General features: G+C 73.4%; 51 protein-coding genes and 1 other RNA gene (2 of these 52 only partly in view). 27 read left to right on the forward strand and 25 right to left on the reverse strand.

From position 1 onward, the window contains the following. Nucleotides 1-5 precede the first annotated feature (5 nt). On the reverse strand, nt 6-716 hold the full coding sequence (locus MFF61_RS00695; RefSeq protein WP_238233188.1) for a ceramidase domain-containing protein: 711 nt from the start codon (nt 714-716) through the stop codon (nt 6-8). 92 nt (nt 717-808) lie between these two features. Between MFF61_RS00695 and xth the strand changes: the two genes are divergently transcribed. The 4 genes from xth to MFF61_RS00715 all read left to right on the forward strand — a co-directional run bounded on the left by xth (nt 809) and on the right by MFF61_RS00715 (nt 5,102). After that, a complete protein-coding gene (gene xth, locus MFF61_RS00700; protein ID WP_238233274.1) occupies nt 809-1,600 on the forward strand; it encodes an exodeoxyribonuclease III in 792 nt (263 codons plus the stop codon). 53 nt (nt 1,601-1,653) lie between these two features. Next, nucleotides 1,654-2,880, forward strand: a complete 1,227-nt coding sequence (locus tag MFF61_RS00705) for an MFS transporter (RefSeq protein ID WP_238233189.1) — start codon at nt 1,654-1,656, stop codon at nt 2,878-2,880. Nucleotides 2,881-3,053: 173 nt separating this feature from the next. Further along, the gene (poxB, locus tag MFF61_RS00710; RefSeq protein ID WP_238233190.1) at nt 3,054-4,781 is read left to right on the forward strand and encodes a ubiquinone-dependent pyruvate dehydrogenase; all 1,728 of its coding nucleotides are present in this window, start codon (nt 3,054-3,056) and stop codon (nt 4,779-4,781) included. A gap of 93 nt (nt 4,782-4,874) precedes the next feature. Then, the gene (locus MFF61_RS00715; RefSeq protein WP_238233191.1) at nt 4,875-5,102 is read left to right on the forward strand and encodes a hypothetical protein; all 228 of its coding nucleotides are present in this window, start codon (nt 4,875-4,877) and stop codon (nt 5,100-5,102) included. A 3-nt stretch (nt 5,103-5,105) separates the two neighbouring features. On the opposite strand, the gene cobT is transcribed toward MFF61_RS00715, so the two are convergent. After that, nucleotides 5,106-6,137 (reverse strand): nicotinate-nucleotide--dimethylbenzimidazole phosphoribosyltransferase, encoded by a 1,032-nt coding sequence (gene cobT / locus MFF61_RS00720; protein WP_238233192.1) that lies wholly within the window; start codon nt 6,135-6,137, stop codon nt 5,106-5,108. A gap of 306 nt (nt 6,138-6,443) precedes the next feature. Between cobT and cobS the strand changes: the two genes are divergently transcribed. Genes cobS through MFF61_RS00735 form a run of 3 tightly spaced genes read left to right on the forward strand, consistent with a single transcriptional unit; the run spans nt 6,444 to nt 8,215 of the window. Continuing rightward, nucleotides 6,444-7,280, forward strand: coding sequence for an adenosylcobinamide-GDP ribazoletransferase (cobS, locus tag MFF61_RS00725; RefSeq protein WP_373324549.1), 837 nt, complete (start codon nt 6,444-6,446; stop codon nt 7,278-7,280). Between the two features lie 17 nt (nt 7,281-7,297). After that, the gene (locus MFF61_RS00730; RefSeq protein WP_238233194.1) at nt 7,298-7,507 is read left to right on the forward strand and encodes a DUF1289 domain-containing protein; all 210 of its coding nucleotides are present in this window, start codon (nt 7,298-7,300) and stop codon (nt 7,505-7,507) included. Between the two features lie 6 nt (nt 7,508-7,513). Further along, nucleotides 7,514-8,215, forward strand: a complete 702-nt coding sequence (locus MFF61_RS00735; RefSeq protein ID WP_238233195.1) for a retropepsin-like aspartic protease family protein — start codon at nt 7,514-7,516, stop codon at nt 8,213-8,215. A gap of 46 nt (nt 8,216-8,261) precedes the next feature. Here the strand turns inward: MFF61_RS00735 and fabI are convergent, their stop codons facing one another. The 3 genes from fabI to fabA form a co-directional block, all read right to left on the reverse strand. Next, nucleotides 8,262-9,089, reverse strand: a complete 828-nt coding sequence (gene fabI, locus MFF61_RS00740) for an enoyl-ACP reductase FabI (RefSeq protein ID WP_283205950.1) — start codon at nt 9,087-9,089, stop codon at nt 8,262-8,264. An 82-nt stretch (nt 9,090-9,171) separates the two neighbouring features. Beyond that, on the reverse strand, nt 9,172-10,398 hold the full coding sequence (fabB, locus tag MFF61_RS00745; protein WP_238233196.1) for a beta-ketoacyl-ACP synthase I: 1,227 nt from the start codon (nt 10,396-10,398) through the stop codon (nt 9,172-9,174). Between the two features lie 131 nt (nt 10,399-10,529). Beyond that, nucleotides 10,530-11,081, reverse strand: coding sequence for a 3-hydroxyacyl-[acyl-carrier-protein] dehydratase FabA (fabA, locus tag MFF61_RS00750; protein ID WP_238233197.1), 552 nt, complete (start codon nt 11,079-11,081; stop codon nt 10,530-10,532). Nucleotides 11,082-11,344: 263 nt separating this feature from the next. On the opposite strand from fabA, the gene irrA reads away from it, so the two are divergent. Then, nucleotides 11,345-11,839, forward strand: a complete 495-nt coding sequence (gene irrA, locus MFF61_RS00755; protein ID WP_238233198.1) for an iron response transcriptional regulator IrrA — start codon at nt 11,345-11,347, stop codon at nt 11,837-11,839. 87 nt (nt 11,840-11,926) lie between these two features. Here irrA and MFF61_RS00760 read toward each other — a convergent pair whose 3' ends face one another. The 3 genes from MFF61_RS00760 to MFF61_RS00770 form a co-directional block, all read right to left on the reverse strand. Beyond that, complete coding sequence (locus tag MFF61_RS00760) at nt 11,927-14,551, reverse strand: heparinase II/III domain-containing protein (protein ID WP_373324547.1); 2,625 nt, start codon at nt 14,549-14,551, stop codon at nt 11,927-11,929. An 82-nt stretch (nt 14,552-14,633) separates the two neighbouring features. Beyond that, the gene (locus MFF61_RS00765) at nt 14,634-16,313 is read right to left on the reverse strand and encodes a thiamine pyrophosphate-binding protein (protein WP_238233200.1); all 1,680 of its coding nucleotides are present in this window, start codon (nt 16,311-16,313) and stop codon (nt 14,634-14,636) included. A 70-nt stretch (nt 16,314-16,383) separates the two neighbouring features. Then, on the reverse strand, nt 16,384-17,235 hold the full coding sequence (locus MFF61_RS00770; RefSeq protein ID WP_238233201.1) for a GNAT family N-acetyltransferase: 852 nt from the start codon (nt 17,233-17,235) through the stop codon (nt 16,384-16,386). A gap of 109 nt (nt 17,236-17,344) precedes the next feature. Here MFF61_RS00770 and MFF61_RS00775 point away from each other — a divergent pair, with 109 nt between their 5' ends. Genes MFF61_RS00775 through MFF61_RS00785 form a run of 3 tightly spaced genes read left to right on the forward strand, consistent with a single transcriptional unit; the run spans nt 17,345 to nt 19,707 of the window. After that, entirely contained in the window at nt 17,345-17,602 is a 258-nt protein-coding gene (locus MFF61_RS00775) for a phosphopantetheine-binding protein (RefSeq protein WP_238233202.1), read from the forward strand. Continuing rightward, complete coding sequence (locus tag MFF61_RS00780; protein WP_238233203.1) at nt 17,589-18,989, forward strand: ANL family adenylate-forming protein; 1,401 nt, start codon at nt 17,589-17,591, stop codon at nt 18,987-18,989. The genes MFF61_RS00775 and MFF61_RS00780 overlap by 14 nt, the downstream gene beginning before the upstream one ends. After that, complete coding sequence (locus MFF61_RS00785) at nt 18,982-19,707, forward strand: SDR family NAD(P)-dependent oxidoreductase (protein ID WP_238233204.1); 726 nt, start codon at nt 18,982-18,984, stop codon at nt 19,705-19,707. The genes MFF61_RS00780 and MFF61_RS00785 overlap by 8 nt, the downstream gene beginning before the upstream one ends. A 343-nt stretch (nt 19,708-20,050) precedes the next feature. On the opposite strand, the gene MFF61_RS00790 is transcribed toward MFF61_RS00785, so the two are convergent. Both MFF61_RS00790 and MFF61_RS00795 read right to left on the reverse strand, forming a co-directional pair. After that, nucleotides 20,051-20,980 (reverse strand): amino acid--[acyl-carrier-protein] ligase, encoded by a 930-nt coding sequence (locus tag MFF61_RS00790; RefSeq protein ID WP_238233205.1) that lies wholly within the window; start codon nt 20,978-20,980, stop codon nt 20,051-20,053. Between the two features lie 44 nt (nt 20,981-21,024). Then, nucleotides 21,025-22,242, reverse strand: a complete 1,218-nt coding sequence (locus MFF61_RS00795) for an acyl-CoA dehydrogenase family protein (protein WP_238233206.1) — start codon at nt 22,240-22,242, stop codon at nt 21,025-21,027. Nucleotides 22,243-22,531: 289 nt separating this feature from the next. On the opposite strand from MFF61_RS00795, the gene MFF61_RS00800 reads away from it, so the two are divergent. Next, the gene (locus MFF61_RS00800; protein WP_238233207.1) at nt 22,532-22,810 is read left to right on the forward strand and encodes a phosphopantetheine-binding protein; all 279 of its coding nucleotides are present in this window, start codon (nt 22,532-22,534) and stop codon (nt 22,808-22,810) included. A gap of 20 nt (nt 22,811-22,830) precedes the next feature. On the opposite strand, the gene MFF61_RS00805 is transcribed toward MFF61_RS00800, so the two are convergent. Continuing rightward, nucleotides 22,831-24,267: a GumC family protein gene (locus MFF61_RS00805; RefSeq protein WP_238233208.1), complete on the reverse strand. Its 1,437-nt coding sequence runs from the start codon at nt 24,265-24,267 to the stop codon at nt 22,831-22,833. A 137-nt stretch (nt 24,268-24,404) separates the two neighbouring features. Beyond that, nucleotides 24,405-26,420: a heparinase II/III family protein gene (locus MFF61_RS00810; protein ID WP_238233209.1), complete on the reverse strand. Its 2,016-nt coding sequence runs from the start codon at nt 26,418-26,420 to the stop codon at nt 24,405-24,407. A 157-nt stretch (nt 26,421-26,577) separates the two neighbouring features. Here MFF61_RS00810 and wecB point away from each other — a divergent pair, with 157 nt between their 5' ends. From wecB to MFF61_RS00830, 4 genes are all read left to right on the forward strand, one after another. Beyond that, nucleotides 26,578-27,789 carry a non-hydrolyzing UDP-N-acetylglucosamine 2-epimerase gene (gene wecB, locus MFF61_RS00815; protein WP_238233210.1) on the forward strand — a complete coding sequence of 404 codons (1,212 nt, stop codon included), beginning with the start codon at nt 26,578-26,580 and terminating at the stop codon, nt 27,787-27,789. A 67-nt stretch (nt 27,790-27,856) separates the two neighbouring features. Further along, complete coding sequence (wecC, locus tag MFF61_RS00820; RefSeq protein ID WP_238233211.1) at nt 27,857-29,125, forward strand: UDP-N-acetyl-D-mannosamine dehydrogenase; 1,269 nt, start codon at nt 27,857-27,859, stop codon at nt 29,123-29,125. A gap of 17 nt (nt 29,126-29,142) precedes the next feature. Then, nucleotides 29,143-29,919: a WecB/TagA/CpsF family glycosyltransferase gene (locus MFF61_RS00825; RefSeq protein ID WP_238233212.1), complete on the forward strand. Its 777-nt coding sequence runs from the start codon at nt 29,143-29,145 to the stop codon at nt 29,917-29,919. A gap of 3 nt (nt 29,920-29,922) precedes the next feature. Next, on the forward strand, nt 29,923-31,410 hold the full coding sequence (locus MFF61_RS00830; protein WP_238233213.1) for a lipopolysaccharide biosynthesis protein: 1,488 nt from the start codon (nt 29,923-29,925) through the stop codon (nt 31,408-31,410). Here MFF61_RS00830 and MFF61_RS00835 read toward each other — a convergent pair. Then, nucleotides 31,397-32,527: a glycosyltransferase gene (locus MFF61_RS00835; RefSeq protein WP_238233214.1), complete on the reverse strand. Its 1,131-nt coding sequence runs from the start codon at nt 32,525-32,527 to the stop codon at nt 31,397-31,399. The genes MFF61_RS00830 and MFF61_RS00835 overlap by 14 nt on opposite strands. A gap of 171 nt (nt 32,528-32,698) precedes the next feature. Here MFF61_RS00835 and MFF61_RS00840 point away from each other — a divergent pair, with 171 nt between their 5' ends. After that, nucleotides 32,699-34,141: a phenylacetate--CoA ligase family protein gene (locus tag MFF61_RS00840; RefSeq protein WP_238233215.1), complete on the forward strand. Its 1,443-nt coding sequence runs from the start codon at nt 32,699-32,701 to the stop codon at nt 34,139-34,141. Nucleotides 34,142-34,257: 116 nt separating this feature from the next. Here the strand turns inward: MFF61_RS00840 and MFF61_RS00845 are convergent, their stop codons facing one another. Both MFF61_RS00845 and MFF61_RS00850 read right to left on the reverse strand, forming a co-directional pair. Next, nucleotides 34,258-34,890, reverse strand: coding sequence for a LysE family translocator (locus tag MFF61_RS00845; RefSeq protein WP_238233216.1), 633 nt, complete (start codon nt 34,888-34,890; stop codon nt 34,258-34,260). Nucleotides 34,891-34,929: 39 nt separating this feature from the next. Then, nucleotides 34,930-36,087 (reverse strand): glycosyltransferase family 4 protein, encoded by a 1,158-nt coding sequence (locus tag MFF61_RS00850; protein ID WP_238233217.1) that lies wholly within the window; start codon nt 36,085-36,087, stop codon nt 34,930-34,932. Nucleotides 36,088-36,326: 239 nt separating this feature from the next. On the opposite strand from MFF61_RS00850, the gene MFF61_RS00855 reads away from it, so the two are divergent. Beyond that, nucleotides 36,327-37,580 (forward strand): VpsF family polysaccharide biosynthesis protein, encoded by a 1,254-nt coding sequence (locus MFF61_RS00855; protein WP_238233218.1) that lies wholly within the window; start codon nt 36,327-36,329, stop codon nt 37,578-37,580. Continuing rightward, entirely contained in the window at nt 37,574-39,094 is a 1,521-nt protein-coding gene (locus MFF61_RS00860) for a glucosamine inositolphosphorylceramide transferase family protein (RefSeq protein WP_238233219.1), read from the forward strand. The genes MFF61_RS00855 and MFF61_RS00860 overlap by 7 nt, the downstream gene beginning before the upstream one ends. Nucleotides 39,095-39,143: 49 nt before the next feature. Here the strand turns inward: MFF61_RS00860 and MFF61_RS00865 are convergent, their stop codons facing one another. Continuing rightward, nucleotides 39,144-40,529 carry a hybrid sensor histidine kinase/response regulator gene (locus MFF61_RS00865; protein WP_373324548.1) on the reverse strand — a complete coding sequence of 462 codons (1,386 nt, stop codon included), beginning with the start codon at nt 40,527-40,529 and terminating at the stop codon, nt 39,144-39,146. A 10-nt stretch (nt 40,530-40,539) separates the two neighbouring features. Continuing rightward, complete coding sequence (locus MFF61_RS00870; protein WP_238233220.1) at nt 40,540-41,700, reverse strand: FIST N-terminal domain-containing protein; 1,161 nt, start codon at nt 41,698-41,700, stop codon at nt 40,540-40,542. A 694-nt stretch (nt 41,701-42,394) separates the two neighbouring features. On the opposite strand from MFF61_RS00870, the gene MFF61_RS00875 reads away from it, so the two are divergent. Then, on the forward strand, nt 42,395-43,057 hold the full coding sequence (locus MFF61_RS00875; RefSeq protein WP_238233221.1) for a response regulator: 663 nt from the start codon (nt 42,395-42,397) through the stop codon (nt 43,055-43,057). Nucleotides 43,058-43,242: 185 nt separating this feature from the next. Here MFF61_RS00875 and MFF61_RS00880 read toward each other — a convergent pair whose 3' ends face one another. Further along, complete coding sequence (locus MFF61_RS00880) at nt 43,243-44,100, reverse strand: LysR family transcriptional regulator (RefSeq protein WP_238233222.1); 858 nt, start codon at nt 44,098-44,100, stop codon at nt 43,243-43,245. Between the two features lie 91 nt (nt 44,101-44,191). Here MFF61_RS00880 and MFF61_RS00885 point away from each other — a divergent pair, with 91 nt between their 5' ends. From MFF61_RS00885 to MFF61_RS00895, 3 genes are all read left to right on the forward strand, one after another. Then, nucleotides 44,192-44,572, forward strand: coding sequence for a tautomerase family protein (locus tag MFF61_RS00885; RefSeq protein ID WP_238233223.1), 381 nt, complete (start codon nt 44,192-44,194; stop codon nt 44,570-44,572). Nucleotides 44,573-44,748: 176 nt separating this feature from the next. Continuing rightward, entirely contained in the window at nt 44,749-46,812 is a 2,064-nt protein-coding gene (locus MFF61_RS00890) for a carbon starvation CstA family protein (protein ID WP_238233224.1), read from the forward strand. Nucleotides 46,813-46,817: 5 nt separating this feature from the next. Continuing rightward, nucleotides 46,818-47,042 (forward strand): YbdD/YjiX family protein, encoded by a 225-nt coding sequence (locus MFF61_RS00895; protein ID WP_238233225.1) that lies wholly within the window; start codon nt 46,818-46,820, stop codon nt 47,040-47,042. A 258-nt stretch (nt 47,043-47,300) separates the two neighbouring features. On the opposite strand, the gene deoA is transcribed toward MFF61_RS00895, so the two are convergent. The 5 genes from deoA to MFF61_RS00920 all read right to left on the reverse strand — a co-directional run bounded on the left by deoA (nt 47,301) and on the right by MFF61_RS00920 (nt 51,128). Then, nucleotides 47,301-48,611, reverse strand: coding sequence for a thymidine phosphorylase (gene deoA, locus MFF61_RS00900; protein ID WP_238233226.1), 1,311 nt, complete (start codon nt 48,609-48,611; stop codon nt 47,301-47,303). Between the two features lie 3 nt (nt 48,612-48,614). Continuing rightward, the gene (gene deoC, locus MFF61_RS00905; RefSeq protein ID WP_238233277.1) at nt 48,615-49,361 is read right to left on the reverse strand and encodes a deoxyribose-phosphate aldolase; all 747 of its coding nucleotides are present in this window, start codon (nt 49,359-49,361) and stop codon (nt 48,615-48,617) included. Further along, nucleotides 49,361-50,179 carry a purine-nucleoside phosphorylase gene (locus MFF61_RS00910; RefSeq protein ID WP_238233227.1) on the reverse strand — a complete coding sequence of 273 codons (819 nt, stop codon included), beginning with the start codon at nt 50,177-50,179 and terminating at the stop codon, nt 49,361-49,363. The genes deoC and MFF61_RS00910 overlap by 1 nt, the downstream gene beginning before the upstream one ends. After that, entirely contained in the window at nt 50,176-50,580 is a 405-nt protein-coding gene (locus tag MFF61_RS00915; protein ID WP_238233228.1) for a cytidine deaminase, read from the reverse strand. Before MFF61_RS00915 ends, MFF61_RS00910 begins: the two co-directional genes overlap by 4 nt. 107 nt (nt 50,581-50,687) lie before the next feature. Next, nucleotides 50,688-51,128 (reverse strand): low affinity iron permease family protein, encoded by a 441-nt coding sequence (locus MFF61_RS00920; RefSeq protein ID WP_238233229.1) that lies wholly within the window; start codon nt 51,126-51,128, stop codon nt 50,688-50,690. 281 nt (nt 51,129-51,409) lie between these two features. Between MFF61_RS00920 and mgtE the strand changes: the two genes are divergently transcribed. Continuing rightward, entirely contained in the window at nt 51,410-52,780 is a 1,371-nt protein-coding gene (gene mgtE / locus MFF61_RS00925) for a magnesium transporter (RefSeq protein WP_238233230.1), read from the forward strand. Nucleotides 52,781-52,799: 19 nt separating this feature from the next. Here the strand turns inward: mgtE and MFF61_RS00930 are convergent, their stop codons facing one another. Both MFF61_RS00930 and MFF61_RS00935 read right to left on the reverse strand, forming a co-directional pair. Continuing rightward, nucleotides 52,800-53,345 carry a CoA-binding protein gene (locus MFF61_RS00930; RefSeq protein WP_238233231.1) on the reverse strand — a complete coding sequence of 182 codons (546 nt, stop codon included), beginning with the start codon at nt 53,343-53,345 and terminating at the stop codon, nt 52,800-52,802. A gap of 79 nt (nt 53,346-53,424) precedes the next feature. After that, nucleotides 53,425-53,595: a hypothetical protein gene (locus tag MFF61_RS00935; RefSeq protein WP_238233232.1), complete on the reverse strand. Its 171-nt coding sequence runs from the start codon at nt 53,593-53,595 to the stop codon at nt 53,425-53,427. Nucleotides 53,596-53,722: 127 nt separating this feature from the next. On the opposite strand from MFF61_RS00935, the gene rnpB reads away from it, so the two are divergent. Further along, nucleotides 53,723-54,132, forward strand: an RNA gene (rnpB, locus tag MFF61_RS00940) — RNase P RNA component class A. A 354-nt stretch (nt 54,133-54,486) separates the two neighbouring features. Then, a protein-coding gene (gene rsmH, locus MFF61_RS00945) for a 16S rRNA (cytosine(1402)-N(4))-methyltransferase RsmH (RefSeq protein WP_238233233.1) crosses the window boundary here: on the forward strand, nt 54,487-55,517 show its 5' portion. It continues 1 nt past the right edge of the window; only the first 1,031 of its 1,032 coding nucleotides appear in the window; its start codon is at nt 54,487-54,489; the stop codon is cut by the window's right edge — 2 of its three bases fall inside, at nt 55,516-55,517. Continuing rightward, nucleotides 55,515-55,517, forward strand: the start of a protein-coding gene (ftsL, locus tag MFF61_RS00950; RefSeq protein WP_238233234.1) for a cell division protein FtsL. Its footprint extends 429 nt past the window's final position; the window shows 3 of its 432 coding nt (coding positions 1-3); it begins with the start codon at nt 55,515-55,517; its stop codon lies beyond the right edge, outside the window. The genes rsmH and ftsL overlap by 4 nt, the downstream gene beginning before the upstream one ends.

Here is a 55,517-nt window from a genome sequence, read left to right on the forward strand (position 1 = left end):
GGACCTCACGCGGAGAGCGCCGGCGCGCCCTCCCTCCGCCCCGCCGCACGGAAGCGCGAGGCGGTGCGCACGAGGCCGTACAGGACACCCGCGTTGAGGAGATGCCACAGCCCGTGCGTGCCGGTCGGCAGGACCGGGCAGAGCACCGGATCGAGGGTGCGGGCCGTCAGCGAAACGAGGAAGAGGCCGGCGATGCCGATCAAGGCCGTGCCGGCCGCTCTCCGATTGGGCGTCCCGGCACGCAGGATCGCCCCGATGCCGAGAAGCGCCAGCAGCGCCGGCGCGTAGGCGATCGAATCGTTCGTCGCCGGACCGAGCGGGCGCCCGGCGAGCGCCGACAGGGCCGGCTCGAAGGCGGCGGCCGCGCCCGCGAACAGGAGCGTGAGGCTGAACGCCACCGCCGCCCTGAGCCCGAGCAGGCGGTGCAGGGCGAGGAAGAAGTACACGTGGATGAACAGCGCGATCGGCAGCACGTCGGCGAGTTCCGCCCAGCGCACCGCCAGCGTGTGGAACAGGAAGCTGCCGATCCCGATCAGGCCGACGAGGCCGGCGAGCGCCCGCGCCACCGGATCCGGCGCGGCGGCGCGCCGTTCCCGGCGCAGCAGCAGCGCCGCCGCGATCAGGAAGGCGCCGTTCGAGAGGGCGTTCAGCGGCTCGTCCCAGAACCCCGCCCCGGTGCGCTCGCAATAGGCCCGCACCGGCTCCCACCAATCCATCCCGCGCCCCCCGTCCGGGCGGCTCCTTGCCAAGCCTGGACGAAACCCCGATGACGGGACCGGCCCTTCACCAGCACGCGCCGCGGGACCCGATGCGGATCACCACTTGGAACGTCAACTCGGTCAAGCAGCGCCTCGGCCACCTCCTCGCCTTCCTGAACGAATCCAAGCCCGACGTGGTCTGCCTGCAGGAGCTGAAATGCGTCGATGAGGCCTTCCCGCGCACCGAGATCGAGGAGGCGGGCTACGTCGTGGCGACGCACGGCCAGAAGGGCTTCAACGGCGTCGCGCTTCTCGCCCGCCAGCCCCTGCCGCTGCGCGAGGTGCGCCGCGGCCTGCCCGGCGACGCCGAGGACGTGCAGTCCCGCTACATCGAGGCGCTGATCCCGACGCCCGCCGGCGACCTGCGGGTGGCCTCGATCTACCTGCCGAACGGCAATCCGGTCGGCACGCCGAAATTCGACTACAAGCTTGCCTTCCTGCGCCGCCTGACCCTCCATGCCCGGGCGCTGCGCGCCCGCGAGGAGGTGCTGGTGCTCGCGGGCGACTACAACGTGATCCCGGAGCCGGCGGACGCAGCCGACCCGGAAGCGTGGCGCACGGACGCGCTGTTCCTGCCCGAGAGCCGGGCGGCGTTTCGGGCGCTCCTCAACGAGGGTTTTTCCGACGCGCTGCGCGCCTGCGACGACCGGCCCGGCCTCTACACCTTCTGGGACTACCAGGCGGGGGCATGGCCGCGGAATCTCGGCATCCGCATCGACCACCTGCTGCTCTCGCCGCAGGCCCTCGACCGCCTCGTCTCGGCCTCGATCCAGAAGTCTCTGCGCGGCCTCGACAAGCCCTCCGACCACGTCCCGGTCACGGTGGAGCTCGACCTGGGCTGATGCTTCCCGGCTGACCTCTCCCGGCTGATACCTCCCGCGCCTTCCGCCAATCGATGCTCACACAGAAGCCCTCCGGCTGGACCCTCTTCCGCAACCCCGACTTCCGGCTCTTCGGCGCCGCCCGGTTCCTCACGGGCATCGCCTTCCAGATGGAGGCGGTGGCGGTCGGCTGGTTCGTCTACGACCTGACAAAGAGCGCGCTCGCCCTCGGCCTCGTCGGGCTCGCGAGCTTCGCGCCCGCGATCCTCGGCGCGCTGGTCACCGGGCACGTGGCCGACACCTACGACCGGCGGCGCATCGCGGCGGCGGCCTACGCGCTGCTTGCGCTCGCCTCGGGCGGGCTGACGGCGCTGGCGCTGGTGCCGGGCAGCCCGGTCTGGCCAGTCTACGCGCTGATGATCGCGGTGGGCAGCGCGCGCGCCTTCGCCAACCCGGCGACGCAGGCCCTCCTGCCGACCCTGGTGCCGCGCGAGCAGTTCGGCACGGCCATCGCCTGGAACTCGTCGCTCTGGCAGAGCGCCGCGGTGAGCGGGCCGGCGGTGGGCGGGCTCCTCTACGCGCTCGGCCCCGCCGTGGTGTTCGCGAGCGCGGGCGTCTGCTTCGCCGTGGCGGCGCTCTGCGTCGCGGCGATCCGGCCCGGGCCGGCCGCCGCCCCGCGCGGGCCGGTGACGTGGAGCACGCTGCTCGCCGGCCTGACCTACATCCGCTCGCAACCCGTGGTGCTCGGCGCCATCACCCTCGATCTCGTGGCGGTGCTGCTCGGCGGCGCCACGGCGCTGCTGCCGATCTTCGCCCAGGAGGTGCTGCATGTCGGCCCGCTCGGGCTCGGGCTCCTGCGCAGCATGCCGGCGGCGGGCGGCGTGGCGATGGCGGTGGTGCTCGCCCACCGCCCGCTGGAGCGCCGGGCCGGGCCGCGCCTGCTCGCCGCCGTGGCGGTGTTCGGGTTCGCGACGATCGGCTTCGGCCTCTCGACCTCGCTGCCGCTGTCGATGGCCTGCCTGTTCGTGACTGGCGCCGCCGACATGGTGAGCGTCTACGTGCGCCAGAGCCTCGTGCAGGGCGAGACGCCGGACGCGATGCGCGGCCGGGTCGCCGCCGTCAACACCGTGTTCATCGGCGCCTCGAACGAACTCGGCGAGTTCGAATCCGGCCTGCTCGCGGCGCTGATCGGGGCGGCCCCCGCCGTGGTGGCGGGCGGGGTCGCCACCGTGCTGGTCGCAGGGCTGTGGGGCCGCCTCTTCCCGGCCCTCCGGGCGCGCGACCGGCTGATCGCGGGGTGAACCGGGTCGGTGGGCTGCCACCGCGACCGCATGAAGCCGGCGCCGATCGTGGACGCCGTCGCTAAACCCCAGGTTTCATGACCAAGCGGAACGGTGGGCACCGCCGCCTGTTGTTGCAATGCGTCATGTCAATCCCGCCTGACAGGCAGCACGACAATCGGGGAGTGCCGTCCATGGCCCGCCAGACCGTTGCCGATCTCATCGCCGACACGCTCACGGCCGTCGGCGTCAAGCGCATCTACGGCGTCGTCGGCGATTCGCTGAACGGCCTCACCGACTCGCTGCGGCGGGGCAAGAGCATCGACTGGGTGCATGTCCGCCACGAGGAGGCGGCCGCGTTCGCGGCGGGGGCGGAGGCGCACCTCACCGGCGAGCTCGCGGTCTGCGCCGGAAGCTGCGGGCCGGGGAACCTCCACCTCATCAACGGCCTCTACGATTGCCACCGCTCGCGGGTGCCGGTGCTGGCCATCGCGGCCCACATTCCGAGCGCGGAGATCGGCTCCGGCTACTTCCAGGAGACGAACCCCGAGGCGCTGTTCGCCGAGTGCAGCCACTATGTCGGGCCGGTCGCCACCGTCTCGCAGATCGCCCGCACCCTCGACATCGCCATCCGCGAGGCCATCGCCAAGCGGGGCGTCTCGGTGGTGATCATCCCGGGCGACGTGGCGCTCGAATCGATCGAGGTGCCGGCGCGTCCGCGCTGGATCGCGCCGCGTCCGCCGGTCGTGCAGCCCAACCCCCAGGACCTCGACGCGCTCGTGGAGTTCCTGGAGGGGTCCGAGCGCATTACCATCCTGGCGGGCGGGGGCTGCGCGGGGGCGCACGACGCGCTCGTGGACCTCGCGGGCACGCTCAAGGCCCCGGTCGTGCACGCGCTGCGCGGCAAGGAATTCGTCGAGTACGACAATCCCTACGACGTCGGCATGACCGGGCTGATCGGGTTCTCGTCGGGCTACCACGCCATGATGGAGTGCGACACGCTCCTGATGCTCGGCACCGACTTTCCCTACCGCCAGTTCTACCCGGACCAGGCGCGGGTGGCGCAGGTCGACCTGAGGGCGGGCCAGATCGGGCGGCGCACCCGCGTCGATCTCGGCGTCGTGGCGGACGTGCGCACCACCCTCGACGCGCTCAGCCCGCGCCTCACCGCGAAGACCGACCGGCACTTCCTCGACCGGGCGCTCGCCCATTACCGCGACGCCCGCAAGGGGCTCGACGACCTCGCGGTCGGCCATCCGGGCCGCCGGCCGATCCACCCGCAATACCTCGCGCGCGTCCTCGACGGCGTCGCGGCGGACGACGCGATCATCACCTGCGACGTCGGCACGCCGACCATCTGGGCCGCGCGCTACCTCGGCATGAACGGGCGCCGCCGCCTGATCGGCTCGTTCTGGCACGGCTCGATGGCCAACGCCCTGCCGCAGGCGATGGGCGCCCAGGCCGCCTTCCCGGACCGGCAGGTGATCTCGTTCTCGGGCGACGGCGGCTTCGCCATGCTGATGGGCGAGTTCCTGACCCTGACGCAGATGGGCCTGCCCGTGAAGGTCGTGGTGCTCAACAACGGCACGCTCGGCTTCGTGGAGATGGAGATGAAGGCGTCGGGCTTCCTCGACACCGGAACGGAGCTGAAGAATCCGAACTTCGCCAGCATGGCCGAGGCGGCCGGCGTGCTCGGGATCCGCGTCGAGGACCCGGCCGAGGTGGAACCCGCGCTCACCCGGGCGCTCGCCCATGACGGGCCGGCGCTCGTCGACGTCGTCACCAACCGCCAGGAACTGGCGCTGCCGCCCAAGACCACGATGGAGCAGGCCAAGGGCTTCGGCATCTACCTCGCCCGGGCGGTGCTGAGCGGCCGGGGCGACGAGATCGTCGAACTCGCGCGCACCAACCTGTTGCGCTGACGGGGGGTTCGCCGGCCCGATCCTTGAAGCCTGTTTCCCCGCGATGGCTCGCGCGGTCCCGCTCCGGGACCGCCCGACCCACGACGGGACATCATGGCGGATTCCACGCATCGTACCGACCCGCGCGGGGACGGGTGGCAAGGGCCGCGCTTCGTCGTCGGCCAGGATCGCGACGGGCGCTGGCTCGCGGTCGAGATCCACGGCCTCGGCGGCGGCATCTTCCGCAGCCGCGCCGACGCGCTCCACTACGCCGCCGCCGAGACCGGCCGGCGGCCGGATGCGGTGCGCCTCGCCACGGAGCCGGTCGCCCTCGGCGCGTGAGGCTCAGGCGACAGGACCCGCCACGCCGGCCTGCTCGAAGGTCGCCATGTCGCGGTGGCAGGCGAGCGCCGCCTTGAGCAGGCCGAGCGCCAGGGCCGCGCCCGAGCCCTCGCCGAGGCGCAGCCCGAGCGCGAGCAGCGGGTCGAGGCCGAGGCGCTCCAGCACCGCCCTGTGCGCGCCCTCCGCCGAGAGGTGGCCGGCGACGCAATGGTCGAGGGCGGAGGGATCGAGCGCGTGCAGCACCGCCGCCGCCGCGGTGGCGACGTAGCCATCGAGCACCACCGGCACCCGCTGCAGCCGCGCGGCCAGGATCGCGCCCGCCATCGCCGCCACCTCGCGCCCGCCGAGCCGTCGCAGCACTTCGAGCGGATCGTCGAGATGGCCGGCATGGTGGGCGAGCGCGGCCTCCACGACCGCCACCTTGCGGGCGAGGCCCGCCTCGTCGATCCCGGTGCCGCGCCCGACCCAGCTCGCCGGGTCGCCGCCGTAGAGCGCCGCGTAGATCGCGGCCGCCACCGTGGTGTTGCCGATGCCCATCTCGCCGAGCGCCAGCCCGTCGGTCCCCGCCGCCACCGCCTCCATGCCGAACGCCATGGTGGCGACGCAGGCCTTCTCGGTCATCGCCTCCGCTTCGGTGATGTCGCCGGTGGGCAGGTCGAGGGCGAGGTCGAACACCTTGAAGCCGAGCCCGTAGGCGGCGCAGATCTGGTTGATGGCCGCGCCGCCGGCCGCGAAGGTGTCGAGCATCTGCCGGTTGACCGAGGCCGGGTAGGCCGAGACGCCCTTCTGCGCGACCCCGTGGCTGCCCGCGAAGACGCAGACGAGCGGGCGGTCGAGGCTCGGCATCGCCTTGCCCTGCCACGCGGCGAGCCATGTCGCCAGCGTCTCCAGCCGCCCGAGGCTGCCGGCGGGCTTCGTCAGCACCGCCTGCCGCGCCGCGGCGGCGGCGGCGGCGGCCTCGTCCGGCCCCGGCATCGTGGCGAGGAGGCGGCGGATGTCCTCGAACGGGCTCGCATCCAGGGGGGCATCGATCATGGCGGGCTCCGGCCGCGAAAGTCTCGTCGCGCGTCTAGCCCCTGGGGCGCCGGAAAGCGAGCCGCACGGGCGTGCACGCGGCGGTGGAACGCAGACCGGACCCTCATTCGTCCGGGACGAACGCCCGGTCGTGCGCCTATACTGCGCCGCCTTCACCGATGGGGTGAGCGGTTCGGCGGCCGGCATGACGCAGGGGCCGAGGCCACGCGGGGTGCCCCCGGCTGCGCCGCGCAGGCGAAGCCGCCGAGCCGGGCCGGTGCGGCAAGCGGGGCGGACGGGATGGCCGATCGAGCGGGCTGGGACGCGATGCAGGAGGCCGACGACGAGTTCGAGCCGCCCCCGCCGGGGTCAACGCTGTGGCCGCCGCTCCTCGATCTCGCGGCCTGCCTGCGCTTCTACAGCCGCCTGCCGGTGCCGCCGCTGCCGGGCGAAGCCGGGGCGCACGGGCCGCCCGATTTCCGCACCGCGCCCCGGATGCTGCCGATCGCCGGCCTGGTGATCGCGCTGCCGGCGGCGCTGGCGCTGCTCGGCGGCCTCGGGCTCGGGCTCGGGCCGTATCTCGCGGCGACGCTCGCGGCGCTCGCGGCCACGCTGGTGACCGGCGCCCTGCACGAGGACGGGCTCGCCGACGTGGCGGACGGCTTCGGCGGGGGCAGCGACGCGGCCCGCCGCCTCGACATCATGCGCGACAGCCGCATCGGCGCCTACGGCACCGCGGCGCTGATCCTGGCCTACGGGCTGCGCATCGGCGCGCTCGCGACGCTCGCCGACCGGGCCGGCTGGCGCGCCGCCCTCGTCCTCCTGCTCGCGGCGGCGGTGTCGCGCACGGCGGCCCTGTGGCCGATGCTCGCCCTCCCGCCGGCCCGGCCGGGAGGGTCCTCGCACGCGGTGGGGCGGCCGACCCCGGCGACGCACGCGCTGGCCTGGGCCCTCTGCCTCGCCCTGTTCCTCGCCGGGGGCCTGCTGGGCCTGCCCTGGATCGGCCTCGCGCTGGCCGGGCTCCTGGCGGCCCTGTCGGCCTGGACGATGAGCCGCATGGCCGAGCGCCTGATCGGCGGCCAGACCGGCGACGTCATCGGCGCCTGCCAACAGATCGCCGAGATCGCCGTGCTGCTGGCGATGCTGATCGCCCTCCCGCGCTGACCCGTCCGAAGAACCCGATGCCGCCTCCCTCCTCGCCCTGCACCCGCATCTGCGTGCTGGATCCCGTCACCGGCCTGTGCGAGGGCTGCGGGCGCACCCGCGACGAGATCGCGGCCTGGGGCAGCCTCTCGGAGCCCGAGCGCAAGCGCATCATGACGCTGCTGCCGGACCGGCTCGCCGCGGCCGTCCCGCGGCCCGCCCGGCGCCCCGTCCCCTCCCCCGCCTGACCCGCGATGCCCGGCGCGCTCGGAACCGCCCTGCTCCTCCTCGCCCTCGCGTACGGGGTCGGGAGCCTGGCGCAGGGCGAGATCGCCGGGTGGACGCCGCAGGAGGTCGCGACCGCGCTCGCGGTCGGGGCGGCGCTGCTCCTCGTCGTCAACGGCATCGCGCGCCGCTTCCGGTTCGGCGCCGGCGAGGGGCTGGCGGCGCTCGCGGTCTGGCTGACGCTGGGGGCCGCGGGCGCGACGCTCTACGCATGGCGGGACCATGCCCACGACCTCGCGCTGCGGATGATCGGCGAGTATGCGGCCGGGGAGCCGGTGACGAACGCGGCCGGCGAGGTGGTGATCGCGCGCCGGGCGGATGGCGGCTTCTCAGTCAAGGCGCGGGTCAACGGGCAGGAGCAGAGCTTCGCGTTCGACACAGGCGCCAGCACGGTGGTGCTCACCGCCGAGAGTGCCGCGGCCCTCGGGCTGCAGCCGGGGCCGCAGGCCTTCGCGGTGCCGGTGCAGACCGCCAACGGCCGCACCCTCGCCGCCCCCGTCCTCCTCGACACGGTGTCGGTGGGGCCGATCCGGGAACGGCGCGTGAGCGCCCTCGTCACCCGGCCGGGCTCGCTCAGCGTGAACCTGCTCGGGATGAGCTTCCTGGAGCGCCTGTCTTCCTACGAGGTCCGGGGCGGCCGCCTGATCCTGCGCGGGGCCGGATCGGGCTGAGCGCCGGGGCCGGGACCGGTTCCGGAAGGGTTGTTCGGACCCGGCGTCAGTCCCCGATCACCCCGGCCTCGTCCTGGACCTTCAGCACGGACGGACGGGGCATGGCGATGGTGTTGAAGCCGCAATCCACGAAGTGGATCTCGCCCGTGACGCCGCTCGACAGGTCGGAGAGCAGGTAGAGCGCCGCGCCGCCGACCTCCTCGATGGTGGCGTTGCGGCGCAGGGGGGCGTGGGCGCGCTGGTGGTTGTACATCAGGCGCGCATCCGCGATGCCGGCCCCCGCCAGCGTGCGCACGGGACCCGGCGAGATGGCGTTGACCCGGATACCGTCGGGACCGAGGTCGGAGGCGAGATAGCGCACGGAGGCCTCCAGCGCCGCCTTGGCCAGCCCCATCACGTTGTAGTTCGGCATCACCCGCGTGGCGCCCCCGAAGGTGAGCGTCAGCAGCGAACCGCCCGGCCGCATCCGCTTGGCGGCGCGCTGGGCCAGTTCGGTGAAGGAGAAGCAGGAGATCACCAGGGTGCGCGCAAAGTTCTCGCGCGTGGTGGCGTCGACGTAGCGGCCCTTGAGCTGCGCCTTGTCGGAATAGCCGATGGCGTGGACCGCGAAGTCGAGCCCCTCCGGCCAGTGCGCGTCGAGGCTCGCGAACACCGCATCGACGCTCGCCAGATCCTCCACGTCGCAGGGCAGCACGATCCGCGAGCCGAGGGTGGCCGCGAGCGGGGCGACCCGGCGGCCCAGCGCCTCCCCCTGGTGGGTGAAGGCGAGATCCGCGCCCTGCGCCGCCAGCGTCTTCGCGATGCCCCAGGCGATGGAGTGGTCGTTCGCGACCCCCATGATGAGGCCGCGCTTGCCTGCCATCAAACCCGTCACGCCGTTGTCTCCGGTTGGCCCGCGGTCCGAGCGCCCGGGCGCGGCGCCCGTGTCAGGCGAGTGGGGCGCGAGTGAGGCGCCGTCAGGCGTCCGGGTGCTTGAGCACCAGCGTCGCGTTGGTGCCGCCGAACCCGAAGGAATTGGAGAGCACGTGGCCGAGCCGCGCGTCGTCCACCCGCCGGCGCAGGATCGGCATGTCGGCGAAGGCCGGATCGAGCTCCGCGATGTTGGCGCTCTCGCAGATGAAGCCGTTGTTCATCATCAGGAGCGAGTAGATCGCCTCCTGCACGCCGGTGGCGCCGAGCGAATGCCCGGTGAGCGACTTGGTGGCGGCGATGGGCGGGCAGGATTCGCCGGTGCCGAACACCTCGCGGATCGCCTCGATCTCCTTCTCGTCGCCGACCGGCGTCGAGGTGGCGTGCGGGTTGATGTAGTCGATCTTGACGCCCTTCAGGCCCGCCATGGCCTGGCGCATGCAGCGCACCGCCCCCTCGCCGGAGGGCGCCACCATGTCGTGCCCGTCCGAGGTGGCGCCGTAGCCCGCGACCTCGCCGTAGATCCGGGCGCCGCGCGCCCGCGCGTGCTCCATCTCCTCCAGCACCAGCACGCCGGCGCCGCCCGCGATGACGAAGCCGTCGCGGCCCGCATCGTAGGCGCGCGAGGCCGTGGCCGGGGTCTCGTTGTACTTCGCCGACATGGCGCCCATCGCGTCGAACAGCACCGACAGGGTCCAGTCGAGTTCCTCGCAGCCGCCCGCGAAGATGATGTCCTGGCGCCCGGCCTGGATGATCTCGGCGGCGTTGCCGATGCAGTGGTTCGACGTCGCGCAGGCGGACGAGATCGAGTAGTTCACGCCCTTGATCTTGAACCACGTGGCGAGCGTGGCGGAGGCCGTGGAGGACATGGCCTTGGGCACCGCGAAGGGCCCGACGCGCTTGGGGCCCTTGGCGCGGGCGATGTCGGCCGCCTCGACGATGGCGTGGGTCGAGGGCCCGCCCGACCCCATGATGATGCCGGTGCGGTCGTGCGAGACCTCGTGCTCCTCGAGCCCGGCATCCCGAATCGCCTGCTCCATCGCCACGTGGTTCCAGGCGGTGCCGCCGCCGTGGAAGCGCATGGCGCGGCGGTCCACCACGCTCTCGGCGTCGAGGGAGGGCGCGCCCTGCACCTGGCAGCGGAATCCGTGCGTCGCGAAGCTCTCCGCGCGGGTGATGCCGGAGCGGGCCTCGCGCAGGGACGCGAGAACCTCCTGGGTGGTGTTGCCGATGGACGAGACGATGCCCATCCCGGTGATCGCGACGCGCCTCATGACGATCGCAGCCCTCCTTCGCGGCGTGTGTCGCGCCGTTCCGCTGTCACCTAGGACCGTGCCGGCCCGATCTCAACCGCCAATGCGGGCACCCGCTGCGAAACGGGGGTGCCGGCCCTCCGGGGCCGCGCTCAGCCGCCCGCCGGAGCCGCCGCCTGAAACAGGCCGACCCGCAGGTCCTGGGCCTCGTAGATGCGCCGGCCGTCCGCTTCGAGCCAGCCATCCGCGATGCCGAGGACGAGGCGCCCCTGGCGCACGCGCTTGAGGTCGACGCCGTACACGACCTTCTTGACGCTCGGCAGCACTTGGTCGGCGAACTTCACCTCGCCGACGCCGAGCGCCCGGCCGCGGCCCGACGAGCCGAGCCAGCCGAGGAAGAAGCCGACCAGCTGCCAGAGCGCGTCGAGGCCGAGGCAGCCCGGCATCACCGGGTCGCCCTGGAAGTGGCAGGGGAAGAACCAGAGGTCGGGCCGCACGTCGAGCTCCGCCCGCACGTGGCCCTTGCCGTGGGCGCCGCCATCCCGGCCGATCGAGACGATGCGGTCGAACATCAGCATGGGCGGCAGCGGCAGCTGCGCGTTGCCGGCCCCGAACATCTCGCCGCGCCCGCAGGCCAGCAGGTCCTCGTACGAGAAGTGCGAAGGCCGGGTCGGGGTGTCGGCGGCGGGCGTGTCGGCGGACATGGGGCGGGCGCGATCCTCAGGTTTCGGCGTAGGCGTCGTGCGCCCGGGCCGACGGGGTTTGGCGGGCCGGGGCCCGCAGAGCGGCGCCTGTAGCATAGGGCGCCGGACGGTTCAAAGTCGGGGAAGCCGCCCCGGGTTCCCCAGACACGAACTATAACACTTCTGATGTAAGGGGTTGCGGCCCGGTTCGGGTTGCGGCGCGACGGCCCAGTCCCTATAACCGGGAGCGATCATTCGCGATCCTCACGCTGATAGTCTGGCTGATGAACGACCTGTCGCCCCTGCATGCCGTGCTCAGCGCGCGCGCCCCGGCCCTCCAGGCCGAGGGAGCCGCCGGGCAGCGTCGCGGCTGCCCCCTGTCGGAACTGCGCGACCGGCTGCGCCGGGCGGGCCTGCGCCCGACGCGGCAGCGCCTGTCGCTCGGCTGGCTCCTGTTCGGGAAGGGCGACCGCCACCTGACGGCCGAGATGCTGTACGACGAGGCGATGCGCGCCAAGGTGCCGGTGTCGCTCGCCACCGTCTACAACACCCTGCACCAGTTCACCGAGGCCGGCCTGCTGCGCCAGCTCGCGCTCGACGGCTCCAAGGCCTATTTCGACACCAACCCGAGCGAGCACCACCACTTCTTCCTCGAGGACGAGGGACAGGTGCTCGACATGCCCGATTGCGGGATCACGGTCGATTCGCTGCCGAACCCGCCCGCCGGGATGGAGATCGCCGGCGTGGAGGTGATCGTGCGGCTGCGCCGCCGGCCCTGATCCCGGCCGCATCCGGTTCATGAGGCCGCCGTCGCGAGACGGCGGCTTTTTTCATGGGCGGCCCCCAGGGAACGCCGCGCCGCAGCCTCACGCCTCGGTCAGGAGCCGCGTCACCGTCTCACCGGCCACCAGGGCGGCCAGCGCCCGCTCGCGCCCCTCGTCCACGGCGACGAGCGCCCCGCCGCAGACCGTGCCGTGCCCGCTCATGGCGTAGCGCAGGGTGCTGGCGGGCTGGAGCGCGCCCGGCCGCCAGGAGACGAAGCCCTGCAGGGCGCCGGGCCGGTCGTTGCGGCCGCTGACGAGGTCGAGACCGCTGGCCTGCCCCCGCAGCACCCGCGGCACGATGCGCAGGCGCTGGCGCTCGCGGCTCGCCAGGACGAGGCGCGGGCCGGCGAGCGCCGCCAGCACGTCGGGGGCGAGATGCAGCAGACCCTCGGCGACGAGCGGCCGGTCGGCCGTCTCGAAGCGGTCGAAGACCGCCAGCGCCGTGAGATCGTCGAGCACCACGAAGACGCGCCGGTGCCGGTATTCCGGCCCGTGCACGGTGGTGCCGAGCGCGTAGGCGCTGCCGCCGTCGAGCCGCTCGCCGGCCACGAGCCAGCCCGTGCCCGCCCCGGGCTCGCGCCCGTCCGGCCACGCCACGTTGTGGGCGCGCGGCGAGATCAGGTACTGGCGCGTCGTCCCGGCTTCGACCTGCCCCGACCCGCCCCCCTCCGCGATCCAGCGCACGCCCTCGGCGGCGAAGACGAAGGAGGTGCAGTCGGCATGGCCGTGGGGGTGGCGCTGCTCGGAGAAGCCGCAGGCGAAGTGGCCGAAGCCCCGGGCGGGCGAATCCGAGCGCAGCGCGATCACGCCCGAGACCGTCGTCGCGGGCGCCGGGCGCTCGGCCACGCGCGCGCGCTCGGCGACGAGGGCGCGCTCGCCCAGCGCGAGAAGCCGCCCGATCCAGCCCGCGTGGTCGACCCCGTGCGGCGTATCCCCGAAGGGCGGCAGCCGTCCGCCGGGATCGAGGAGGCCCGTGACCGCCGGGATCGCCGGCTCCACCCGCCCGGCGATGAACGCCGCCAGGGGCTCGCCGGGCAGCGCCGCCGCGAGCAGCCGCCCGAGGCTCAGCAGTTCCAGGCGCTGGTGCAGGGAGGGGTCCGCAAAGGCGCCGTCCGCATCGAGGAGCGACGTGAAGCCGTCGCGCAGCGCGTGGCGGGCGAGCGAGGACCAGAAGCCCGAGAGCGGCGCCTGCGGCAGCGACCGGGCGACCGCGAGCAGCGCGGTCGCCGCATGCACGAGGTGGAGCGAGCGTGCCAGCGTGTTCTGGCCGATGATCTCGGCCAGGGCGAAGCCGTGGCGCAGCGCCTCGCCCGCCAGCGTGCGCAAGGGCTCGGCCCGCAGCGCCTCGGCGTTGAGGCGCCCGAGCAGGCCCGCCAGCACCTCGGCCCGCGCCGAGAGGGCGACCGGGTGCAGCCCGAGCCCGTCGGCGGGCCGGCCCCAGGGATTCGCCTTCGACCATGCGCGGGCCAGCGCCACCGCGCGCTGGCCGTCCGCCTCGGCGAGCGGCAGGAGCCAGGACAGCGACTGGTACTCGATCCGCCACGCCACCGAGCGGAACGGATCCTCGCTCCAGGTCGGCGTCAGCGGCAGCGGCCAGGCGGGGGCGGCGGCCAGGCGAAGCTCCGGCGCGCCGCCCACGGGGCGCGGCCCCTGCTGCAGCGCCCGCAGGCGGTCGAGCACGAGGGGCACGCCGGAGGCGGGCACCGGGTTCCCGGTGCTGCCGAACTCCCGGCTCAGCCGGTCGAGGAAGGCCCCCGCGTCGAGCAGGTCGTCGCCGCACAGGGTCTCCAGCCGCAACGCGTCGTCGAGGGCGATCTCGGGGGCGCCGAGCAGCTCCGGCGCCCCGTCCGCCTCCCAGGCGGCGAAACCGAGCGCGACGCTCGCCGCGCCCGGCGGGGGCGGGAGTTCCAGGGTGAAGCGGCGGGCGTGGCGCTTGGCCGTGAGGTTGACCACCGCGCCGAAATCCGGGGTCGAGACGAGGTCCGGATAGGGCGGCGGGATCTCGGCCCCCTCCCCGTCCCGGTAGACGACGCGCACCATCGCCCCGTCGCGCTCCGGCCGCGCGCCGTGGACCTGCCCCCGCAGGATCAGGGGACGTCCCGGCGCGGTCGCGAGGTCGAGCCAGTCCGGCTGAGGCGTGAGGCGGCGGCGCCGGCGCGGCAGGCCCCGGGCCGCCTCCGCCGGATCACCGGGCCGCAGCTCCGGCCGGCCGACCTCGACCGGCGCGGTGTTGCGCCACGAGCGCACGCTCACCGCCACCGCCCGGGCGGGATCGGGCATCAGGAAGCCGACCCGGACGAGGCCCGCGCCGGCGCCCTCGGCGCCGGCCGGCTGGTAGGCGGGGCCGGCGACCCAGGCGCTCTGGGGATCGAGCAGGGTGCGGGTGAGCCCGGGCACATGGTCGAAGTCGAGGCTCGCCCGGTCGGCGGCCAGGAAATCGAACCCGACCAGCAGGAAATCGGGCGCGGCGAGCGCCGCCTCGCCTGGGTCCCAGGCGAGCTGGAAGCCGAACTCGCACCACGTCTCGGGCGCCACGTCCTCGAAGGTGAGGACGACGCGCGACCAGCGGTTCTTGGCCGGCACCCGATGGTGCGCCTCGCGCGCGCCGACCGTGGCGCCACCCGCGTAATGCGCCGAGACGGGGTGGAGACGTATCACGCCGGACATGGATCGGAAGGAGGGCCGCAGGACGTGCCCGCACCTGCCGGTTGCGACGGGGCGGTGTCAAGCCGCGCCGGGCCGGTCCGCCTCAGCGCCCCGCCCGCGCCCGGTCGCGGATCTGCGTCAGGGTCTGGCCCGGCGTGATCGCGTCGGTGGCGATCTTGAGGTGGATGATCGCCGGACCGCCGCAGGCGCGCGCCGCCGCGAAGGCCGCCGGGAAATCCTCGGTCCGCTCCACCGTCCAGCCGGCGCCCCCGAAGGCGCGCGCATAGGCGGCGAAGTCGGGATTGACGAGGTCGGTGGCCACCGGACGGTCCGGAAACTCGCGCTCCTGGTGCATCCGGATCGTGCCGTAGCTCGCGTTGTCGGCGACGATCACCACGATCGGCAGCCGGTACTGCACGGCCGTCGCGAATTCCTGTCCGTTCATCAGGAAATCGCCGTCGCCGTTGAGCGAGATCACCGTGCGCTCCGGCCAGAGCCGCTTCATCGCCACCGCCGCCGGCACGCCGTAGCCCATCGAGGCTGAGGTCGGTGCGATGTGACCGGCATGGTCGCGGAAGCGGAAGAAGCGGTGGATCCAGGCCGCGTAGTTGCCCGCCCCGTTGCACAGGATCGCGTCGCGCGGGAGCGTCTCGCGCAGGTGCACGATCACCTCGCCGAGATTGACGCCGCCGGGCTGGGGCGTCGCGGTCTCGCCCCAGGCCAGGAAGTCCTGGTGCGCCGCCCGGGTCTCGGCCCGCCACGGGATGCGGGCGGGCGGATCGAGGCGCGCGAGCGCCGCGGCGGTGCGGGTCGGGGCGGCGTTGATGGCGAGGAACGGGCGGTAGACCCGGCCGATCTCCTCGGGGCCCGGATGGATGTGCACGAGGCGGGTCTGCGGCCCCGGCACGTCGAGCAGGCTGTAGCCCTGCGAGGGGATCTCGCCGAGGCGTCCGCCCAGCAGCACCACGAGGTCCGACGCCTTCACCCGGGCCACGAGCTTCGGGTTGGGGGCGAGGCCGAGGTCGCCCGCGTAGTTGGGGTGGAGCGCGTCGAACAGCGGCGCGCGCCGGTAGCTCGTCGCCACCGGCAGGTCGAAGGCCTCGGCGAAGCGCGCGATGTCGTGGCGGGCATTCTCCGTCCAGCAACTGCCGCCCAGGATCACCATCGGGCGATCGGCGCCCGCGACCAGGTCGGCGAGGCGCGCGATGTCGTCGGCGCCCGGCGCGGCCTCGACGGGCTGGAAGGCGGGCGCCAGGGGCGCCTGCGTCGCCTCGACCAGCATGTCCTTCGGCAGCGCGATCACCACCGGGCCGGGCCGCCCGGCGGTCGCGGTCGAGAAGGCGCGCGAGACGAATTCCGGCACCCGGTCGGGATCGTCGATCTCGGTGGCCCATTTCGCCATCGGGCCGAACACGGCGCGGTAGTCGAGCTCCTGGAAGGCCTCGCGCTCGCGGTAGCGGCGCTCGATCTGCCCGACGAACAGGATCAGCGGGGTCGAATCCTGCTGCGCCACGTGCAGCCCCGCCGAGGCGTTGGTGGCCCCCGGCCCGCGCGTGACGAAGCAGATGCCGGGCAGGCCCGTCGCCTTGCCGTGCGCCTCCGCCATCATGGCGGCGGCCCCCTCCTGGCGGCAGGTGGTGACCGCGATGCCGGAATCGCGCAGGGCGTCGAGCACAGGCAGGAAGCTTTCCCCGGGCACCGTGAACACGTGGCGCACGCCGTTCGCCACCAGCTGGTCGACCAGCACCCGGGCGGCCGTGCGCCCCGTCCCGCTCGGTGTCATGGATGTCCGCGCTCCCAGGAATGGACGGCCGCACGTGCCGGGCAGCCTTTCGGCAGAATCGATGGTGCGGTCAGGGGCCGAAGATCACGCCCTCGGTGTAGGGGATCTCCCCGAGACGGGGCGGATTCGGGCCGCGGAAATACTTGTTCTGGTGGCGGCTGATGTGGCGCCCGACGAGGCCCGGCACCGGACCGTCGACGTCGACGAGGACGCTGGGCTTGCCCGAGAGGAGCAGGCGGCGCCCGAGGGGGCCGGCGAAGCGCACGAAGTCGGCGAGGCTGCGGCAGTAGATCAGGTGCGTCGTCGGCACGAGGCGCTTGAGCACGCGCCGCGGCGCGAACACGAACGGGTGCAGGCCGTCCGCCGCCTCCACCACGAGGCAGGTGCAGCCATAGGCGGCATGCGCCTCGATCAGCTCGCGCTCCGGCAGCGCCGCGAGGGCGGGCGGCACGCGCTCGCCGATGCGGTGGAGGCGCACGGGCTCCCGCCCGCGGGCGAGCGACGGCGCGCAGAGCAGCAGGCCGCGGCTGAAGGCGCGAAAGCCCTGCCGCTCGATGATCGGCTGGGTGTGTGGGGCCGGGGACAGGTTGATGTAGGTGACGTCCTGGTGGCGCAGCACGTAGTGGATCAACATCGCGCCTTGGGCCGCGTAGGCGGGCTCGACGTACCAGCTCGACAGGTTGCACCGCACCACCCGCCGTCCGTCCGAGTCGAACGCCGCGAAGATCATCAGCACCGCGCCCACCGGGCGCCCGCCGCTCTCCAGCATGTAGCCGAAGCGCGGATAACCGTCGGGCACGGCGCGCTCGGCCTGGCGCCGCAGGCCGCGCAGCCAGTAGCTCTTCGGGCGCAGGCGGAAGCCCTGGCTCAGCAGCGTCGCCACCGCGTCGAGATCGGCCTCGGTGATCTGCCGGCGTCGCAACGTCGGTCCAACTTCTCCGGACATTCCGTTTACCCTGAGGCGGTGAAGGACTTGCTGCGGATTCTTCCCGGCTGATATAGCTGAAGCCGTGCTCAGGAGACAATCCATTATGTCCGTAAGGTTAACAGTTCTTGGACAAATGAAGCAGATCGCCGAGGAGCAACAGAGGAGCATCGCTCAACTTGACGATGCAACTGCGTTGGTCGAGTCCGGCCTGGATTCACTCTGCTTCGCGATCCTGGTGGCGCGGCTCGAAGCGGAACTCGGGGTCGATCCGTTCACGATGTCGGAGGACATCCTGTTCCCGGTGACGGTGGGCGAGTTCATCGCGCTCTATGAGCGTGCGGCCGTCGATGAAGCGGCCTGAGCCCGGCTCGCTGCGCGAGGCGCTCGCCGCCTCGCCCCAGGCTGCCGGCCGTCTCCACGGCCCGGCGGCCGAGACGTCGTTCGCCGCGCTACTCGCCCATAGCCCGCTCGGCGGCGTCCGCGACGCGCTGCACGGGCGCGCCGTCGCGATCCTCACGGCCGACCAGTTCACGGCGGCGCTCGCCCTGATCGACCTCGACGGCGTGGCGCGCCGGCTGCTCCTCTGCCCGCCCGACCTCGACCCGGCCCACTGGCCGGCGCTGCTCGACCGGGCGGAGATCGACGCGGTCGTGAGCGACCTGCCGCCGGAGGCGCGGCCCGAGACGGGCGGACGCCCCGTCCACGCCATCGGCGCGATCGCGCCCGCGGCCAGCCCGCCCGGCCCGGCATTCGCGACCGAATGGGTGCTCCTGACCTCCGGCACCACCGGCGTGCCGAAGATGGCAGTGCACGATCTCGCGGGCCTCACCGGGGCGATCCGGCCGGGGCCGCCGGGCGCGCCCGCGCCGGTCTGGTCGACCTTCTACGACATCCGCCGCTACGGCGGCCTGCAGATCTTCCTGCGCGGCGTGCTCGGCGGCTCGCTCGTGCTCTCGGACAAGGACGAGCCGGTGGCCGACTTCCTGCGCCGGCTCGGGCGGCACGGGGTGACGCACGTCTCGGGCACGCCCTCGCACTGGCGCCGGGCGCTGATGAGTCCCGCCGTCGAGGCGATGCGCCCCGCCTATGTGCGCCTGTCGGGCGAGATCGCCGACCAAGCCGTGCTCGACGCGCTGCGCGCGGCCTACCCGGACGCCTCGGTCGGCCACGCCTACGCCTCCACCGAGGCGGGCGTCGGCTTCGAGGTCACGGACGGGCGCGAAGGCTTCCCCGAGGACTTCGTCGGCCGGGACGGGCCGGTCGAGATGCGGGTCGTGGACGGCGCGCTGCAGATCCGCTCGGGCCGCACCGCGCGCCGCTACCTCGGCGAGGACGCCCCCGCCCTGACGGATGAGAGGGGCTTCGTGGACACCGGCGACATGGTGGCGCTGCGCGACGGGCGCTTCCACTTCGTCGGCCGGCGCGGCGGCATCATCAACGTCGGCGGCCTCAAGGTGCATCCCGAGGAGGTCGAGGCCGTCATCAACCGGCACCCGCGCGTGCGGATGTCCCTCGTCGAGGGCCGGCGCAACCCGATCACCGGCGCCCTCGTCACCGCGACCGTGGTGCTGCACGCGGGCGAGGCCCCGGCCGACGGCGTCAAGGCCGAGATCCTCGCCGCCTGCCGGACGGCCCTCCCGGCCCACAAGGTCCCGGCGATCCTGCGCTTCGCGGATGGCCTCGCGGTGACGCAGGCCGGCAAGCTCGCCCGCGGCGCCGCTCCCGCGCGGGAGGTCCGTCATGCGTAACGTCGTCGTCACGGGGGGAAGCCGGGGGCTCGGCCTCGGCATCGCGCGCCGGCTCTCCACCTCGGGCTTCCGGGTGATCGCGGTGGCGCGCCGGCCCGACGAGGCGCTTGAGGCGGCGATGCGCGAGGGCGGCCCCGGCGAGATCCGCTTCCTCGCCGCCGATCTCGGGCAGGTCGAGGCCCTGCCCGACCTCGTGCGGCAGGTCCGGGAGGCGCACGGCCCCCTGTACGGGCTCGTCAACAATGCGGGCCTCGGCACCGAGGGCCTGCTCGCGATGATGCCGCTTTCCGACATCGAGGCGCTGGTGCGGATCAACACGCTCGCACCGATCGTGCTGACCAAGCACGCGGTTCGCTCGATGATGGCCGAAGGGCGCGGACGGGTGGTCAACGTCAGCTCGATCATCGCCTCGACCGGCTACAACGCGCTGTCGGTCTACGCCGCCACCAAGGCGTCGATGATCGGCTTCACCCGCTCGCTCGCCCGCGAGGTGGGCAAGCTCGGCATCACCGTGAACGCCGTCGCGCCGGGCTTCATCGACACCGAGATGACGAGCGGCCTCGGCGAGGCCGAGCGCCAGCGCATCGCCGGCCGCAGCGCGCTGCGCCGCCTCGCCGAGGTCGAGGACGTCGCCAACGCGGTGGATTTCCTGATGGGCGAGACCGGCCGCAACATCACCGGCACGGTGATGACCGTGGATGCGGGCAGCACGGCCTGAGCCGTGCCGCCGCGCGGGGCCGCCGGGGCGTCGAGCGCCGCGATCCGGTGCCCGTGTCGGCCCCTTCGGGTCGCTGTCATCGACCGCCGACCCCACGCCGCAGCGTCGCCGAACCCGGGACGTCGGGCGACCGGGCTTGATGTCGGCACGGCGCGCTGGATCGGCAGGCCCGTCGATCCCAGGCCGGCCTTGATCGAACCGGATGCGCCGACAGGCCGGGCCGTCGGTCCGGCGGCCTTCTCGCAACCTGACGGACAGAGCGAGCGGCCGGACGCCCTCCTCCAAGGGGGGTCTTCGAAGGCGGACGAGGCGCCCCGGCGCGAACGCCGGGGCCGCCCGCCCCTCACAAGCCGAGCGCGTCGCGCACGCCGGCCGGCCAGTCCGCGACCTCCAGGCCGTGGGTGGCGAACAGCGCCACGGTCAGCCGGTCAATGCCGAAGGCGACGCAGCCCGTATGGGCCGGCTCGCCGCCCGCGTCGCGCAGGTTCCAGGTCGTGCCGAAGTGCTCGCGGTGATAGTTGAAGCTCATGCAGGCCGTGGCCGGGCCGTCGCCGCGCAGCGGCACCAGCAGCTCGAACTTCAGCGCCTGTTCGAGCTGGTTCATGGCCATGAGCTGGCCGACGCGGCCGAAGAACGGATCGCTCGCCTGCGCCACCTCGTAGACGAGGCCGAGCCGGTCGGCGAGCGCGGTCGCCTTGACGATCCAGCGCTCCCGGAAGGCCTGGATCTGCTCCGGCGTGCCGACGCAGACGTATTCCCGCATGCGGAAGGATTGCAGCCGGTCGAGGTCGCGCGAGGGCTCGCGGCGGAAGCAGTCGCAGGCGACGTCGAAGCGGTAGCCCTGCGCCGGCACGGCGCCGCGCGCCGCCGCGATCGGGTAGACCGGGTAGCAGGCGGCCGGGGTGAGCACGAGGTCGGCGGTCTCGAGCGTCTCGGTCCAGTCGCCGCCGGCATAGTGCCGGTCGACGGCGCCGCGGATCTCGGCCTCGCTGCCCTCCAGGCAGGAGACGCAGCCCAGGAGGTTGGGGAAGCTCTTGAGATAGCCGTGGGTTTCGAGGTGCCGCCGGCTCATCACGGGCGGGAAGCGGAAGACTTCCGTGCCCTCCTCGCGCTGGCGCGAGATCAGGGCCTGCAGCGCCTCCACCACCGCTTCGTAGCGGCCGGTGCGGGCATAGACGCCGTCGGCGTCCATCGGCCGGAAGAGGCCGTCGAACAGGGTGTCGAGACCGTGCTCGGCCGGCCGGGCCGGCGGCGTCCTCAGGGGCATGTTCATGGCGTCGGGTCGCTCCGGTTCGGGATCGGGGAGGGTCGAGGGATTCAGTCGCGCAACGAGGCCGGGACGGTGGACATCAGGCCGGTGGCGGCGAGGTTGGCGGTGATGCGGTCGTTGTGGATCATGATCGGCGCCGAGAGGATGTCGCGCAGCGCCCGCCCGATGCTGAAGGCGCCGTCCTGCCGGTAGCCGGCGAGCCCGCAGGCCCGCAGGGCCGAGGACACGGTGGCGACCGCGAGTTCGGAGGCCTCCACCTTCAGCATCGTGACCGCGGTCTGGACGTCGAGGCTCGACAGCGCCTTGGCGTCGCCGCGGGCCTGCGCGTAGCGGTCGAGGGCGCCGGCGATCAGGGTCCGCAGCGTGCGCAGCGACGAGGCCGCCTTGCCGTAATGGCTCGCGCCCGGCGGCAATTGCCCGCCCGCGCCGCGGGCCGCCTGCCGGGTGAAGGCCTGGGCGCGCTCGACGGCGCCCGCCGCGATGCCGGCCCAGGCGCTCGACCACAGGATGTGCGAGACCGGCGTCATCGTCTGGGCGTGGATGGCCTGGTAGGGCACGGGCAGCACCTGGGCGGGCAGGCCGCGGGCGCGCAGGCGGAAGCCGAAGCTCGACGTCCCGCGCATGCCCAGCGTCTCCCAGCCGCTCAGCCGCTCCAGCGCGTAATCCTCCTTGAGGAAGACCGCGAGCACTTGGTCCGAGGGCGCGGCGTCGGGGGCGCGGCGCGCGGTGGTCACCACGCCGTCGGCCTCCGCGCCGTAGGAAATCACCGTGGCGGCCCGGTCGAGCGTCACGTGGGTCCCGTCCGGCTCGATCGCGGCGGCGCTGGAGCGCACGTTGCCGCCCCCCTGCCCCTCGGTGGTGGAGGAGGCGAGCAGGAATTGCTCCCGGGCGAGCCGGCGCAGCAGGTCGTCGTGCCAGGGCTGCCCGCGCCCGTGCTCGACGAGGCAGGCGACCTTGGTCTGGTGCATCGCGAAGATCATCGCCGTCGAGGCGCAGGCGCGGCCGAGCGCGTAGGCGACATCCGCCACCACGGCGAGGTCCGCCCCCTCGCCGCCGAACTCGGCCGGCACGAACAGGCTCATCAGGCGATGGGCCTTGGCGGCCGCGATCGCCTCGGCGGGGAAACGCGCGTCGCGGTCGACCGCCTCGGCGTGCTCGGCGGCGATGCCCGCCACCACGAGCGCCCGCAGGGCCGGCTCCACCGGGACCGCGACCGCGGAATCGGGCGCCGCATCGACGCCCGCATGCAGATGCTGAATGGTCATCCTCGTCTCGCTCGTTCGATGCTGCCCCCGGCCGCCCGCCCGCTCTGTGGCAGGTCTGTTCCGACGTCCGGCTCCGACTGACTTAGATCGTCATTCGCTAAAACATGATGATTTGAATCGTCGAAGACGAAGCGTCCGCCGACGCAAGGTCGCGTCGTGAAAACAATCTTAAGTGTGTTTCGGTGGAATCTTCCGGACGGCCGTGTCCAGGCCGCCCGTGCACCGGATGGAAAGGCCGGCGCGGCAGGGTCGGGCCCGACGCGGCGTGCCGCAACGACGAGAGACCATCATGCCCGACAGCCCTTCCCCCGAGATCGCCGCCCGCACCGCCGCCCTGGTCGAGGGCATCCTGGCCCAGAAGGGGATCGCGGGCGCGCCCGCGCCCGACACCTTCCTGACCGAGGCGGGGCTGACCTCCCTCGACCTCGTCAACCTGATGCTGGCGATCGAGGCGGAGTTCGACATCACCATCCCGTCGAGCCACCTCAACCCGCAGAGCTTCCGCACCCTCGGCTCGATCGCCGCGATGGTGCAGGCGGTGCGGGGGGCCGGCCCGCTCGCGGCCTGACAGCCGGTCCACGGCCCGCCTCACCGGTCCGCCGGGGCGGCCAACTGCTCGCGCAGCAGCGCCGCCGCCACGCCGATCAGCAGCCCGAGCACGAGGCCGGCGGCCACCACCACGCTGCGCGGCACGCCGGCGCGGCTGAGCGGCGCCACCGCCGACTTGATGACGCGGGCATTCGTGGTGTCGAGGGTCTGGCGCTCCTGCAGGTCCTTGGCACGGTTGAGGAACGATTCGTAGACGCCGCGGTCGGCCGCCGCCGCGCGCTCCAGCTCCCGCAGCTGCACCTGCGCGGCGTTGGCGGTGGCGGCCTCTCCCTTCAGCGAGGCGATGCGCCGCTCGATGGCGGCCTCGCTTGCCTTGGCGCGCTCGTTGTCGGAGGCAGCCGCGCGGGCGATGCGGTTCAGCTCCTCGTCGAGACGCTGGCGGGCCGCCCGCACGCGCAGCGCCATGCCGGTATTGGCCGGGTGGCGGGGGCCGTAGACCAGCGCCGTCTCGGCCTCGGCGCGCTTGGCCTCGGCCCAGGTGGCGCGCAGGGCCGCGAGCGCGGTCGACTGCACCGCCTCGGTGGTGCCGTCCGGAACGTCGCCGGTGCGCCGCAGACGCTCGACCTGCTCCAGGCGCGCGCCGGTCTCGGCGGTGCGGGTGCGGGCCAGGGCGAGCTGGTTCGTCAGGTCGGTGAGCTGCTGCTCGGAGACCAGCCGGCCGCTCGCGCCGATGAGGTCGCGGCGCTGGCGGTAGGTCTCGACCGCGGCCTCGCTCTGCTGCAGGCGGGTCCGCAGCTCGCCGAGCCGGGCATCGAGGGCCGCGGTGGCGCGGGTGACCGTGTCGGACCGGTTCTGGCCGAGTTCGCGCAGGAAGGCCTCGGCCACCCCGTTGGCGACCCGCGCCGACTTGTCGGCATCGCTCGTGGTGGCGCCGACCTCGATCACGAAGGTGCGGTCGGAGCGGCGCACGCTCACGGCCTTCTCCAGCGCCCGCACCGCCCGGGCCTCCGGGGTCTCGCCCGCGCCGCTGGCGGGCGGGGCCGGCCAGAGGCGGGCGAGCAAGCGCGACAGCAAGCCCTCGCGCGGCGCGCCGAAATCCTCGTCCTCGGCGAGCCCCTGCGCGCGCACCACGCTCGTCAGGACGCTGGTGGCGCGCACCATCTGCGCCTGGCTCTCGCTGATGAGGATCGATTCCTCGCCGTTGCTGGCGTTCGGGTTCAGCTCGTTCTGGAACACCTGCAGGTTGCGCGGATCGAGCAGCACCCGGGCGACCGCCTCGTAGCGGGCGGGCATCATCAGCGCCGCGCCGGGCGCCACCACGGCGGCGAGCGCCACCGGCACGACGATCCAGGCCCAGCGCCGCCGCAGCGTGCCGACCACACCGCGCAGGTCGATCACCGCGGCCGGCGCGGCGTCTTCGGTCCGCTGCGGCGGAAACGGCGGTGCCGACACCACGATATGCTCGATCCGACCCATCAGGACGCCTCCACGCGCGGCGCCGTGGGCTCGCTCCGCTCCGGATCGCAGGCTGTCCCGCGATGGCACGGAGCGTGCGCCGCCAGGGCACCGCAGGCTCCGGACTGCAATCGGCGGTCCAGCCGGCGGAGCGCGGATCAGGACAGGATGGCGAACTCCGTCACGGCCTCGTCGGCGCCAAGCATCCCGAAGAAGACGATCCGCTGCGCCGGCGCGAGATGCCCGAAGGCCGTGGAGTGCACCGCGTCCTCCCCCCGCACCAGCGTCGTCCCGAATCCGGACGGCGGCCGGATTCGGCACAGCGCCCCCGACGCATCCGAGACGACGACCCCGCCGTCCTGACGGGAGAGGGCGAGGTCGGGCGGGAGGAGGAAGCGGATCTCGACGGGCAGGAGCGGGGAGGCGCCGTCGAGCCGGTCGGCGAGCGCGAGGCCCGCCGGGCTGCGGGCGAGCCGCCGCTCGTGGCGCACGCCGAAGCGGCGCAGATAGCCGTCATGCACGCCCGTGACCGACCAGTCCGGCCCCGGCGCCTCGGCCAGGAGCGAGGCCTGGGCCCGGCTCGTCCAGCTGAACCCCGCCGCGGCCACGCTCTGCGAGGCGCCCGACACCGCCAGCGTGTTGTGGGCGAGGCTCTCCCGCAGGGCCGTGCGGCGCCCCTGCCCGGAATGGTACAGGAACGTCCCGGCATCGATCAGCACCGGCTGCCCGTCGAGCGCGAGCCAGAGCGCGAGCGCGTCCGCATGGCCGTGCGCCGCCAGGGTGAGGTAGCCCAGCGGCCCGTGATCGAACACCGCGTGGACGCGCCGCCCGGCGATGCGCTCGCGGATGGCCGTGTAGCCGCCCGCGCGGAAGACCGTGAGCCCCTCCGGCGGGAGGGCCGCGCCCTCCGGCACCGCGAAGACGGCGTCGCGCAGATGCGGGTCGCGGACCGGCGGCAGGAGGTCGCGGCGCCCGGACAGGCCGGCCACGGCGGCGGCCACCGAGGCGGCGTAGCGCGGCTCGCGGTCCGGCGGCTGGCCGAGCACCCGGCCCTCGTCGTCGTCGCCGATCGCCGGCACCCGCCCGGTCTCGTCCATCAGGGCGAGCAGGAAGGCGGCGCCGCGCTCCAGGCGCTCGTGCAGGGCCCCGGAGAGCGGCCGGCCGGCCTCCCGCGCCAGGAGGGCGGCCAGCGCCAGCATCTCGACGGTGAAGCCGTGATAGGTCGGCGACTGCTCGGCCCCGACCCCGTCCGGCAGGATCTGCCGCAGCGCCTCGGCCTCCAGAATGGCGCGGCCCTCCGCCTCCCAGCCGCTCCCCGCCTCCGGCATCAGGAGCCCGGCGACGAGCAGGCCCAGACCCTCCGCCACCCGGTGGTTGTTGGCCGAGGAGTGCAGCGAGGGGAAGGCCGCGAGGTGATGGGCGTGGGCGCCCACGAAGGCGCGCAGGCGCGCGCGGTCGTCCGGAGCGACGCCCTCAGGTCCGGCAGCGGCGGCCAGGAACAGCACGCTCACGAGCCGCATGGCGAGTTCGATACCCGAGACCCAGTGCACGCCGCCATAGGGCGGGTTCGCGTCCATCCAGGCGCGCACGAGCCGCAGGCCGGCGTCGAGCGCGCCGTCCTCCCCGGCCGCCACCGCGGCGGCGAGGGGGTGGAGCACCTGCAGCCGGCTCGGCTCCCAGACGTACTTCACGTCCCCGAGGGTGCCCTCCGGGCCGGGCTGATGCGAGGTCGAGCGCACGTCGACCAGGAAGGAGGAGACCTCGCGGCCGGGCCAGCGCCCGCCGGTCACCGGATCGTGCAGCCAGAAGCCCGCGCTCTCGCGGGGATCCGCGAAGGCGGCGGGCGGCCAGTCGCGCCCGAGGAAGCGCAGCCGCCCCTCGCGCGTCCGCGCGAGGCTCTCGCGCACCGCCGGCAGATCCGCCGCGAGGGCGAGACGCCGCCGCAGGCCGGGGAAGTCCGGCAGCGGGGCCTGCGCCCGCTCCCCGCCGTCCCCCCAGCCCACCGGTCGGCGCCGCCACGCGCGCTTGCGGCGGGCTTCCTCAAGGCGATGCAGCACCTCGGCGGCCGACATCGCCCGCAGGCGCCCGGCATACCAGCGCAGCCGCGACAGCCGCGCCCCGATGCGGCCGCCCCGGCCCCGGCGCCGTGCCGGAGCGGTCTCAAAATGAACCATGAGACTTCCCGAAATGACCGCAGAGGGTCCGATATTCCATCAATGAACCCAGTATCAGTGCCGGAAAACGACACTTCAAGGTATCTCTTCGCTGGATTCCATCTTGCTCACATCCGGTCGACCCGGGCGATCGACGCCCGTTGGAATGGACCATCCGATGAAGATCCTTTCGGTGTTCGGAACGCGGCCGGAAGCCATCAAGATGGCGCCGGTGGTGGCAGCGCTGCAGGCGACGCCGGGCGTGACCTCGCGGGTCTGCGTCACCGGCCAGCACCGCAGCATGCTGGACAGCGTGCTGTCGACCTTCGCGCTCTCTCCGGACGACGACCTCGACGTGATGCGCCCGGACCAGACCCTGGCGGACGTCTCGGCGCGGGTGATGACCGGCCTCGACCGCATCCTGGCCGCGTGGCGGCCCGACTGCGTGCTGGTCCAGGGCGACACCGCCACCAGCACCGCGGCCGCGATGGCGGCCTTCTTCCGGCGCGTCCCGGTCGGGCACGTCGAGGCGGGCCTGCGCACCGGCAACATCGCCAGCCCCTGGCCGGAGGAGGCGAACCGCCGCCTCACCGCGGTGGTGGCCGACCGCCACTACGCCCCGACCGCCCGGGCGCGCGACGCGCTGCTGGCCGAGGGCCATGCCCCGGACCGCATCCTGGTGACCGGCAACACCGGCATCGACGCCCTGCTGCGCATGGCCGAGATCGTCGGCACGCCGGGCCCCCTCAAGGCCGCCCTGGAGGAGCGCTACGCCTGGATCGACCCGGCCGCGCGCCTGATCCTGGTGACGGGGCACCGCCGCGAGAGCTTCGGCGACGGCTTCGAGCGGATCTGCGTGGCGCTGAAGGCGCTGGCGCGGCTGCCGGGCGTGCAGGTCGTCTATCCGGTCCATCTCAACCCGAACGTGCGCGAGCCGGTCTTCCGGCATCTCGGATCCGAGCCGGGCATCCGGCTCATCGAACCCCTGGACTATCCGGATTTCGTCTATCTGATGACCCGCGCCAGCGTGATCCTGACGGATTCGGGCGGCGTGCAGGAGGAGGCGCCGGTCCTGCGCAAGCCCGTGCTGGTGATGCGCGACACGAGCGAGCGCGCCGAGGCGATCGAGGCCGGCGTCGCCCGCCTCGTCGGCACCGACCCCGAGGTGATCGTCGGGGCGATCCGCCACCTGCTGTCGGACGCGGACGCCTACGCGGCGATGGCGAGCGGCGCGAGCCCCTTCGGCGACGGGCATGCGAGCACCCGCATCGTCGCCGATCTCCTGGGCCGCAGCGCCATCGCCCTGCCGCCGCGCCGGCGCCGGCCGGCGGTCGCCCGGGAGTTCGTCCCCGCCCCGCGCCCGGCGGCCGGCGCCCAGCGCATCGCCTGACACCAATCCCCTCCCCTTCCCCGTCCCTTCCCCGTCCCTTGCGCGCCCCTTCGGAGCGAGACCTGCCATGACCCGCACCCGTCAGACCATCTCGGTGATCGGCCTCGGCTATGTCGGCCTGCCCACCGCCGCCACCTTCGCGTCCCGCGGCCTCCAGGTGATCGGCGTCGACATCCGCCAGGACGCCGTCGACCGCATCCGCAGCGGGCAGGCCCACTTCATCGAGCCGGACCTCGACATCGTGCTGCGCGCGGTGGTCACCTCCGGCAATCTCCGGGCGACGACGGTGCCCGAGCCCGCCGACGCCTTCCTGATCGCGGTGCCGACCCCGATCCGCGAGGACCGCAGCGCCGACCTATCCGCCGTGAAGGCGGCGCTGGCCTCGATCGCGCCGGTGCTCAAGCGCGGCGACCTCGTCATCATCGAGTCGACCTGCCCGGTCGGCACCACCAAGGGCGCCGCCGAGCAGCTGCGGGCCCTGCGCCCCGACCTCACCTTCCCGGACGACACCCCGGAGAGCTCCGACATCCTCCTCGCCTACAGCCCCGAGCGGATCCTGCCCGGCCAGACCCTGCGCGAGCTGATCGAGAACCCGCGCACCTACGGCGGCCTCGACCACCGCAGCGCGGTGGGGGCCCGCGAGCTCTACGCCGTCTTCGCCACCGGGCCGAACCGGCTCACCACCGCGCCCGCCGCCGAGCTGTCGAAGCTCGTCGAGAACGCCTACCGCGACGTGAACGTGGCCTTCGCCAACGAGCTGTCGCTGGTCTGCGACGCGCTCGGCCTCGACGTCTGGTCGGTGATCAAGCTCGCCAACCTGCATCCGCGGGTGAACATCCTGGCGCCGGGCGCCGGCGTCGGCGGCCACTGCATCCCGGTCGATCCCTGGTTCATCCACGAGGCGCTGCCCAACCACACCCCGCTGATCCGCACCGCCCGCGAGGTGAACGACAACAAGCCCCACTTCATCGCCGAGCGGGTGGCGACCATCGCCTCGCGCTTCCGCGCGCCGACGATCGCGGTGCTCGGCCTCGCCTACAAGCCGAACGTCGACGACCTGCGCGAGAGCCCGGCGCTGCTGATCGCCCGCCAACTCGCCGACCGGCAGCTCGGGCGGCTGATGATCGTGGAGCCCCACGTCTCGGGCCTGCCGGCGGGGCTGTCGGGCCGCGACGACGTCGTGCTCGCCTCCCTCGACGAGGCGGTGGCGCAGGCCGACGTGGTGGCGGTGCTGGTCGCGCACGACCGCTTCCGCGGCCTCGACCGGGGCGCGGTCGCCTCGAAGATCGTGGTCGACGCCGCCGGGCTGTTCTCCCGCGCCGCCGAGGCGGCCTGAAGCCCGGGGAGAGCCAGATGCGCGTCGAACTCCTCGGCCTTCCGGTCGACATCCTCAGCCACGACGAGACCCTGGCGCGGGCGCGCGCCGCCATGCGCGGCGAGGCCGGGCGCTGCCAGCACGTCGCGCTGAACGTGGCCAAGCTCGTCAACGCCCGCCGCGATCCCGACCTCGACAGCGACATCCGGGAGAGCGACCTCGTGGGGATCGACGGGGCGGGCATCGCGCTCGCCCTGCGCCTCCAGGGCCACGGCCGGGTCGAGCGGGTGGCCGGCATCGACCTGTTCGAGAGCCTGATCGCGCTCTGCGCCCGCGAGGGCCTGCGGCCCTACCTGCTCGGCGCCAAGCCCGACGTGGTGGCGGATGCCGGCCGCGCGCTCGCGCGCCGCCATCCCGGCCTGGTGCTGGCGGGCAGCCATCACGGCTATTTCCGGCCCGACCAGGAGGAGGCGATCTGCCGCGGGATCGCGGAGAGCGGCGCCCATTGCCTGTTCGTGGCGCTGCCGACGCCGCAGAAGGAGCGGTTCATGCGGCGCCACCGCGACAGCCTCGGCGTGCCCTTCGTGATGGGGGTCGGGGGGTCGTTCGACGTGGTGGCGGGCCGGGTCCAGCGCGCGCCGCTCCTCGTCCAGCGCCTGGGCGCCGAGTGGTTCTACCGTCTCGCCCAGGAGCCGCGCCGGCTCGCGGGCCGCTACCTCCGCACCAACGCGGTCTTCGCGGGGCTCCTCGCCCGCCAGGCCCTGCGCCGCCTCGCGCCCGAGCGCTTCGGGCCGGCCTCCCGCACCCGGAGCTGATCCATGGAGCGCGCCGCCTACATCCTCTACTTCGTGGCGAACCTCGCGCCCAAGGCGCTGATGTTCGCCCTTCTCGTCATCCTGACCCGCCTGATGCCGATGGCGGAGTACGGGCTGTTCATGCTCGTGCTCACCACGGCCGAGATCTTCGACATGGCGCTCGGCAACTGGGTCAGGGTGTTCGCGCTGCGCAGCGAGGGGGCGGTGGGCGGCAGAATGCGTCCGCACCGGCTGGGGCGGCTGGTGGTGCTGACGCTCGGCATGACCGGCGTGTCCCTCACGCTCGCCATCCTGAGCGGGCTCCTGCGCCACGACCAGGGGGTGCCGTTCGCGCTCGCGGTCGCCGCCTACCTGCTCGCTTTCGCGCCGCTGCGCCTCGGCCTGATCCTGCTGCAGATCCGGCGGATGCACCAAGCCTACGCGCTGGTGGAATCGCTGCGGGCGGGCGGCACGCTCGCCGCCGCCACGGGCGCGACCCTGCTCGTCGGGCCGCAATTCCTGCCCGCGACCCTCGGGCTCGCCGGGGCGACCCTGGCGGCCGGTCTCGTCGGCCTCGCGCTCGCGCTGCGCGGTTCGGCCCGGCCGCGCCTCGCGCGCACCGGCTACGGAGCGGCGATGGCCTTCGGCCTGCCGATCATGATCGCCAGCCTGTTCGGCTACACGATCGGCTCGGTCGACCGCTACGTCGTGGATGCCCTGATGGGTCCGCACGCGGTGGCGGTGCTGGCCGCCGCCTACTCGCTGGCCCGCCAGCCCATCGACCTGTTTCTCGGGCCGCTCAACTCCTACGCCTTCCCGCACCTCGTGCGGGTCTACGAACAGGACGGCGTGGCCGCGGCCGGAACCGCGCAGGCGGGCCTGCTCACCACCGTGACGGCGGTGGGCGGCGCGATCACGGCCGGCCTCGTCCTCCTGGCCTGCCCGCTCCTGGCGGTGGTGCTGCCGGAGGATTACCGCGCCGAGGGCGCCCAGCTCATGCCCTGGCTGGCCGTGGGCTCGCTGTTCCTGACCACGAAGTTCTTCATCTTCGACAACGCCTTCCACCTCTCGAAGCGCACTTGGCTGCAGCCCCTCACCATGCTGACGCCGGCCGTCGTCGGGGTGGCGCTGTGCGCCCTTCTGGTGCCGCGGGTCGGCCTCGTCGGGGCGGGCATCTCCTACGCCACCGCGTGTGCCACCGCCTGCCTCACCACGGCGCTCCTCACCTCCCGGATGGTGCCGATCCCGATGCCCTGGGGCGGCCTGGCACGGATCGCGGCCGCCAACCTCTGCGCCTGCCTTTCGCTCGTGGCCGCCCGCAACCTGCTCGTCCCCTACGGTCCGATGCCGGTGCTGATCGGCAGCACGCTCGCCTTCGTGGTGGTCTATGCGGCGGGCCTGACGCTGCTCGGCCTCTCGATCCGGCGGGCGATGCAGACCCCCTGGTCGCCGCTGGTGCAGGATCCGGCCCCGGTGGCGCCGGCCCTGACGCCCGCGGTCACGAAGCCCTGACCGCCCCGGCGGCGGCGGCGTCCAGGAGGGCGAGATAGTCGCCGACCACGCGCCGGGTCGCGAAGCGCGCGGCCCGGTCGCGGCGCGGCACCGGATCGCCCGGCGCGTCGAGCGCCCGGGCGATCCCCGCCGCGAGGGCCTCGACGTCGCCCACCGGCACCAGGGCGCCGTGGCGGCCGTCCTCCAGGATCTCGCGCGGCCCGCCGCAATCGGTCGCGACGACCGGCAGCCCGGAGGCGAGGGCCTCCACCACCACGTTGCCGAAGCCCTCGCTGCGCGACGACAGGGCGAAGACCCGCGCCTGCGCGTAGCTGTCCCAGGGCGAGGGCCGGTAGCCGGGCAGCGCGACGCGCCCGGCGATGCCGAGATCCCGCGCGAGCCCCTCCAGGGCGGCGCGCTCGGGCCCCTCCCCCAGAATCACGAGGCGGGCGGGCGCGGGCAGGCGGGCCACCGCCCGCAGGAGCGTCGCGAAATCCTTCTCGGGGGCGAGGCGCCCGGCCGTGAGGATCACGGGCTCCCGGGCGCGCAGCTGCGCTTCGCTCGACGCCGGCCGCGCCTCCTCGACCGGGATGGCGTTCGGGATCGAGACCACCCGCGCGGCGGCGCCGCGCCACTCCTCGACGAGGTGCCGCACGAGGCTCTGCGAGACGCACACCGTCGCGGCGGCTTGCCGCGTGAGGAGCGGCGCGAGCGTGAAGGCCGTCAGCCCGAGGCGCCCGCGCCCGACATCCGAGCGCCCGTGATAGGACAGCACGATCGGCACGCGGGTGCGGGGTGCCTGCACGCGGGCCAGCGCCTGGGCCGCCGCGATCGCTTGCGCCGCCGCGAGCTTGACGTTCGCCGCCCCGCCCACCCCCAGCACCACGTCGGCCCGGCCCGCGGCGAGGTGGCGCGCGAGCGCCCGCACCGAGGCCGCGTGCGAGGGGCCGAGCGGCGTCACCGCGACGCCCGGATCGAGGAAGTCCCGGTTCTCCTCGGCCAGGAAGTCGACGAACAGCCGCACCTCCCGGCCCTCGGCCCGGAAGCCCGAGGCGAGCACGGCGGCAGCGCGCTCGGCTCCCCCGCCCACCAGGGCCGGGACGTAGACGGCGAGACGGGCGGGAGGTCGGGCCAGCACGGGGTTCTCCGTTGGCACAGGTCCCCGCTGCTGCGGGCGGCCCGGGGCTTGCGCCCCGGTCGGAACGGTCCGCGCCCCTGGATCGAATTGGGACGAAAGCGGCGGCCGCCCGTGCGCGGACCGGACGCTACCAATCCGCGGTTGCGGAGCCGTGAACGAGAGGAGCCCGCCTTGAATGCCCTCGACGTCGCCCGCGGTGCCTATGCGCGCCTGCCCCTCGACACCCGGCTGCAGCTCGGCCGGGTGCTGCGCCACGTCCCCTCCGGCCTGAAATACGGCGGCACCTACCGGGTATGGCGCGAGCGCATCCGGCGCGCGGCCGCCGATCCGGCCTATGCGGCGGCCGAGCAGGATGCCGCCCTCGTCGCCCTGCTGACGCGCGCCCGCGCGGCGAGCCCGGCCTACCGCGCCCGGCTCGCCCCCATCCTCGGCCACGGCCCCCTGGAGGCCGACGCGGTGCGGGCGGCGTGGCACCGGATCCCGATCCTCACGGGGGCCGAGACGGTGTCGCTCGGGCGCGCGCTCTGCACGGTCGAACCCGAGCGGCTCGACGAGTGCGTCACCGGCGGCTCGTCGGGGCGGCCGGTGCGCTTCTACCTCGACCGCGGGCGCTCGCCGGTCGAGTACGCCTTCGTGCACGAGGCCTGGGCGCGCGCCGGCTTCACGCCGGGCGAGACCCGGGCGGTGTTCCGCGGCGTCGACATCGCCGGCCCCTCGCACATGCACGAGGAGCCGGCGCTCGGGGAGCTGCGCTGCTCGGTGTTCCACCTCTCGGATCCGGTGATGGCCGGCTATCTCGCGGCGATCCGCCGGCGGGGCATCGCCTTCCTGCACGGCTACCCGTCGGCGCTCTCGATCTTCGCCGCCTACGTGCTGCGGGCGCACGGGCCGCTCGCCCAGATCCGCGGCGTGCTGCCCGCCTCCGAACGCATTCCGGCCCCGTTCCGGAGCACGATCGAGCGGGCGTTTCCGGAGGCGACGCTCGCCCCCTTCTACGGCCTGAGCGAGAAGGTCGCCTTCGCCACCGAAGTCCCGGGCTCGCCCGACATCTACGCCTTCTCGCCCCTCTACGGGCTCGCCGAACTCGTCGACGCCGAGGGGATCCCGGTCACCGAGCCGGGCCGGCGCGGGCGCCTCGTGGCGACCGGGCTGCTGTTTCCGGGCATGCCGCTCATCCGCTACGAGACCGGCGACGAGGCGGAACTCGTCGAGGCCGCGACCCGCGCGAACGGCCGGCAACTCAGGATCCGCCACATCCTGCCGCGGCACGGGCAGGATTACCTCGTCGGCCGCTCCGGCATCCTGGTCCCGCTCTCGGGCATGCTGCAGGTGGACGAGGAGATCCTCGGCATCGGCGAGTTCCAGTTCGTCCAGATGGAGCCGGGCCGGGTGATCCTGCGCATCGTGCCGCGCGGCGGCAGCGTGCCGGACTTCACCGGATACCTCCTGCGGGCCAACCGGAAGGCGGCAGGCGAACTCGAAGTGACGCTGGAGATCGTCGACCACATCCCCACGACCGTCCGGGGCAAGCGCAAGTTCATCGATCAGCGCCTGACCCTGGCGCGCGACGCCGAGCGCCTCACCGAGGAGGCGTGGGACCGGGAACCGGCCTGATGGGCGGAGCGCGGCCGGGGTCGCGGGTGGTGCGAGCGGCCGTGCCGTGCGGCCCCGCCGGCCGGGGAATCACGCCCGTGGACTGGACCGATGAGGCGCGGGCGAACTCCCGGACCTCAGCGCCGGGCCTCGGTCGCCATCCGCAGGGCGAGCCCGGCCAGAACCGTGCCCATGAGCCAGCGCTGCACGAGGAGCCATCCCGGGCGGCGGCTCAGGAACACCGCGATGGAGCCCGCCGCGATCGCGATGGCGGCGTTCACGGTCACGCTGACGCCGACCTGCACGGCGCCGAGCATCAGCGATTGGGACAGCACGCTGCCCTGCGCCGGATCGATGAACTGGGGGAGCAGCGAGAGGTAGAGCATGGCGATCTTAGGGTTGAGCAGGTTCGTCACGAACCCCATCGCGAACAGCTTGCGCGGCCCGTCCACCGGCAGGTCGCGCACCTGGAACGGCGATCGCCCGCCCGGCCGCACGGCCTGCCATGCGAGGTAGAGCAGGTAGGCCGCCCCGGTCAGCCGCAGCGCGTCGTAGGCGTAGGGCACCGCGAACACCAGCGCCGTGATGCCCAGCGCGGCGCACAGCACGTAGAACACGAAGCCCAGCGCCACGCCGCCCAGCGAGATCAGCCCGGCCACGCGCCCTTGGCAGATCGAGCGCGAGATGAGGTAGATCATGTTGGGGCCGGGCGTGAGCACCATGCCGAGCGAGACGAACGCGAAGGCAAGCAGCGTTGTCGAGCTCGGCATGGCGATGATCTCCTTCGGACGACGCCGGACAGCCTTCGCCTATCCGGGCCTAGCGACCTCGGCGTAGACCGCGCGCAGGCGCTCGGCCAGGGCCTCGAGGGTGAAATGCTGCGCGTAGAGGTGCCGCGAGGCCGCCTGCATGCGCCCGAGCCGGGCCGGATCGTCGATCAGCCCGGCGAGCGCCCGGGCGACGGAGTTGGCATCGCGCTCCACGATCACCCCGTTCAGGCCGTCGCGCACCACCGCCCGGGTCTCGGCCACGGGCGTCGCCACCAGGGCGGCGCCCGCGCAGGCGCCCTCGATCAGCGAGAGCGGCATGTTCTCGGCCTCCGAGGGCAGCACGACGATGTCCGCCTCGATCATCAGCCGGTGCACCTCGCCCGAGGGGATCCAGCCGGTGAAGTGCACCCGCTCCGCGAGGCCCGCCGCGCGCGCTTGCGCGGCGCAGGCCTCCACCGCGCCGTTGCCCGCGACGGTGCAGGTCCAGGCGCCCTGCCGCCCGAGTCGCGCCAGGGCCTCGATCAGCACCGGCACCCCCTTGCGGGTGCCGACCTCGCCCGCGAACAGGATCCGCACCGGCCGGCCCGGCGCCGCGGCGATCTTCGGCAGCCGCAGCGGGGCGGCGAAATCCGGGATGCCGTTCGGCACGACGCGCAGGCGCTCGGGCGCCACGCCGGCCTGGGCGACGAACCGCTCCCGCGAGACCTCGCCGAGCGCGATCACCCGGTCGGCGGCCCGGCAGAGGGACAGGAAGAGCCGCCCGGAGAGGTCGCGGCGGGCGATGCCGTCGACGGGGAACTGGCCGTGGAAGTGGAGCACCACCGGGCAGCCGGCGCGGCGGGCGAGGGCCGCCAGCACGCGCTTGCGCACGAGGCTGCCGCCGGTCGCGAAGTTGATGTGGACGAGATCCGGCCGGAATCGCGCCAGCGCCGCCGCGAAGGCGAGCGCCCGGCCGGGAAAGGCCGCGATCCAGCCCGCCCCTTGCGCCTCCCCGCGGCTCGCGAGGTAGTGCACCGCGACACCATCCTGCTCGGCGAGGCGCCCGCCCTCCCGCAGGTAGAGGTACAGGCGGTCGATCCCGCCCTTGCCGTCGGGGCCGGACGGCGTGACGCACAGCACCCGCACGGGCCGGGCCGGCGCGCCGGCCCGGAGCCCGCGCGGGGCCGCCGGCGGGGGAGCCTCGGCAAGGTCGATCACAGTCACCCTCCGCAGACGGAACGCAGCCGCACCCTGTGTGTCGCCGGGTCAAGAAAGTCTTACGCCGATCCGCGACGGGTCCGACTGAGGCTCATTCAGTCGTGCCGAGATCCCGGCCGCGCGGATTCGCACCGGGCCGTTCGTCCGATGTTAACCGGACCGCGCGTCTTCTGTGCAGGAGCCGGGCCGTCGGCGAGGCAGAACGGCGCAGCGGGGCGGCGATGAGCGGGATCGGATCTGTGCCCGCGGCGCGGCCGGATCATCCGGCGACGCCGCTCCTGACGGCGCTGTTCCTCGCCTACGGCGCGCTGCTGCTGATGCGCATCGGCCTCAACGGGCGCCTGCTCGACCTCGCGATCAACTACACGGCGGATGGCGGCTCGATCGTCGAGAAGATCCACCCGACCTTCTGGGGCTTCCTGGCGGTGGGCGGGATGGCCCTCGTCAGCTTCCGCATCACGCTCGATGCCTGGGAGCTGCGGGTGGTGCGCGCGCTGCTGGCCTTCTGCGGCGCGGTGTGCGGGCTGCTCGCCTTCGCGGTCGTCACCGGGCGCAGCGCCTCGGTCGGCTACCTGCTGGATTCCTACGTCGCGCTCATCGTCTTCGCGCTCGTCTTCGTGTTTCCGGTGCCGTGGCGGCGCGCGCTGGGCCACGCGCTGCTCGGCTACATGGTGGCGGGCGCGCTGCTGGCGATCGTCGAATTCGCGCTGCGCTTCAGGGTGATGCCCTTCACCGAGGGCGAGGCGGTGTTCCGTCCGACCGGGCTGACGCCGCACCCGCTCGAACTCGGGCTGTGGTGCGCGGTGGGCATCGGCTTCACGGCGGCCGGGGACTGGTCGCGCGGGACCAAGCTCGCGGCGGGCGGCCTCCTGCTCCTCGGCTGCGTGGTTTCGGGGGCGCGCCTCGCCACGCTGGTGGCGGGCGCCTGCACGGTGCTGGTGCTGGTCCAGGGCATCGGGGCCGGCCTGTCGCCGCAGCGCCGGCGCGAGCGCCAGATCCTCGTGGTGCTGGGCGTGCTGCTGGTCGGGCCGGTGCTGCTCGGCGGGCTCGCGGCGGCCGGGGCCTTCGGCCGCTTCGCCGGCGGCATGGCGGACGACAACGCGATGGCGCGCGTCCGCGTCTACGAGGTCTTCGGGCTGCTCTCCTGGCACGACCTGCTCGTCGGCGGGGACATCAACGCGGTCGTGAAGCTGGTGCGCGAGCGCTACGACCTGCCCTACATCGAGAGCGCGCTCGTCATCTTCGTGGTGCAGCTCGGCATCCTCGGCACCGTGCTGCTGCTCGGCATGCTGGCGCGCCTCGTGCGCATCGTCCTGATCGGCGCGGCATGGCCGGTCACGATGGCGGTCGTCGCCTTCTTCGTCGTGGCGCTGAGCAACAACGGTCTGGCGACGAAATCGTCCTCCGTCTTCCTGCTGCTCGGCCTCGCCATCACCCTGCACGCCTCCCCCGCGACCGTCCGCTCCGCGGCCGCAGGTGCCCGCCGATGCTGAACGCCCCGCTCTCCGCCGGCGCCGATCCGGCCTCGCCGGTCCTGCCCGATCCCGTCGCGTCCGGCATCCGCCGCATCCGCGTGCGCCTCGACCCGCTGCGCCTGTGGCGCTGGCAGCTCTGGCTCCTCGACGCGCTGGCGGCCCGGCCCGGCCTCGCGGTCGAGGTGGAACCCGTGCCCGGGCGCCCCTACCCGGCCGCGCTGCGCCTGCTTCTCGCCCTGGAGCGGCCGATCTTCCGCCTCACCGGCGCGCAGGCGGCCGATCTCCTCGACCCGGAGGCCCTGCCCGGCGCGTGGCTGGGCCCCCAGGGCATCCCCGACCGCACCATCGACCTCACGGGCGCACCGGGCGGCGGCGCCCTGTCGCCGCTCTACGACGGCGAGGCCGGCGACGAGGCGCTGATCGGGGCGATCCTGGAGGATCGCGCGGTGCGCCTCTCCTTCGCGGGGGCGAGCCCGGCGCTCGGCCCCGATCTGCGGCCGGCGATCGAGAGCCGCACCGTGCTGACGCGGGCGCTCAACCGGGTCTTCTCCACGGTGCTGTCGCTCTGCCTCGCCGAGGCCGGACGGCGGCCGGCGAGCGCAGGCGGCGGGGCCGCGGCGCCCGCGCGCCCGATCGGCGCCGGGGCGGTCGCGGCCTTCGCGGCCGCCACGCTCGCCCGCAAGGCGGGGGATCGCCTCACCGGCCTCTGCGTGCGCGCGACCCGCTGGCGCGTCGGCTGGCGGCAGCTCGCGCACGCGGACGACTTCCTCGGCCTGACCCGGCGCCTGCCGGAGACCGGATACGCGGTGCTGCCCGACGACGGCCGGCGCTACTACGCCGACCCGTTCCCGTTCTCGGCGCAGGGGCGGCGCTGGCTCTTCGTCGAGGAATACTGCTACGCCCGCCAGAAGGGCCTGATCGCGGTGGCCGAGGTGGCGGAGGGCCGCATCGGCCCGGTGCGGCCGGTGCTCGAAGAGCCGCATCACCTCTCCTACCCGTTCGTGTTCGCGCACGAGGGCGCGGTGTTCATGATCCCGGAGAGTTCGGCCTGCGGCCGGGTGGAGCTCTACCGCGCCCGCCGGCTGCCGGATTCCTGGGAGCGGGTGGCGGTGCTCCTCGACGGGATCGCGGCCTCCGACGTGACGCTCACCCGCGCGGACGGGCTGTGGTGGATGTTCGCCGGCACGCATCCCTACCAAGCCTCGGTGCGCGACACCCTGAGCCTCTTCCACGCCCCCGACCTCCTCGGCCCCTGGACGCCGCACCCGCTCAACCCGGTGGTGGTGGACCTGCGTCAGGCACGGCCCGGCGGGCAGTGCTTCCGGATCGACGGGACCCTGTGGCGCCCGGTGCAGGACGCCACGGACGGCTACGGCTCGGCGCTGGGCCTGTGCCGCGTCGACGACCTCACCCCGCTGACCTATCGCCAGACGCTCGCGGCGACGATCCGGCCCGGTCCGGCCTGGGCGCGTGACGGGCTGCACACCCTCAACCGCGACGGCCTGTTCGAGGTGGTGGACGGGATGTTCTGAAGAGCGATCGTCCGACGTGGACTGCCGCGGCGTCGGGTTCCCGCCCCGCTCAGTTCCGCGTCAGCAGGTGCGCCAGCAGGGCGCGCAGCTGCGCCGGCTTGATCGGCTTGTGGATCAGCTCGCAGCCCACCGCCCGCACATGCGCCTCGACCTCCGCGGAATGGTCGGCGGTGGTCACCACGGCCGGGATGTTGCTGGCGTGGATCGAGCGCAGCCACGTCACCGTGTCGAGTCCGCAGGCGCCGCCGTCGAGGTGGTAATCGGCGATGATCACATCCGGGACCCAGGTGGAGCCGGGCATCAGGCGCATCAGGCTCAGGTGGTCGCGGGCCGCGAGCGCGTAGGCGTCCCAGTGCTGAAACAGCCGCGCCAGCGCTTCGAGCGCCCCCCGGTCGTTCTCGATCACCGCGATGCGGGCGCCCGTGAGGCTCGTCGGCAGGACGACCGGCTGCACGGGGCGCGGCGCCTCGGGGGCGGCTTGCGGCAGCATCAGGGTGAAGCGGGAGCCGTGGCCGACCCGCGAGGCGAGCGTCAGGCGATGGCCGAGCGCCTCGGCGGAGCGGCGCACGATCGAGAGGCCGAGGCCGAGCGCGATCTCGCCATCCACGCTCTCGCGCCCGCCGCGGTGGAACTCCTCGAAGATCAGGTCGCGGTCGGCCTCCGGAATGCCGGCCCCGGAATCGATCACGTCGATGCGCACCCTGTCCCCGCGGGGGCGCGCCGCCACCAGGACACCGCCGGTCTCGGTGTAGCGGATGGCGTTCGACACGAGGTTCTGCAGGATGCGCTGCAGCAGCAGCAGGTCGCTCGACACCCAGAGGCCGCCGGGCCGCACCGCGAGCCGCAGGCCCTTGCGGGCGGCGAGCGGGCCGAAGCTCGCCTCGACGCTCGCCATCACGTCCGCCACCTTGAGGCTGCGGGGCGCCGGCTGGATCAGGCCGGCATCGAGCTTGGAGATGTCGAGGAGCGTCTTGATCAGGTCCTCGATGGTCTGGAGGCCGCGCTCGACCTGGCCGACGATCGCCTCCGCCTCCCGGCTCACCGCGAGGTCGCCGAGCGCGGAGAGCGAGAGCCGCGCGGCGTTGAGGGGCTGGAGCAGGTCGTGGCTCGCCGCGGTCAGGAAGCGGGTCTTGGAGCGGTTGGCCCGCTCCGCCTCCTCCTTGGCGGCGGTGAGCGCCTGGTTGGAGCGCTCCAGGCTGCGCATCAGCGCGGTGAGTTCCTCGGTGCGCGCCCGAACCTGCCCTTCGAGGGTGATCGCGGTCTGGAACAGCGAGTAGGCGGAGCCACGCTGGTCCATCGACCGCTCGACCTGCGACATCAGGGCGGCGTTGATGCGCTCCAGCTTGGCGATGCGCCGGTGCAGCGCCTCGGTGTCGTCGCGGGTGTCGGGGGCGGGCGCGCCGTCGAGCAGGCCGATGCTCATGAACTGGCTCATGGACCGGGTCTCACGGAGCGGCTTGCCGGCCGATCGCGATGCCGGTGAAGGTCTGGTTGAGGTGCATGGAACGGAACTGCTCGCCGTAGGTCTCGAAGCCCACGACGTTGTAGCGGCGGTAGAGGTCCGAGATGCTGTGGCGGACTTGGTGAAGCTCGGCGTCGAGGCGCCGCAGCACGCATTCGAAGCCGATGACGAGGTCGAGGCCGCCGAGATTGGCGTCGAGCCGCGCGAGTTCCTCGCGGGTCGCCTCGACGATGTCCTTCTGCCGCGCCAGCGTCAGCACCACGCCCTCGTCCACCGCACAGTGGAAGCTGAGCGAGCCGTCCGGGTTGAGGTGACGGATCGAGCGGCAGAAATAATCGCCGCCGATGCGCACCACGAGCGGGTTGGCGGCGAAGTTGGCGGGCGAGAGCGCCTGGAGCGGCAGGCCGAGCGCGCGGGCGTACTCGGCCGCCGCCGGCTCGGCGTTGAGTTCGCGCACGGCCCGGCTGTCGTGGTCGGTGTCGGTGACGACGAACTTGACCTCGGTCGGCTCGAAATTGTGGTTCTTGAAGATCTCCACCGGGAAATCGGTCTCGACGAGCAGCAGGACCGCGGCGCGCCGGTGCACCTGTCCGTCGTGGATGAGCGCGGTGTCGCTGAAGGTGAGTTCGTCCCCCGCCGAGCCGCCGACGAGCGGGATGCCGTCGAGCCCGGTGGCCACCGCCGAGATCACCGTCTCCTCGGAATTGGCCAGCCCGTCGATGAGGGTGATGGCGAAGCGCTGGCCCCCCTGCCCGATCGCGTCGAGATCCGCGCGCAGCGTCCGGATCGAGGCCGCGGCGCGCTCCGCGTCGAGCTGGCCGATGCGTTCGAGCAGCGCGGTGGCGATGCGGAACCCCTCCCGCGGGAAGGCCACCGCCACGAGGCCGCGCGCCAGCCCGCCCATCGGGCTGATCTCGCCCGAGGAGGTGCACCCCGAGACGCGCACGCCCGGGAAGTGCCGGCCGAATGCCTCGGCCAGCGCCTCGACCCCGTAGGTCGGCGAGAAGAAGATGATGAGTTGTGCCACCCGGCCGCATTCGAGCGCGGAGGCCAGAGCCGCCACCGCCGTCTCCGCCGCGGGCTCGTCGGTCCAGGCCGTCTGAATGCCGCACAGGTGCGAGCACGAACGCGTGCCCTGCGCCACTGTTTCTCTCCCAGGCCCGGCCGCGCTGCCGGGTGGCCGCATTATGCGGCGCGGGCTGGGTCGTTGCAACGGCAGGGAGGGTGGTGTGCCGGTTAAAGCAGGGTGCGCAGGCGCAGCCGGTGCGGCAGCTGCGCCTGCGCTGGGGATCGGGGCGACGATCGCCCCCGCGATCGGCGGCCGCACCCGAGAAGGCGCGCCCGCCAGGATGCCGGCCCCGATCCCGCCTGCTTCGCGGCGACGTTTCCTCCGACCGCTGAGATCACCACGATAGGGCCGAGCGGCGCCCGGCGACTATTGGACCAAGGTGCAGAACCTTCCGGGACGTTGCGTCAACCGATCCTTTCATACCAAAGCACACTAGAAGCAGACCTGCCGTCCATGCTAGGCCGTTCACACAGTCAAGCGGTTCGTATTTACTCACTATTCGTAGATGCCGTCGGGGCGCATCGTCCCGGAACGACAGTCGGGGACGCCGCAGCCTCGACCCGATCCAGCCGGGCCGTGCGGGATACACCCGCCGGATCCGCATGCGGGGCGATGGGGCACAGGCCAGGAGGCCGCGGCTCCGGCTCCCCCGGCAGCAAAGGGATATCGCAGTCCGATGGTGGGATTGACCCGTCCGGCCAACCATGTGCTTCCTCATCGCGGGAGGACACCGGACGACACGCCGGCGCCCGTCGCGGAGGGGTCGGACATGCACCTGATGATCGTCGACGACCACCCGCTGTTCCGAGAAGCCCTGACGAGTGCCGTGCGCCTCGCGTTTCCGGCGGCGGCCGTGGAGGAGGCGGACGGCATCGACAGCGCCTGCGCGGCGCTCTCGCGGCTGCGCTCGGTGGATCTCACGCTGCTCGACCTCACCATGCGCGGCGTCAACGGCTTCGACGGCCTCATCGCCATCCGCACCCGCTTTCCCCGCATCCCGATCCTGGTGGTCTCCGGCCTCGACGATCCGCGCATCGTGCGCGAGGCGCTGAGCCATGGCGCGGCGGGCTTCGTGCCCAAGGCCGCCGGCAAGGCCGTGCTGACCCGGGCCATCACCGACGTGCTCAACGGCTCGATCTTCGTGCCCGAGGGCATGGGCGGCCCGGAGGGCGAAGCGCCCCGCAGCGGCAAACCGCCGATCGCCGAGCGCATCGCCGAACTCACGCCCCAGCAGGTGCGGGTGCTGCTGATGATCCGGCAGGGCAAGCTCAACAAGCAGATCGCGCACGAACTCGGCGTCGGCGATTCCACCGTGAAGGCCCACGTCTCCGAGATCCTGCGCAAGCTCGGCGTCATCAGCCGGACCCAGATCGTCATCGAGACCGCCAACCTCGATTACGAGCACATCCTGTCGGAGCAGAGCTCGGGCTAAGCAGATTTCGCAAAAGTGGTCGCCGGTTTTGCGATAAAAATCTGCGAAAAAACAAGAACCTAAGCGGACGAAGCGTTGGCTTGCCAACGCAAGTCTGCTTAGGGCCTGCCGGCAGGGCGCAGACGCGCTCGTCTCGCGAGCCACGACGCCGTCACGTCGCGTGTGCCTTGCCGCCGGATGCCCCGCTAAACCCGCACAGCGCTCCGGAAGGCCGCCGACAGGGCCGCGAGGGCTTGGCGCGGCGGGCCGCCCCTGACCCGCGTGTGGAGCAGGATCGGCAGGCGCGGCAGGGCCGGCAGGCGGAGCCTCGCGCCCACATCGACGACGCCGAGCGGCAGCATGCGGGGCGCCAGCGCCGCCACGCCGAGACCGGCCGACACCGCCGCGGCGACGGCCGCGACGCCGCCGCCCACGAAGGCCTCGGTCCAGGGGATGCCGGCCTCGTCGAGCAGGCGCCCGGCCATGGCGCGCACGCCGCACGGCTCGGCGAGCGTCGCCAGAGGCAGCGGCTCGGTCGCGCGCGGCTGCCAGCCGGGCGCGGCGAACCACCCAAACCCCTCCTCCGCCAGGACCTCGCCGTCGTCCCGGCCGACATGCAGCCGGGCGATCACCACGTCGAGTTCGCGGCGGTCGAAGCTCTGCAGCAGGTCGCCCGAGGAGCCGATCCTGATCTCGATGAGAAGCTGCGGGTCCTGCGCGTTCATCCGGGCGATGAGGGCCGGGAGATCGGGTCCGGCGACGTGGTCGCTGATGCCGATCGCGAGGCGCTGGCGCGTCTCTGCCAGGATGGCGAGGGCGCGGTCATGGGCCTCGACGAGTTCGCGGGCGCGCTCCAGGAAGACGGCGCCCTGGGGCGACAGCTGCACGTAGCGCGGCGTGCGGTCGAGCAACCGGCAGCCGAGCCGGTGTTCGAGCCGCTTGACCCGAAGGCTGATCCCGGCCTGCGTCGTTCCCGTGGCCTCGGCGGCGCGGGTGAAGCTCGCCAGTTCGGCCACGTGAATGAAGGCCCGGACCGCATCGAGGTCGAGAGGAGCCGCAATCATCACGCATCACTATTTTTGAAATCAGCTTCAATAGCATATCGAAATGAAGGGGCGCCGTCTACACCGGCGAAGGGCCACAGGGAAACCCGCCATGCCGCTCACCTTCATCGCAATGCGCGCCGGACAATCCGATGCCTACCGCCAGGCGATCTTCGACGGCCTGTACCGCGCGATGCGCGAGACGTTCAGCGTGCCGGACGATGATCAGTTCATGACCATCACGGAGCACGATCCCGCGAATTTCCGCTATGGCGCCACCTACGGCGGTATCGATCGCAGCAGCAACGTGATCTTCGTACAGATCAGTGCCATGAACACTCGGACGGTCGAGCAGAAGAAGGCGCTCTACCGTCGGATCGTAGAACTCCTCGGCGAGGATCCCGGCATCCGGCCGGAGGACATCCTGATCAATCTCGTGGAGGGCGCCAGGGAGAACTGGTCGCTCGGCCGCGGCCTCGCGCAATACGCCTGACGCCGGATCGGGGCGGCCCGCCTCGCCGCGCGTGGCGCCCACCCGCGCCGTCGAACCCGCGGAGTGCAGCGGGCGCCGCATTCGGCGCAGGGAGGTCTAGCCGCAGGTGGAAAGGGACCTACCATTGCCCCAATACTAACGGCCGCCGTCGCGGCCGATCCCGGGAGCGAGACGCCATGACCGCCATCCGGAATCACGGGCCGTGGGCCCTCGTCGGTGCCCTCGGTGCCGCCGCCCTCGCCATCGTCGCGACCACCCGCGGCGAGACCGTCAACGCCCTCTGGATCGTCGTCGCGGCGGTCTCGATCTACCTGATCGCCTACCGCTACTACTCGCTCTACATCGCCCGGCACGTGATGCGGCTCGACCCGAACCGGCCGACGCCGGCGATCCGCCACAACGACGGGCTCGATTACGTCCCCACCGACAAGTACGTGCTGTTCGGGCACCATTTCGCGGCGATCGCCGGGGCCGGACCCCTCGTCGGCCCGGTTCTCGCCGCCCAGATGGGCTACCTGCCGGGCCTGCTCTGGATCCTGGCCGGCGTGGTGCTGGCGGGCGCCGTGCAGGACTTCATGGTGCTGTTCGTCTCGATGCGCCGCGACGGGCGCTCGCTCGGCGAGCTGATCCGGGCCGAACTCGGCACGATTCCCGGCATCATCGCGCTGTTCGGCGCCTTCATGATCATGGTGATCATCCTGGCGGTGCTGGCGCTCATCGTCGTCAAGGCCCTGGCCGAGAGCCCGTGGGGCACCTTCACGGTGATGGCGACCATCCCGATCGCCATGCTGATGGGCGTCTACTCGCGCTGGATCCGGCCGGGCAAGATCGGCGAGGTGTCGATCCTCGGCTTCGTGCTGCTGATGCTGGGGATCATCTACGGCCAGACGGTCTCGACCGACCCGACCCTGTCGGCGATGTTCACCTTCACGGGCACGCAGTTGTGCTGGATGCTGATCGGCTACGGCTTCGTCGCCTCGATCCTGCCGGTCTGGCTGCTGCTCGCCCCGCGCGACTACCTGTCGACCTTCCTCAAGATCGGCACCATCGTGGGCTTGGCCCTGGGCATCCTCGTGCTCGCCCCGCATCTGCAGATGCCCGCCGTGACGAAGTTCGTGGACGGCACCGGCCCGGTCTGGTCGGGCTCCCTCTTCCCATTCCTGTTCATCACCATCGCGTGCGGCGCCGTCTCGGGCTTCCACAGCCTGATCTCGTCGGGCACCACCCCGAAGCTCATCGACAACGAGGTCAATGCCCGCTTCATCGGCTACGGCGGCATGCTGATGGAGAGCTTCGTCGCCGTGATGGCGCTGGTCTCGGCGAGCGTGATCGATCCGGGCGTCTACTTCACCATGAACGCGCCCGCGGCCATCGTCGGCACCACCCCCGAGACCGCCGCGGCGGCCGTGACCAGGATGGGCTTCCCGATCACCCCCGAGGCGATCCAGCAGACCGCCTCGGATGTCGGCGAGCACACCATCATCTCGCGGGCCGGCGGCGCGCCGACGCTCGCGGTCGGCATGGCCCACATCATCTCGAACGTCGTCGGCGGCAAGGCCATGATGGCGTTCTGGTACCATTTCGCCATTCTGTTCGAGGCCCTGTTCATCCTCACGGCGGTCGATGCCGGGACCCGGGCGGGCCGCTTCATGCTGCAGGACCTGATCGGCGTGGCGGTGCCGGCCTTCAAGGATACCGCCTCGTGGGGGCCGAGCATCGTGGCGACCGCTCTGTGCGTCGGGGCCTGGGGCTTCTTCCTCTATCAGGGCGTCACCGACCCGCTCGGCGGCATCAACACGCTGTGGCCGCTGTTCGGCATCTCGAACCAGATGCTCGCCGCCATCGCGCTCACGCTGTGCACGGTGGTGATCTTCAAGATGAAGCGCGAGCGCTACGCCTGGATCACCATCGTGCCGACCCTGTGGCTGGTGGCCTGCACCCTCACGGCCGGGCTGCAGAAGGTCTTTTCCGCCGATCCCCGCGTCGGCTTCCTGTCGCACGCCGACCGCTACGCGGCGGCGCTGGCGGAGGGCAAGGTGCTGGCCCCGGCCAAGGACCTCGACCAGATGCGCCAGATCGTGTTCAACGATCGCATCGACGCGGTGCTGGCCGTGCTGTTCGTCGCGGTCGTGGTGGCGATCGTCGCCTTCGGGGTGAAGTCCTGCCTCACCGCCTATCGCGCCCGGACCTGGACCGCCCTGGAGGCGGATCCCCAGGGCGCCCCGGCCGCGGCGGAGTGAGCGTCATGGCGCAGCCATCCGAGGCGTTGCGCGAACGCTGGGCGCTCCTCACCAAGTGCGTCTGCGACGGCGCCCGGCTGATGGTGGGCCAGGGCAATTACGACGTCTACGTCGCGCATGTCCGCAAGACCCACCCGGATCGGGAGCCGATGACCCCGACCGAGTTCTTCCGCGACCGCCAGAACGCCCGCTTCGGCGTCGGCGGTCGCGGGGGATTCCGCTGCTGCTGAGGGCGGCCTCCCTCCGTCGCAGGCGCGTGCGGCGTCCGGTTCATGGCGTGGGCCGGCGCCGCGCCTTGTCCCGGACGCGCGATGGAGCAGCCGCGGCCGGGTTTTTCGGGGCGCTCGGCGGGTAGAGCCCTCAGGCGGGCCGCAGGCCTGTGCGCAATCGCCAACGGCCCTCACTCCCGCACGCGCCTTTCGCATTCGGCCATCGTCGAGGGAGATCCGGCGGTGCTCGCTCTCGCGACCCGCCGAGGAGCCAAAACCTCACGCGATCCGGGCCAGGATCGGATCGCCGCTGGGCGCCGAGCCCTCCCCGATCCGGTAGGCCGCCTGCACCGCCGCGACGGCGCGCTCCGCCGCGGCCTCGCTGCGCGCATGCACCGTGGCGAGCGGCTCGCCCGCACCGACCTCGCTGCCGAGACCGGCAAGGTCGGTGAGGCCGACCGCGTGGTCGATCGTGCCCTGCGGCTTGGTGCGGCCGCCGCCGAGGCCGATCACCGCCAGGCCGATCTCGCGCGTGGCGATGGCGGCGACGCGGCCGGCCCGGGGCGCCGGCACCGGCCGCCGCACCGGGGCGTCGGGCAGGTGCCGGTCGGCGCGCTCCACCACGTCGGCCGGACCGCCCAGGGCCTCGACCATGCGGCCGAACAGCTCCGCGGCCCGCCCCGAGGCGAGCGCCGCCTCCAGCCGGGCGGTGGCCGCCGCGTGATCGGGGGCGAGGCCGCCCAGCACCAGCATCTCGGCGCCGAGCGCCAGGGTGACGGCGTGGAAGCGCGGCTCGCGCCGGCGGCCGGTGAGATAGTCGAGGGCGTACACGACCTCGACCGCGTTGCCGGCGGCGCTCGCCAGCGGCGCATCCATGTCGGTGAGGACGGCGCGGGTCGGCAGGCCCGCCCCGTTCGCCACCGTGACGAGGCTCTCGGCGAGCGCCTGCGCCTCCTCGCGCGTGGCCATGAAGGCACCGGAGCCGGCCTTGACGTCCATCACCAAGCCGCCGAGGCCGGCGGCGAGCTTCTTCGAGAGGATCGAGGCGGTGATCAGATCGAGCGACTCGACCGTGCCGGTGACGTCGCGGATCGCGTAGAGCCGCCGGTCGGCCGGGGCGAGGTCCGGCGTCTGGCCGATGATGGCGCAGCCGACATGCCGCATGGCCCGCTGGAAATGCGCGACGTCCGGCGCGGTGGCGTAGCCCGGAATGCTGTCAAGCTTGTCGAGGGTGCCGCCGGTATGCCCGAGGCCGCGCCCGGCGATCATCGGCACGAAGCCGCCGCAGGCCGCCACGAGCGGCGCGAGCGCGAGGCTCACCGTGTCGCCGACGCCCCCCGTCGAGTGCTTGTCGAGGATCGGGCCGGGCAGATCCCAGGACAGGACCGTGCCGGAGAGCGTCATGGCGCGGGTCAGCGCCACGCGCTCCGGCAGCGACAGGCCGCGCCAGCACACCGCCATGGCGAAGGCCGCCGCCTGCCCTTCCGTGACGTGGCCCTCCGTGAGCCCGGCGATGAAGCGCTCGATCGCCTCGGGCGGCAGCACCGCCCCCTCGCGCTTGGCCCGAATGATCTCCTGCGGCAGCAGCACGCCTCACCCCTCCCCGGCCAGCGCCGACGACAGCGCGTCGTGCAGGCTGCTGGCCCCCAGCCGAAACGTGCGGGCCGAGACCCAGCCCGGCCCCATGACGCGGTCGGCGAGCGCCAGGTAGGTGGCGGCATCCTCCACCCGCCGCAAGCCGCCCGACACCTTGAGCCCCGCACCCGACCCCGCGGCCCGGATCGCCTCCAGCATCGCGCGCGCGGCGTCCGGGGTCGCCGAGACCGGGCTCTTGCCCGTCGAGGTCTTGAGAAAATCGGCGCCCGCGTCGAGACCGAGCCGGCTCGCCCGGTCGATCAGCGCCGGATCGCCGAGTTCTCCCGTCTCCAGAATCAGCTTGAGGCTGCGCCCGCCGGTCACGCAGCGGCGCACGCCCGCCACCATCGCGCGGGCGGCGGCCTCGTCGCCGCGCATCAGCGCCCGGTAGGGCAGCACGAGGTCGATCTCGCCCGCGCCGTCCGCCAGCGCCGCCTCCGTGGCCGCCACCGTGCCGGCGACGTCCTCGCCGCCCTGCGGGAAGTTGACCACCGTGGCGATGCGCACCGGCGTGCCGGCGAGGAGCCCGGCGGCGGCGCGCACGAAGCGGGGCCAGACGCACACGGCCGCCACCGGTCCGCCCGGCGCCAGAGCCTTCGTGCAGAGGGCCGCGATCGCCGGCTCGCCGCAGGTCTCCGAGAGGTCGGTGAGGTCGAGGAGCGGCAGGGCGCGGCGCGCCACGGCGCGGGCCTTGCCGGGCGGGATCACGACAGGTCCTCCAGCCACGCGGTGAGGAGGCGCACCACGTCCCCGGCGGCCGCGGCGGCGACCCGCTTCGTCTCGGCATGGCTCGGCGCCCCGCCGGTGAAGCCCGCCGCGTAGTTCGTGACCAGCGAGAGGGCGGCGACGCGCAGGGAGAAGAACCGGGCCAGGATCACCTCCGGCACCGTCGACATGCCGACGAGGTCGGCGCCCAGCCGGCCGGCCATGCGGATCTCCGCCGGCGTCTCGAAGCTCGGGCCGGCGAACCACGCATAGACCCCCTCGTGCAGCCGCAGCCCCGCCACCGCCGCGGCGCGCCGCAGACCCGCCCGCAGGGCCGGATCGTAGGCGTCCACCATCGGCACGAAGCGGCCGTCGGCGGGCTCGCCGATCAGCGGGTTCATGCCTGCGAGATTCAGGTGGTCGGTGATGAGCGCGAGGCTGCCCGGCCCCGCCTCGGCCAGGAGCGAGCCGGCCGCGTTGGTGAGGAGGAGCGGCGGCGCGCCCAAAGCCGCCACCAGCCCCAGCGGAATCCGCATGGCGCCGGCCTCGCCGCGCTCGTAGGGGTGGGTGCGCCCCTGGAACAGCAGCACCTCGCGCCCGGCGAGGCGGCCGGCTACGAGCCGCCCGGCATGACCGGTGACGCCCGAGACGGGGCAATGCGGGATCTCCGCATAGGCGAGGTGGCGCGGCGCCGCCAGGGCCTCCGCGAGCGGCCCGAGCCCGGTGCCGGCCACGACCGCGAGCGCGAAGGGACCGCCGAAGCCCCGCGCCCGCAGGACGGCGGCGGCCTCGGCGAGGCGGGGATCGTCCGCGCTCACCCGGGCAGACCCAGAGTGTCGGGGCCGAAGGAATCCGGCAGCAGGGTGCCGAGGGTGAAGCTCCTCCGCACGCCCTCCGGCCCCGCGACGTGCACCGGCGTGTCGGGGCTCGCGAATTCCCGGATGCGCTGGCGGCAGGCGCCGCAGGGCGTCACCAGCGCCTCACCCTCGCCCAGCACCAGGATCGCCGCGATGCGCCGGCCGCCCCCCGCCACCATCGCGGCGATGGCGCCCGCCTCCGCGCAGGTGCCGACCGGATAGGCGGCGTTCTCGACGTTGCAGCCCGCATGGACCGCCCCGGTCTCGTCCCGCACGGCGGCGCCGACCCTGAAGCGCGAATAGGGCGCGTGCGCCCGCGCCTGAGCGGTGCGGGCGGCGGCCAGCAGCATCTCGATCGTCATGCGGGGATCGTCATCGGGAGGAAGCGGCGCGGACCATCCCCGATGATTGCCCGCGGGACGGGGCGGCTGTCGAGTCCCCGGTACCGGCGGAGGCGCGATCGTTGCGCCTAATGCCCGGCGGCCTCCGCCGCCGCGCGGGCCGCCCTGAGGTTGGCCGCCTCCTCGGCGGCATCCGCGGCCTCGCTCGCCCGGAAGCTGCGCGCCCGCGCCTCGCAGCGCGCGCGCAGGCCGTCCAGTTCCTCCTCGGTCAGATGCTCGATGCCGATATAGGTGTTCTGCGCCGCGCTCGCGCGGATCAGCTCATCGAGCTTGGCCTGGATCGCCGCGCCGTCGCGGTTCTGGGTGTTCTGGATCAGGAACACCATCAGGAAGGTCACGATGGTCGTCCCGGTGTTGATGATGAGCTGCCACGTGTCCGAGAAGCCGAACAGCGGGCCGCTGACGGCCCAGGCCACGATGACCATGAGGCTGATCGCGAAGGTGGCGGGCTTGCCGGCCGCCCGGGCGACCGCCGCCGAGAAGGCGGTGAAGGTGCGGGCGATCGCCATCGAGAGCCTCCTGCGGCCGCCCGGCGCGGCCTGTCGCGGACGTTGACGAAATCGTCAGTCGCCCGGTCGGTTCCGCCCTTGACGCAGGCCGCGCCCGGGCGCATCGAGCCCCGGCACGCGGCCTTCGCGCCGCAGCAATCCCAACCCGGATCCTCCATGCCGAGCGACAGTCACAGTCGACCGCCGTTCCAGCCCGCCTGCTGACCGCTCCCCGGGACCTCGCGCCCGCGCCAGCGCTCACCCCGGCCGGCCGGAACGGCAGGCCGTCAGGAAGGTGAGCCATGATCGAGACCCCGACCCTCGGCGCCCCCGTCGAGCCCGCGGCACTGGCCGCGCGCCTCGCCGACGAGAGCGCCCCCGACATCGTCGAAGCCCTCAACGGGGAGGCCCCCGAGGTGGCGGCGGCCATCCTGCTCGGCCTGCCGCACGACCGGGCCGTCGAGGTGCTCGACCAGCCCGAGCTGGACTGCGCCGCCGACATCATCGAGATGCTGCCGCGCGACCGCGTCGCCTCCTACCTCTCGGCCATGTCGGCCGACCGGGCCACCGACCTCATCCGCGAGATCGAGGAGCCGGGCCGCTCGGACCTGCGCGCGCGCCTCGACGCCGAGACCCGCGGCGCCGTCGACCGGCTGATCGGCTACCCGGAGGAGAGCGTCGGTTCGCTGATGACGACGGAGTTCGTCTCGGTCCCGACCACCTGGACGGTGCGCCAGACACTGGAGCACATCCGCGAGGTCGAGCGCACCCGCGAGACGGTCTACTCGATCTTCGTGCTCGATCCGCGCACCCGGGCGCTCGCCAAGGCGGTGCCGCTGCGCCGCCTGCTCTCGGGCGATCCCGACGACCTGATCCTGTCGGTGGCGCCGGCCCGCCGGCCGATCGTGCTGACGGCGGATGCCGGCCGCGACGAGGCCGCGCGCCTGATCTCCAAGTACGACCTCCTGGCCATCCCGGTCGTCGACGAATCGAGCCACGTCATCGGCATCGTCACGGTGGACGACGTCATCGACGCCATGGTCCAGCGCCAGACCGAGCAGGTGCAGCGCTTCGGCGGCGTGGAGGCCCTGGACGAGCCCTACATGGACATCTCGTTCTGGGAGATGATCCGCAAGCGGGCGGGCTGGCTCTGCGTGCTGTTCCTGTCCGAGATGCTCACCGCGAGCGCCATGCAGGGCTTCGAGGGCGAGCTGGAGAAGGCGATCGTGCTGACGCTCTTCATCCCGCTGATCATGAGTTCGGGCGGCAATTCCGGCTCGCAGGCGACCTCGCTGCTGATCCGCGCGCTCGCGCTGCATCAGGTGCGCCTGCGCGACTGGTGGCGGGTGGCGCTGCGCGAGATTCCCGCCGGCATCACGCTGGGGGCTATCCTCGGGACGATCGGAATCGTGCGGATCGTCATCTGGCAGAAGACCGGCCTGTACGATTACGGCGAGCACTGGATGCTGGTGGCGGCGACCGTCGGCACCGCGCTGATCGGCATCGTGCTGTTCGGCTCGCTTGCCGGCTCGATGCTGCCGTTCCTGCTCCAGCGCCTCGGCTTCGACCCGGCCACCGCCTCGGCCCCGTTCGTCGCCACGCTCGTCGACGTCTCGGGGCTGGTGATCTACTTCACGGTCGCGCTGGTGATCCTGCGGGGCACGCTGCTGTAGGCCCCGTCGGTCGGGCGCGTCAGCGCTCCTCGATCGTGAGCTTCTGGAACCCTTTCGGCGCCAGCTTCGGCCGCTTGGCGCTCAGGATCCGGGAATTCACGCCGGTCCAGCCGATCTCCCCCGAGAGTCGCCCGTACTCGATCTTCGGGCAGCGGTTCATCACCACGGTGACGCCGCGCGCCTCCGCCCTGGCGGCGGCCGCGTCGTTGCGCACGCCGAGCTGCATCCAGATCACCTCCGGCAGCGGGTCGAGGGCCAGCGCCTCGTCCACGAGGGGCCCGGCCGCCTCGGAATTGCGGAAGATCTCGACCATGTCGACCGGGCGGCCGAGATCGGCGAGGCGCCCGACCACTTGCTTGCCCAGCAGCGCCTGCCCGGCGAGGCCCGGATTGACCGGGATCACGTCGTAGCCGCGCTCGATGAGGTACTTGGTGACGATCCAGCTCGGCCGGGCCGGGTTGGCCGAGGCGCCGACGAGCGCGATCGCGCGCACCCGCCGCAGCAGGGCGCGCAGCGCGGCATCGTCGTAGCGGTCGTGGCGGGCGGGGTCGAAGGCGTCGGTCATCGGCGGCTCGCGGCGTGGGACCGGCTCCTTCGCACGGGAGCGCGCGCCGACGCCAGTCCCCCGGCTGCGGGCGCCCGCCTCACCCCTTGGCGGAGGGCGTGATGCCGAGTTCGGCGAGCTTGGCGTGCACGGCGGTGACCGGGCGCTTCAGCTTCAGGCTCATCACCTCCGGCGACACGCCCTCGCGGGCCATCGCCCGCAGCTGCTGCACGGTCTCGAAGGTCCAACCGGCCTCGGCGGTCTCGCTCATGGCGTCCCTCCTTCGTTGCGGCCGCGGCTCGCGGCGGCCCGGATCCCGGCAGTTAGGGATCGGATCGGCGCCGGCAACCCGTCGGCGGCGCTTGACGGCGCGCGCCCCGCGTCGCACATCGCCGCCATCAGCCGGCCGGGCGGCCGCTCCGCGTCCCGCGCGGGGAGGAAAGTCCGGGCTCCATGGAGAGACGGTGCCGGATAACATCCGGCGGGGGCGACCCCAGGGACAGTGCCACAGAGAACAGACCGCCGCCGGGCTCGCGCCCGCCGCGGCAAGGGTGAAACGGTGCGGTAAGAGCGCACCGCGGACGCGGCAACGCGGACGGCACGGCAAACCCCACCGGGAGCAAAACCGAATAGGGGCGACACGGGCGGGCCGAAAGGCCCGCGCAGGCCCGATCTCCAGGCCCGTCGCCCGGGTTGGTTGCTCGAGGCGGCCGGCAACGGCCGTCCCAGAGGAATGGCCGCCACGTCCGGGGGATCCTCGCGGATCGCCCGGGCCCTACAGAACCCGGCTTACAGGCCGGCTGATACCCTCATCCTCTCCGCCGCCAGCGAACGGGGCCGCAAGGCTTCGTTAACGTTGCTGACGTCTGATCGGGACCGGCGTGGGCGCGTGCGTCCCGCGCCCGCGCGTTGACGCTCCCGGAGGCCCATGTTAGCCCGAGTCACCCCGTCCGCGGCGCCTTCCGAACCGCCGGCTGCAACCTGTGCGCGCAGGATGGCTCGCCGTGCGACGCCTGCCGGAGCGGGAATGGCGGCGCCGCGGCGCCCAGACCGGCCGAACTCGCGGCCCGTTCGGAGTGCGGGGATCCATGCACCGTCACGTGTACGACCGCGCCGCCTCTGCGTGGCCCGTTCATCCGTTGTCGTCTCCGGGGGCTGTGCGATGAGCGCGGGCGAGGGCGCTTCGCCCGTCCCCCATATCCCGGTGCTGCTCGACGAGGTCGCCGCGGCCCTGCGCCTCGGCGAGGTGGCGGGCGTGTTCGTGGACGGCACCTTCGGGGCCGGCGGTTACACGCGCGCGATCCTCGACGCCGATCCGCAGAACCGCGTGATCGCCATCGACCGCGACCCCACCGCCATCGCGGCGGGCCGTGCGCTCGCCGGCGCGATGGACGGCCGCCTCGTGCTGGTCGAGGGCCGGTTCGGCGACCTCGACGCGCTGGCGGCGGACCGGGGCTGCCCCGCCGTCGATGCGGTGGTGCTCGATGTCGGCGTGTCCTCGATGCAGCTCGACCGCGCCGAGCGCGGCTTCTCGTTCCGCCACGACGGCCCGCTCGACATGCGCATGGGGGCGGAGGGGCCGAGCGCCGCCGACCTCGTCAACGAGGCCTCCGAGGCCGAACTCGCCGACATCATCTACCTGTACGGCGAGGAACGCCGGTCGCGGGCGGTGGCGCGCGCGATCCTGGAGGCGCGCCGCCGGGCGCCGATCACCCGTACGGCGGCGCTGGCCGACCTCGTCGCGGGCGTGGTGCGGGCCGAACCCGGCAGCGGCATCCATCCGGCGACCCGCACCTTCCAGGCCCTGCGCATCGCCGTGAACGACGAACTCGGCGAGTTGCAGCGGGCGCTGCACGCGGCGGAGCGCATCCTGCGCCCGGGCGGGCGGCTCGTGGTCGTGACCTTCCACTCGCTGGAAGACCGCATCGTCAAGCAGTTCCTCTCGGCCCGCAGCGGCCGGGCCGTGTCGGCCTCGCGCCACGTGCCGATGGCGGCCAAGCCCGTGCCGCGCAGCTTCACCCTCGTCACCAAGGGGCCGGTCGGCCCGGGCGAGGCGGAGGCCGCCCGCAACCCGCGGGCGCGCTCGGCGAAGCTGCGGGCGGGCGAGCGCACCGACGCGCCTGTGCCCGAACCCCTGGCCTCGCTCGAAGCGCTGGCCGCCCTCCCCTCCCGCGACCGCGGAGGCCGCCGGTG

The sequence above is a fragment of the Methylobacterium isbiliense genome (genome assembly GCF_022179325.1).
GTDB lineage: Bacteria > Pseudomonadota > Alphaproteobacteria > Rhizobiales > Beijerinckiaceae > Methylobacterium > Methylobacterium isbiliense.

Excerpts from the sequence above, each read along its gene's own strand:
- MFF61_RS00880 (WP_238233222.1), bottom strand. The coding sequence starts at position 44,100 with ATGATTGCGGCTCCTCTCGACCTCGATGCGGTCCGGGCCTTCATTCAC.
- MFF61_RS00885 (WP_238233223.1), top strand. The coding sequence starts at position 44,192 with ATGCCGCTCACCTTCATCGCAATGCGCGCCGGACAATCCGATGCCTAC.
- wecC (WP_238233211.1), top strand. The coding sequence starts at position 27,857 with ATGACCCGCACCCGTCAGACCATCTCGGTGATCGGCCTCGGCTATGTC.
- irrA (WP_238233198.1), top strand. The coding sequence starts at position 11,345 with ATGAACGACCTGTCGCCCCTGCATGCCGTGCTCAGCGCGCGCGCCCCG.
- MFF61_RS00935 (WP_238233232.1), bottom strand. The coding sequence starts at position 53,595 with ATGAGCGAGACCGCCGAGGCCGGTTGGACCTTCGAGACCGTGCAGCAG.
- MFF61_RS00805 (WP_238233208.1), bottom strand. The coding sequence starts at position 24,267 with ATGGGTCGGATCGAGCATATCGTGGTGTCGGCACCGCCGTTTCCGCCG.
- MFF61_RS00875 (WP_238233221.1), top strand. The coding sequence starts at position 42,395 with ATGCACCTGATGATCGTCGACGACCACCCGCTGTTCCGAGAAGCCCTG.
- mgtE (WP_238233230.1), top strand. The coding sequence starts at position 51,410 with ATGATCGAGACCCCGACCCTCGGCGCCCCCGTCGAGCCCGCGGCACTG.
- poxB (WP_238233190.1), top strand. The coding sequence starts at position 3,054 with ATGGCCCGCCAGACCGTTGCCGATCTCATCGCCGACACGCTCACGGCC.
- MFF61_RS00695 (WP_238233188.1), bottom strand. The coding sequence starts at position 716 with ATGGATTGGTGGGAGCCGGTGCGGGCCTATTGCGAGCGCACCGGGGCG.
- MFF61_RS00845 (WP_238233216.1), bottom strand. The coding sequence starts at position 34,890 with ATGCCGAGCTCGACAACGCTGCTTGCCTTCGCGTTCGTCTCGCTCGGC.
- MFF61_RS00860 (WP_238233219.1), top strand. The coding sequence starts at position 37,574 with ATGCTGAACGCCCCGCTCTCCGCCGGCGCCGATCCGGCCTCGCCGGTC.
- MFF61_RS00765 (WP_238233200.1), bottom strand. The coding sequence starts at position 16,313 with ATGACACCGAGCGGGACGGGGCGCACGGCCGCCCGGGTGCTGGTCGAC.
- MFF61_RS00800 (WP_238233207.1), top strand. The coding sequence starts at position 22,532 with ATGCCCGACAGCCCTTCCCCCGAGATCGCCGCCCGCACCGCCGCCCTG.
- MFF61_RS00780 (WP_238233203.1), top strand. The coding sequence starts at position 17,589 with ATGAAGCGGCCTGAGCCCGGCTCGCTGCGCGAGGCGCTCGCCGCCTCG.
- fabB (WP_238233196.1), bottom strand. The coding sequence starts at position 10,398 with ATGAGGCGCGTCGCGATCACCGGGATGGGCATCGTCTCGTCCATCGGC.
- cobS (WP_373324549.1), top strand. The coding sequence starts at position 6,444 with ATGCAGGAGGCCGACGACGAGTTCGAGCCGCCCCCGCCGGGGTCAACG.
- MFF61_RS00705 (WP_238233189.1), top strand. The coding sequence starts at position 1,654 with ATGCTCACACAGAAGCCCTCCGGCTGGACCCTCTTCCGCAACCCCGAC.
- MFF61_RS00890 (WP_238233224.1), top strand. The coding sequence starts at position 44,749 with ATGACCGCCATCCGGAATCACGGGCCGTGGGCCCTCGTCGGTGCCCTC.
- wecB (WP_238233210.1), top strand. The coding sequence starts at position 26,578 with ATGAAGATCCTTTCGGTGTTCGGAACGCGGCCGGAAGCCATCAAGATG.
- MFF61_RS00915 (WP_238233228.1), bottom strand. The coding sequence starts at position 50,580 with ATGACGATCGAGATGCTGCTGGCCGCCGCCCGCACCGCTCAGGCGCGG.
- MFF61_RS00735 (WP_238233195.1), top strand. The coding sequence starts at position 7,514 with ATGCCCGGCGCGCTCGGAACCGCCCTGCTCCTCCTCGCCCTCGCGTAC.
- cobT (WP_238233192.1), bottom strand. The coding sequence starts at position 6,137 with ATGATCGATGCCCCCCTGGATGCGAGCCCGTTCGAGGACATCCGCCGC.
- MFF61_RS00775 (WP_238233202.1), top strand. The coding sequence starts at position 17,345 with ATGTCCGTAAGGTTAACAGTTCTTGGACAAATGAAGCAGATCGCCGAG.
- MFF61_RS00785 (WP_238233204.1), top strand. The coding sequence starts at position 18,982 with ATGCGTAACGTCGTCGTCACGGGGGGAAGCCGGGGGCTCGGCCTCGGC.
- MFF61_RS00795 (WP_238233206.1), bottom strand. The coding sequence starts at position 22,242 with ATGACCATTCAGCATCTGCATGCGGGCGTCGATGCGGCGCCCGATTCC.
- MFF61_RS00920 (WP_238233229.1), bottom strand. The coding sequence starts at position 51,128 with ATGGCGATCGCCCGCACCTTCACCGCCTTCTCGGCGGCGGTCGCCCGG.
- MFF61_RS00930 (WP_238233231.1), bottom strand. The coding sequence starts at position 53,345 with ATGACCGACGCCTTCGACCCCGCCCGCCACGACCGCTACGACGATGCC.
- MFF61_RS00810 (WP_238233209.1), bottom strand. The coding sequence starts at position 26,420 with ATGGTTCATTTTGAGACCGCTCCGGCACGGCGCCGGGGCCGGGGCGGC.
- MFF61_RS00760 (WP_373324547.1), bottom strand. The coding sequence starts at position 14,551 with ATGTCCGGCGTGATACGTCTCCACCCCGTCTCGGCGCATTACGCGGGT.
- MFF61_RS00790 (WP_238233205.1), bottom strand. The coding sequence starts at position 20,980 with ATGAACATGCCCCTGAGGACGCCGCCGGCCCGGCCGGCCGAGCACGGT.
- fabA (WP_238233197.1), bottom strand. The coding sequence starts at position 11,081 with ATGTCCGCCGACACGCCCGCCGCCGACACCCCGACCCGGCCTTCGCAC.
- xth (WP_238233274.1), top strand. The coding sequence starts at position 809 with ATGCGGATCACCACTTGGAACGTCAACTCGGTCAAGCAGCGCCTCGGC.
- MFF61_RS00715 (WP_238233191.1), top strand. The coding sequence starts at position 4,875 with ATGGCGGATTCCACGCATCGTACCGACCCGCGCGGGGACGGGTGGCAA.
- MFF61_RS00730 (WP_238233194.1), top strand. The coding sequence starts at position 7,298 with ATGCCGCCTCCCTCCTCGCCCTGCACCCGCATCTGCGTGCTGGATCCC.
- MFF61_RS00830 (WP_238233213.1), top strand. The coding sequence starts at position 29,923 with ATGGAGCGCGCCGCCTACATCCTCTACTTCGTGGCGAACCTCGCGCCC.
- MFF61_RS00825 (WP_238233212.1), top strand. The coding sequence starts at position 29,143 with ATGCGCGTCGAACTCCTCGGCCTTCCGGTCGACATCCTCAGCCACGAC.
- MFF61_RS00895 (WP_238233225.1), top strand. The coding sequence starts at position 46,818 with ATGGCGCAGCCATCCGAGGCGTTGCGCGAACGCTGGGCGCTCCTCACC.
- MFF61_RS00865 (WP_373324548.1), bottom strand. The coding sequence starts at position 40,529 with ATGAGCCAGTTCATGAGCATCGGCCTGCTCGACGGCGCGCCCGCCCCC.